Origin of the sequence: Kitasatospora sp. NPDC056138, from assembly GCF_042264695.1 — a bacterium.
Classification (GTDB): domain Bacteria; phylum Actinomycetota; class Actinomycetes; order Streptomycetales; family Streptomycetaceae; genus Kitasatospora.
Genome location: NZ_JBHJVK010000008.1, coordinates 138075 through 185481 on the forward strand (window position 1 = coordinate 138075; position 47407 = coordinate 185481).

Sequence of the window (47407 nt, forward strand, 5' to 3'; positions counted from 1 at the left end):
GTCCCCAGCCTCGGCCAGGGCTTTCGCGCTCTGTGTCAGGGTTCCGATTTGTTCGGCCTTGGCGGAGGGCCGTGTTAGATGTTCTGTCGCAGTCCAAGCATTAGCGCTGGCTTGGTGGTTCGCGCTTCGAACTCGAGCGTACCCGTCGGCGGTGGCCCTTCGCGTGGGTTGCTCGGCCTCGGCTCGGAGCCCGGGAAGTCGGACAAGTGCGTAGCTGTTGCCCATGTCCGCCGCGAGCTGGGCAAGGTGCTCAGCTTCGGCCCATTCGCCTGCTCTGGCGCGGACCACAGCGACTCTACTCAAAGTGGTTCCGTCCTGGGCGAGTCGGGCGAGGCGTTCGGCCTCGGCCCAATTTTTCGTTTCAGCCCGCAACACTGCGATCCAGCGCAGGATGTCGGTATTGCCAGCGCTGGCGGCGCGTCGCGCGAGGCGTTCGGCTTCCGCCCAGTCTTCGGCCCTTGTCAGCACCCTGAACCGGGTGATCCAGGTTGTGGGGTCGGTGTCGCCGGCGGCGATTGCGCGGTTGAGGAGATGGTGGGCCCACTGCAGGCGGTAGCGTGCAGTGGCTTCATCCGACAGGCGGCGCAGAGCCGCTGGGGTGGCGCCCAGGTGGTCATGGGCGGCGTGCCAGAAGGAGTCAGGCGGGCACAGGAGCTGGCGGGTGACGCGGCCGTGTTGTTCGAGGTAGTCGGCGAGGCGGAAGACAGGCCCTGCGGTGGCGGTGGGCGTGTCGGTTGCCGGCGGGGTGCCGGGCGGGCGGCGGGTAGGACGGTCGTTGGCCCGGCGCAGGGCGGCCTGCCTGCCGTGGTGATCGGTGCGGGCGAGTTCGGCGTAAGCGTCTTCGGCCCAGCTGGGGGCCAGTGCGTCGTAGTCGTGGTCGTCGAGGTAGTCGGCGGCGGCGTGGGTGAGGAAAGCCTGAGGGAGGTGGAGGCCGACACCAAGGCGACGGGCGTCCATGGCGGCTTCCAAAAGTGCGCGTGCTGGCGGCGTGGCGTGCTGGTAGCGGCGCAGGAGTTCGGGGGCGCCAGCGAGGTCCTGGGCGAGGCGCCCGTGCTCGCGGGCGCGGCTGAGCGCGTCCGCGAGGAGTTGGTCTCCCTCGCCAGCGAGTTCGGCTGCTGCGGTGAGAGCATCCTGGTCGAAAGTGTCGGGGACGGCGCAGGTGCGGCGGGCGAGGAGTTCACGGACCCGGCTGTGCGGGTCGGGTTCGCCGCGAGCGACTATGGCGGCGTAGTTGTTGGCGTACTGCGGCCACAGGGTACCTAACACGAGTACCGGGCGGCGGTCGTGGTCGTGAAGGAGGGTAGCCAGGGCGGCGGCGATGAGTTCGCCGTACCGGGGGTCGCCGAGGTAGTGCTGGGCCTCGTTGAGCCAGACCACGGTGCGGGGGCCGATTCGGTGGAGGTCCGCGAGAGCGGCTTCGGCGCGGGTGGGGTCGAAGGGGTGCCAGAGCCGCCAGTTCTGTTTACCGAGTACCTGCACGGCTTCCCAGCATGCCCGGGTTTTACCGGTTGAGGATGATCCGACCAGCACCAGCATACGGCTGCGCCCAGCTGCAGCGTCGCGTACGGCGTCGGCGAGGACCTTGTCGTGGGCGCGTGGCACGTAATTGGGCATTGCATGAGGCGCCGTCGTCCCTGTGGTGCCTGCAGGGTGAACTTCGAGGTCATGAGGATCCCACTCCCCGACCGGCCGTCCGAGCTCTCGCTCCTCGTTGATACCGCTGGCTTGGCCTTGGGTCGGAAGAGACTGCGGAACCGTGATGGTGATGTGGCGGCCTTGGATTACGGTGCCGTGGACGGTGGTGTCGGCCATGCGGTTGTCGGTACCAGTCAGGCGTGGCTGTCTCAGGGTGCTGTCAAGTCGTGCGTGCAGTTCGTCCAACGGGTCCTTGCTCGTGTACTGGCTGTCCGTACGTTCCCTCACGCGCCGTCCCATCGCCTTCCGGGCCTGGTACTCGCTGGCGTCCGTCTCCAAGTTCCCCCGCCCGCCGTGAATACCGGTGCAGGGCCTTCGATCCCAGCACCATACCGACTGCGAGGAGTGCGCCTCACCCCGTTCCCTGAAGGAGGAGCGGTGATCGAAAGGAAGGTTCAGCCTCGCCTTGGAAGCGAGTCGTTCAGCTCGATCATTTGTCGTCTTCGCCACCCCGATCTGGCAGGTGCCAGAAAGATCATCTGGGCTAGTCCCAATGCCACTTACTTAGCAGTCCCCGATTGGGTGTTGACCCGACAACACCCATGGACGACGTCACAGTCACTGGCATCGACGCCAGCTGAGGTCAGGTGACCTCACGGGCTACAACATCGCCCCCGACTCCTGCCCCTCGGCGACCTGGCGCTCGTACTCCGCCCGTACCTTCGCCGACACCCGACAACCGTGCTCGACCCGGTCCGGCCGCCACCTCACGAGCAGAGAGTTGTTCTTGCTCCGGTTGCAGTTGATACAGGCAAGGACCAGGTTCGCCACCTCGTGACGCCCGCCCCGTGTGAGTGGCCGGATGTGGTCCACGTCCCCGTCTGCAGCTGGACGATCACAGTAGACGCACTGCCCGCCGGCGCGAATCTCCGAATACTCCGCCTCGGTGACGCGGTCCCGCGCCTCCGTGCCGAGTATCCGGGCGCGACGCGCGTTGTAGTAGGCACGGGACCGGTTAGTCCGGATCTCCGGGGGAACGCTGTGCCACTTGCACGGACCACAACGACGGTCTCGCCCCCAGAACGGGCTGGAACACTCCACGCAGACCCGGTCCGTTGCTTCACAGCCAGGGCAGATCGTGCGGTTGCCCCAGAAGATCCGGCCGCAATCGGGACACTCTCGGTCCTTCGCCCGACAGCCCGAGCACAGCCGGTTTCCGGCACTGCGGAACTCCCGACCGCAGCCCGCGCACTCTCGGTCCTCGTTCTGACACCGGTTGCATCGGCTGCGCTTTCCGGTGAAGGCAACTCCACAGCCCGTGCACATCCGTTCGGAGTTCCGGCAGGTGTCGCAGTAGTTCGTCGCACCGGTGAACGTCTCCCCGCAGCCCCAGCAGTCCCGTTCGATCTTGCGGCACTGCCAGCACTTCAGATCCTTCCCAGTGAAGGAATGGCCGCAGTCGGCACACTGCCGCTCAACTGCCTGACAGGTGCTGCACTTCAGCATGTCGCTAACGATCTCCCGGCCACACTCTTCGCAGTTCCGCTTGATCTTCCGACACGGTTTGCACTTCCTATTGGTGCCCTTGAACTTGTCACCGCAGTTGTCGCACGTGCGCTGCCTACTGGAAGCACACGATCCGCAAACGCGCCCGCGTCCGTGAAACGACTGGGTGCAGTGCTTGCAGGTGCGCCAGTCAGCGCGACACGGCGAGCACTTGAGGTTGGTCCCACGAAACTTGCGCCCGCATGCGCATACGCGATCTTGGACCGCCACGGGTCGGCACCCTTCCCTAGGACCCCACCACGCGAAGGGTGGGCTTTCTGCGGCCGACCGTAGAGGGCATCACTGACAAAGCGACTCTGACGAGTGATCACATGATCTGCGCTGGGCGCAAATGCCAGTGCCCTTGACGTCGCTCAAGAGGGTATCTTCGCAGCTCAGCGTTCATGCGGGGACCGTTAAGTAAGTGGCATTGGGGCTAGTCCCCGTGTCGCTGAGGCCACTGGAGGGGTACGTGTCCCAGCTGTCCCACTGTCCCAGCAGGGTCGCTGATTTGCTGTTTTGGGGCGGGACGGGCCTGGCCAGGGAAGACGGACGGCCAGGACGGGTGGGCTGAGCCGTCACGGGCGGTTCAGTGGCAAACGTCTGACTGGCGGCTCGCGCTACCGAGAATGGCGAAGGCCATGATCGTCTGCGGAACAGCTGACGGCGGGAACTGACGGCAACATTGGTGGATGCGAGGCCACAACGGAGACCGTCAGCGCCCGGGTGGCGGGAGCCGCGCGCAGCTCTGCCGAGCACAGGTGAACGCATGAACGAGCTTACAAAGCAGATGTCGGCGGTTCGAAACCGTCTGCGCCCACAGCGGACGACCTTGAGTCGTCAGCACGAAGGGCCAGTTCAGAGGCGTGATCCTCATGAACTGGCCCTTCGTCGTTGCTCGCCAGTCTGGGTCGGTCAGTCCGGCCGTGCCGCAGGCGTGCCACAAGCCTGCGGCGGGTCTCAGCCCTTGTCGCTGGCAGCCTTGCGCGGGTGGTTGCCGTCTCCGTGGCAGATGTAGCAGGTGCGCCAGCCTTCCTCGTACCACTCCATGGCCGAGTCGATCACCCAGAGGCCGTAGAGCTGTCCGGTGCCGTTGCACTTGTTGCAGGGGGCGGTGCAGTCGCAGGGGATTGAGGATCCACGGTTACCGGTCACGGATCCATCGTCGTGGGTGAACAGGGTCCCGAAACAGGTTGGGCACACGGTTTCTGCCAGGAAGGCGGTGGACGGACTCGACATTGCGCGCCTCTCTCGTGAGGTGAACAGCGGACCGAGGTGTCGTTACGATTTTCGCCAGGTGGGCCGATTCCGCTGGTGGCTACTCGGTCTTGGCCCAGCGAGCGACCGTGGCGCGGGAGATGCCGCTGAGTTCGGCGATCCGGCGGTAGGTCACGCCGGCAGCCACGGCTTCGAGCACGACAGGGCGGAGCTCGCGCTCGACCTGTTCGAGCTGAGTCACCAACGTCCGCCGGCGCTGGCCCGGTCCTACGAGCTGGCGAACCGCCTTCGCTTGGCGATCTTCGGGCATCGCATCCAGGGCTGGTGAAACCGGAGCGATGGTAGACGCAGTGTCCGGTTGCTGACGTCCGCCAACTTCCTTGCTCTTCTGCTTGGTTCGCCGATTGGCCATGCTCATACTGTACCCACTTGTCTCATGCGAGACACCTTGTTTCAGATGAAGTCACTCAGGCTCGCATGTGCCAGCCGGAAGCCGCAGGTAGATGGCCATGCCGAGTCGGACTCAATGGGGGAGAGGGGGAGTTGTTACGAGTTTCGCTACTTAATCAAGGCGCCGCGCGCGGCGCGGCGCGGCACTCGCCCGGCTGCCCGCCGTCGCTCCTGTCTTCGCCCCGCTCCCGGCGGGCGCCCGGCGGTGCCGCGTGTGCGGCAGAGAGAAGTGGGGCGCTGCCCCACACCCCGGCCCTCCTCGGAGGGATCGGGGCCAGGCGCGACGGTGTGGCTCGGGCATGGTGAAGGTGACAGGTCGCGGGACGGCCCCCTCCTCGATCGGGCACCCAAGGGCGTGCCCGGAACCTCCAGGGGCCGCCAAGGCCAGGCGCAAGCGTCACGGACGTGAGCCTTGGCGGCCCCTGGAGAACCCGGGTGCGGCGAAGCTGCCCGATCGAGGAGGGAACCGCCCCGCTCAGCCCGAGAACTGCTGGCGGCCAGCACGCGGCAGGGCATCGCGGCCGGAGTGTGCTTGGACCGGCAGGCACGGCGCCGGCCAATCTGCCGAAAAGCTACGACGTACGGCGGCCAGAGCCCCTATGGTCCTGCCATGACTCTCGACGGATCGGACCGAGTTGGCACGGCAATCTTGGTCTCTTGCAGCTATTGCGAGCAGCCAGTGATAGCCCGAGTGGCCGGGGTGGTGGCAGATCACAACCTTGAGAATGGGCCGCCGTCGCTCCTGCAACTTGTCCGGTGTGACCGCTGTGGGCAAGGTGTGCTGGCCGTCGAGGAAGACTACGGGTTTGGGTGGGATGGCGAACCCGCCGTGGTCTGGCCTAAGAAAGTAAGGTCGACTACCTACCCCATCCCGGAGGCCCTCTGGCGCGAGCAGGACGAAGCGAAACGTTGCTTCTCGGCTAAGGCCTACACAGCTGCTGCTGTGATGGTTCGGCGCACCCTCGAAGGTGTGTGCGTGGAGCAAGGAGTGCGCAGTGGGCGAGATACCCTTGTGACGATGCTCAGGAAGCTCAAGGATCAAGACAAGATTGACGACCGTCTCCTGGAGTGGGCGCAAGAGCTGCGGATGCTGGGAAACGAGGGTGCCCACTACACCGGCAGGGCTGTTGATCCTGAGGATGTAGCCGACGGCCTTGCTCTGGCCGATGCGCTTCTCGATTACCTCTACGTCTACTCCGCCCAGTTCGAGAAGTTTCAGGAGCGCCGCGCGAACCGGAAGAAGGCGTCTGAGAAGACTTCGCCCGATGCCTCCAGGGCGGCGCCAGGCGATTCAGCGGCGCCGCCTTCGCCGGAGGCGTAGCAAGTTATTGATTGAACTCTGGAGGGCGGCGTCCGCGTGCCACAGCCGTGCCAGACCGGGCGGTACGTGACGGTCAGTTGGGGGCATCAGGAAGCCAAGGCCAGGCCCATGCCCAAGCGTGGCAAGGCCCAGGTCAGCACCGATGCCCCACGCCAATCCTTACAAAGCAGATGTCGGCGGTTCGAAACCGTCTGCGCCCACAGCTCTGACCAGCATGAAAGCCCCTGACCAAGATCGGTCAGGGGCTTTTTCATGATCGAATGGGAGAATTTTGGGAGATCAACTTCAGGTGGCCTGAGCGGCTTGGCCCGCCCTCTCCCACCGGGCCTGCAGCGCCGCGAGGCGGTCCTGACGCATCTGCGGCGTGACGTGTTCGTACGTGCCCTCGATGTCGGCCACGGCCCAGCCCATGGTCGAGAACCGCAGCGCCCGGTCGACGCGGTCTTCCTTCACCCAGGTGTCGTGGGTGTGCCGGGCACCGCGCATCGTGAAGCCGGGCAGGATCGGCTCCCATGCCTCGCGTGGAGGATGCAGGGCCGACTCGGTCTTCTCCTGCAACGCGCCGACCAGTCCGACGGGCGACTGCTCGACCTGGACCAGCGCGTTGACCGGCTGGAGCGCGGCCGGTGGCCGCTCCCGGCGATCGCCGCCCTGACCGGCCTCGGCGCCCTGATCATCTCCGCGGTTGCCCTCGTATGCCCCTGAATACGCTGCCCCCGCCCGGCTCCGGCCGGGCGGGGGCAGCTCGTTGTTTCCGTCGGCGAGGCATCTGCCCGACAACATCAATCGCGCGTCGCTCCCTGGGGCCACAGGACCCGGACTGGGACGCCAATTCGCTCAGCGTAGGCCACTACGTCAGCTGTCCCGCCGTAGCCGCGGGCGACTTGGCCGTCCCAAACTGCGACGAGTTCATCGACAAGACCTACGAGGACCTCGCTACCAGCCATGTGCGCACTTCCGTCGGACTCGACCATGCCGGTGTGGTGGACCTCTGCGGCATGAAGCAGGAGATCGTCGTACTCACTGTGGTGCCAAGCAGGCAGGTTCTCGCGGTACTTCTGGGCCGGGATGACGACTTCCAGCCGGGCACCATGCTCAAGGGCGGCAGTTGCGATCCAACTGTCTGGGCCATCAGCAATGCAGGAGACCACGGTCAGATCTTGCATCGCGTAGTCGCGGAGGGTCGATTCGAGGAGTTCGCGGACCTTCTGCTCCACGTCGCCGGTCAGCCCTCGGTGGCCGGTGATCCCGATACGCATCAGTGCCGCTCCCTACAGGTAGACGCTGTGCAAGCGCTCATCGAAGTCCCTAACCACCTTCGGCAGAGTGCGGCTAGTGAGACTGCGCCGTATGGCTCGTGCGGTTTCCACGATCCGTCCCGAACGGTACTCCAGTCCGGCTTCGACGGCCTTGGATGCCAGAGCAAAGGCTGCTTCGATACGGCCAGCTGCTAGGTGGCCGGCGGCAACGTCCAGCACCAGCAGCGCGCGCTGCTTTGCGTGGCCGGTAGCCAGGGCTTCGGTGTCAGAGGTCAGTGCCCACTCGGGTAGGCCCAGCCGGGCGCCACAGGTAACCCGGCAAGCCGCGACCTTCCGCTCATCGAAGGCGAAAACCCATGGCCAGGGCGGTGGTTGCTGCTTTTCCAAACCAGCTGTGACCGCACGACTATGGGTCAGCGCGCGGTCAGCACTCCTTTGATCGCCACCGGCAGCGTGAGCGAGGGCCTCGACTGTGGCGAGCCATGCATCGGCGACCGCGGGCCGCTCGACTCCCAGGCACCTTCGGGCTTGCCTGGCCAGGTTCAAGGCTTGAGCGCCATTGCCGGCGTGGGCCTCGAACTGTGCCAGCGAGCCGGTTTGGTAGGCAACCAACAGTGGATCGCGCGCAGCCCGGGCAGCCTTGATAGCCGAGCCATACCAGGTCCGGGCAGACCCGTAATCTCCCATGTCCCAAGCCAGCCACCCCGCCAGGGACGCCGCCTCGCTACCTACTGCGGCCAGCCGGGAGCGCCGATCAGCGGTTGCCGTGGCGCTCAGCGTCTGGATCAGCCGCAAGTGAGAGTGGACCGGTTCGGCAAGGTCACGTGACGGTGTCGAGCCGTCCAGCCGCCGGTATGCCGTGGTGCTCAGCCGCAGAGCAGCGGCTTGTCCCCCCGCATCGGGAAGAGTCGCAAGAGCCGAGCCAGCCGCAGCTGCTGCCGCTACCCCGAAGAATTGCCGTCGTTCCACGTGTTCTGTTCCATCTCGCGCCGTACTGTCCGCCAAGCCCAAGAGTGCGGGCGGGAGGCCGAGGTGTGCAGCCACCTTGGCGAGTTGACCCATGTCGTAGGAGCCGATGCCACGCTTTTCCAGTCTGGACACCGCTGGCTGCGAGAGCCCGACTGCTTCGCCTAACTGTCGTTGGGTCATCCGCCCGTGTCGGGCCAACTCGATCACTCGGCCGAAGTCGCCTCGCTTGGACGCTTCTCTGATCTCCATCGATCGCCAGTCCAAATCCTCATCCCAACCTGCACGCTAGGCGTTTCGATTGTGTAGGCGGTGCATCCGTATGTGTCTGGCGCATATCGGTATGCGGAGGCCGCATCAGCGATAGTCCCACAGCGTGGTCGAGTTGTTGACTGTCTGTCAGACCAGCGGAGCCGAGGGGAATCGCCGTAATGATGACCGCCGAACCAGGTGTCACGAGGGCCACGATGGATGCGCCAACCAACGCCGAGCCGAGCGCCTCATCGTGCCGGACCTGCGGCACCTGCGACGTGCAGTTGCACTTCGACTCCGTGGCGCCGCCGGAGCGCGTCAGCGACCTGGTGGTGCGCGACCGGGGTCGCTGCATCTCCTGCGTGGTGAACGGCACGGGTGCAGGGGGGAGGACCGCATGAGCACCGTACGGCAATCCGCAGGGCAGCAGCCCGACGTCGCCACCGGCTATGGCGTGCACTGGAATTCGGCGACGCAGACGTGGCAGGTGTACGACACCATCGCGTGCAACTGGGTCCAGGTCGACGGCCGTCGGGCGAGCTGGAGGTCATTCCCCGAAGCGTGGGACGCCTGGCGCGCAGCGGAGCGTCGATCTGCGGCGACAGCGTGATGGCGTCCGAGCCCATCGGCTGCGACCCGCTGGCCGAGTACCGCGAGGTCGCCGAGCGCCGTCGGCAGCGGCGCCCGGACCCGCTGTCCGCGATCCTCGCCTACGTCCTGTCGAGCGGGTGCGTCGCGAGCCTGGCCGCCATCCTGCTCGTGTGCTCCCGCCGGCACTGAACGGCCCAATGATTCCCGTTCCGGCCGGAGCGGGTAGACCGGCGCCGAGATATCACGGCCCCTAGGGCCCCGGCGCCACCAGCAAGGCCATCAGCACCGCCAACAACAAGGAGGTACCGATGTTCGTCCACTCGGACCGGATCCCGACCGGGACGCCGTTGCCCAACGGCGTCACCACGCCCCAGCCGTGGGGCGTGCGGCGCATGGCCCCGTACCCGGCGCAGGCGCCGGCTTACGCCCGCGTCGAGTTGGACCCGGACAGCCAGACCGGCCGCTACTTCGACGCCACCGGCCAGGTCATGGAGATGCCGGGGCACGGCACCAGCACCGGCACCAACCCGGCTACCGGCACCGGCAACCCGTCCGACGGCTCCGGCCCCGGCGGTTCCGGCGGCGGTGACCAGGACTCCGGGAACGACAGCGACCAGTGACACCTCCAGGTCCGGTTCTGGTCGTCACCAACCTGGACGACCCCACGACCGACCTGGTGATTGACGAGCTGCACGACCGGGGTGTCCCGGTCGTGCGGTTCGATTCCGGGGACTTCCCCACCACCCTGTCGTTCGCAGCCACCATCACGCCTCACGGCATCGAGGGCACACTGAGCACACCCACCCGCACCGCCGACCTCGCCGCGGTGCGCTCCCTGTACTACCGGAGGCCGTCCGGTTTCACCTTCCCGCATCTGGACGAGCAGTCCGCCCACTTCGCCATCACCCAGGCCCGGTACGGACTCGGCGGAGTGATGGCATCCCTGCCAGGGTGCCTGTACGTCAACCACCCCCACCGGATCGGCGACGCCGAGTTCAAGCCCTCCGGCCTGGCCGTCGCCGCCGCCTGCGGTTTCCAGCTCCCTCCGACCCTGATCACCTCGGATCCGGAAGCCGCGCGGGCCTTCATCAAGCGCCACGGCCCGGTGATCTACAAGCCGCTGTCCACCCCGCTCTACCGGATCGACGGCGTCTCCTGCACGGTCAAGGTCGCCGACGTCGCCCAAGAGGAGATCGACGACGCGGTGGCCGGCACAGCGCACCTTTTCCAGCAGCGCATCGACAAGGTTGCCGACGTACGTGTGACCGTCATCGGGGACCAGGTGTTCCACGTCCGCATCGACTCCGATCTGCTGGACTGGCGCACCGACTACACGCGGCTCACGTACTCGGTGGTGGTGCCCCCGGTCGGTCTGGAAAAACGACTGCGTTCCTACCTGGGCCGGTTCGGGCTGGTCTTCGGCGCTTTCGACTTCGCGATCGACCGGCAGGGGCAATGGTGGTTCCTGGAGTGCAACCCGTCCGGACAGTGGGCCTGGCTGGAGCCGGAGACCGGGCTGCCGATGACCGCCGCGATGGCGGACCTGCTGGAGAGGAAACACGATGGCCACTGATGCCGAGCTGCGCAGGCGGCTCGCCGACGACCTTACGGCCGGCGGCCACCTCCGCACCGAACCGTGGCGCCGGGCGGTCGAGTCGGTACCCCGGCAGGAGTTCCTGCGCGGCGGCTTCTTCGAGGTGGTGCCGGATTCGGCGCCGACGGCTTGGCGGCCGGTGCTGCCGGACACGGATGGGTGGCTGGAGCGCTGCCACGCGGACGAGTCCTTGGTGACACAGATCGCCGGGGCCATCGTCCCAGGGGACATCCGCGGCGAAATCATGCGTGCCCCCACCTCGTCCAGCACCATGCCGAACCTGGTGGTGCGGATGCACGAGGAACTCCAAGTCGAGGACGGCCAACGGGTGCTCGAAGTCGGCACGGGCACCGGCTACTCCACCGCGCTCCTGTGCCACCGGCTCGGCGACGACCTGGTGACCTCGGTCGAGGTCGACCCGGAGGTGAGCCTGCGGGCGAGGAACGCGCTCGGATCCTGCGGCCACCGGCCGAACCTGGTGGTCGGTGACGGCCTGCTCGGGCACAAGGACGGTGCGCCCTACGACCGGGTGACCGTTACCTGCGGCGTGCTGGCCGTCCCGCAGGAGTGGATCGAGCAGACCCGCCCCGGCGGCATCATCCTCGCCACGTTGTGCGGCTGGCAGTACTCATCCGAGCTGGCCCGACTCACCGTGCACGAAGACGGCACGGCCGCCGGCCGCTTCCTCGGCGGCCAGATCTCGTTCATGCTCGCCCGGCCCCAACTGCCGCCGCCGATCGGGATGCTGCCCGACCTGGACGACGGCGAAGAGCGCCCGGCCGTGTGTGGCCCGGAGGTCCTGGACGACTGGACCACACGGTTCGTCGCCCAACTCGCCGCGCCTCACGCACAGCGGATCACCCTGGCCCGGGCCGGCCGCACCGAAACCGTCCTGATCGACGTGCAGGCGGGCGCCTGGGCTTGCCTGGTCGAGGACCGAGGGCGCTGGACGGTGCGGCAAGGCGGACCAGCACGGATCTGGGACACGGTGGAAGAACGCATCACTCGCTGGCGCTCGGACGATGCCCCGCCGCTCAGCCGGTTCGAGATCACCGTGACCCCCGACCGGCAGACAGTCACCTGGCCGTCGCCCTGAGACGGCCGCTGCGCCCGGCAGCCGAAGAGAGGAACACCGAGTGGACGAGGACGAACCACTGGAGCTGTGGGCAGCCCGAAGGGACGCAGTGCGCCGTCCCCTCGGCGATCTCACAGCACTGATGCTGGACGGTTCCCCGGCGACGCACACCCGACCCACCGAACCGCGCATGGTCATGGAGTGGGACGGCGTCCAGTGGCTCCTCCACGCTGTCGCCGACAACTACGCCGCCGCCCAGCGCATCCTCCACGGAATCAAGGGCGACGGAGTGATGCGGCAGATGATGCCCCAAACGAGTCCGCACAAGGCTGCCGGCCGCCACCGCAAGCCCTGACCGCCCGGCCGCACGCTCCCCAGTACGCCCGCTGCAGCCAGGTAGGCACACCGGCACAGCGGGCCCACAGCCCCGGCGGGCCAAGACTCCTCCGAGACGGCCGGCCGGGGCCTCCCGCCCAGAGAACGGAACCCCGTGACGAGCACCACCACGTCACCATCAACACCCGCACCCACCAGCGCGACCGGCTCGCCCCGCCTGCAGTTGACGGCCCTGCTGGTAGCCGCCACGGCGAGCACGATCGGGAAGTCCCTGGCCGTCTTCGCCGCGATGTGGGGGCTCGACTTCAGCGCCTCCTGGCTGCTGCCTATCTCCATCGCCGCAGTCGGCTGCTGGTCGACCGTGAGCGCGGCCAGACGCGCTGCACCGGACCGCACCCAAGCCGCACTCCGGGCCGGCGGAACCTGCGTAGCCCTGCTGGCAGCGCCCGGGGCCCGCGTCTCCGACGCCATGCTCATCGTGGCCGCAGGCGCCTTCTGCTGGCTCACCGCCGCACTCGTTGGCGACCTGGTGCAGGCCCGCACCGGCCACGGCGTACTCACGGCGCCCTCCGCAGAGAACGCGTGGCTGGACTCGCTGCTCGTCGGCGTGGCGCTCTTCGCGGCCGCCTTCGTCGCCACCCACCTCATGGGGTACGCCGGCGCCCATCTCCCGGCCTGGCTGCCAAGCCCCGCGCACTCGCAGGCCGCGACCGCCGGCGTTCACGGCTACCTCAGTGCCGCCGCCATCATCGGGCACGCCGCGGTCATCGAGGAGCTGCTGATGACCGCGGCGGTCTGCGTGCTCGGGCGGGACATCCTGCCCGCCTGGGTGATCTACACCGTCAGCGTCAGCCTGCGCGTGGCCGCTCACCTGTACCTGGGCTTCGCCGGCATCCCGGTGGCCATCCTCGGCATCACCTCGGTCTACCTGTACCGCAAGTACGGCCGAATCCTGCCACTGATGACCGCTCACTTCGCCTTCGACTTCGGTCAGCTATTCATCAGCTACTGACCTTCCCCCTGACCCTCGGCCGTGCGCTCCCCACAGCGCACGGCCGAGCAGCTATTCGGGCTCCCGTCTCGCCCACCAGTACCCGAGCTGAGCGAGAGAGTTGGCGCCGCTGATCCGCTTCAGCTCGGCGATCTGCTCATGCACCGTACGGCTGCTGACCTCCAGGTCCGTAGCAATACTGGACTGCCCCCGGCCCGACACCAGCAGGCGCAGCACCGGGTCTGCAGCTCAGTCAGGTCCGCCTCGGCGGGGGCCTCGTGGCCGGGCCACGCCGAGGCACGAGTCCAGTCCCGCTCGAACATACCTGCGGTGTAGTGGACGACTCCGGGGTCATGCAGGATCAGTGCCCACGCCGGGCTGGTGGACGCGATCGGCGCGACACTGCCCGGCGCGTCCTGGCAGCGCTGTCGGACGCACTACGCGCGGAATCTGCTCTCGCAGGTCCCGAAGTCCGCCCAGCCCTGGGTCGCCACCCTCCTGCGGACCGTCTTCGAACAGCCTGACGCGGGGGCGGTCCGCCGGCAGATGGCCTCCGTCATCGCCGCGCTCGACGAGCGATTCCCCAAGGCCGCGGAGCACTTGGAGGCCGCTCGCGAGGACCTGCTGGCGTTCGCCGTCTTCCCCCGGACGGTCTGGAAGTCGATCTGGTCGAACAACCCGCAGGAGCGGTTGAACAAGGAGATCCGGCGCCGCACCGACGTCGTCGGAATCTTCCCCGGCCGCAGCTCGATCATCCGCCTGATCGGCGCGGTCCTGGCCGAGCAGAGCGACGAATGGGCCGAGCAGCGGCGCTACATCGGATCCGAGATCCTCGGCCGCTGCCGCCTCCACCCGATCGAGGGAGAAACGCTCGACGAGACCCCCGCAACCGCACTCACCGCCTAGCCTGAAACTGGATTACCGAGTGGCCGTCGATACACCACTCCAGCGGACGTGACCTGTCCAGGCGCGCGGGTGCCGCAACCGCTCGTGCAGAGCGACTGATCGACCAGGCAGCAGTCGTACGATCCGCCGGTCGGACCGTAGTTGCGCAAGATCGCTGCCGGAGTCACGCCGGTGCCGGCACTGCACGTGCGCCATGGTCGCGAAGGGCCGACCATCGAGGTGGGGCCCTTCGGCCCTTCCGAGGGGGCGGCAGTGGACGACCGGCTGATCGGCCCTCAGTCCGGCGAAGTGTGCCAGGCCGCTACCTTCCGTCAGTGGAGGCGCCACGGGAGGCCCGCCCCGGCACGCCCGGGGGACCGGCCAGGCCGGTGTACCGGTGCCTGAGCGGTCCACCCGCGGCCGTGCAGCGGCTCGGAGGTTCGCCCGATGCGCCCGTATGGAACGGCGGCCGGCCGCCCTCTCCCCAGGCGGCAGGTGCGACGGCTCGCAGGCCGTGGTCAGCAGAGCGCCAGCCCGACTTCGACCGTAGGTTTGAGGCTGATGCGCGGGCCCGATCCCGATCCCGGTGCCGGATCGGTCGCCCAGATCGGCTCCGGCGTGGGGTACGACTCCGTGGCACTGCCGTTCAGTGCGTACTCGACCCCGTTGGCCTCGAACGTCACCGCGCTGGTGTGGCACCGGAGCGTGCCCGACGGCACCGTAAACGGCCACGGCGAGACATCGCTCCGTGTCAACGTGCGTTCGTGGGACCACAGGCCGCTGCCGAGGTTGCACCCCCACGCGACCGCGGCAATCACGAACGCAACCGCCCCACCGGTGAAGTAGCGCCCGTACCTCTTCACCGGCTCCGGGCCCACGCCCGGCTGCTCCAAGTCGACCATGCCGCTCCTTCGGATAGCGCGCACAGCCTAGAGCCGAGGTGATCAGCGGGGCCAGGCGTCGGGCTGGCGGGGTTTGCACCGAGCCCGGGGTGTCCCGAGTGCACGGCCGACGTCCGTCACCCGGTCCGCTTGACCCACTGGTGACGGACCACCAGTACGAGCACGAGCAGTACGACCCCCGCCAGCGGTCCCAACAGTGATGCCGCATCGCCGGTGATCAGCGCCCGTATCACCGCACCCAACAGCCCACGTACCAAGCTCTGCATCCGCGCAGGCTACACAGTGTCCGGCCGACACCGGGTGAGGAGGTCACGCCACCGGGACGACGAGCGGTGGGCGGCTCGGCCCCGGGTCGCCGCTGTGCCAGGAGGGCGACGCCGTCCGCGGACCTCTCCCGACGGGGTGCGGATCGAGTGGCGGGGGTCCGGCGGGGACGGCGTGGCAATGATCGGCGGGTCGGCGGGTCAACGTGATCGGCGGGTCGGTGGTGAGGTGTCGGCCGGTGTCGGCCGGTTCTAGGCTGCGGGTATGGCGAACCGTGAGGTGATCGTGGTGACCACCACCCACGACAGTGAGGACAAGGCCCGGGAGCTGGCCGCGAAGGCGGTGCGCGGGCGGCTGGCTGCGTGTGCACAGGTGTACCCGGTCAGGTCGGTGTACTGGTGGGACGGCGAGGTTCAGGACGCGGCGGAGTGGCGGGTGGACTTCAAGACGCGGGCGGATCTCGGGGAACGGCTGGCGGTGTTCATCGGTGAGCAGCACGACTACGAGACGCCGGAGGTCGTCGGCGTCCCTGTGGTCACCGGGAGCAGGGCCTATCTGGACTGGGTGGCGGCCGAGACCGCTGCCTGAGCCGGCCGTCGCCGCCGGCGCCGGTGAGGTCGAGGCCGAGCCGGTCGGCGGGATCCGCAGTCGTCGCCAGGGCCATCGGCTACTCCTGGGGGGATCTCGCCGGCGGGGACGTCTGCGGTCGCGGTGATGCCCTCGGACTCCGGGAGCGACTGCAGCCGTTCGATGACCGCAGCGTCTGTCGTCTCGAACCGGCCGCCGGTGAACTGGGCCCGGATGCTCTTGTCGTCCTGCAGTGCCAGGCCCGGGTACATGGAGCTGTGGAAGGTGGAAATCTTGGCTCTCCTTAGATCCTGTACCACCGGCGAACTGTCACCGCACATTCATCTGACGGGTCAGCAGTGATAGAACATTGTCACGCTCTGGACCAGGGGGAACAGCTGGACCGGGTAGCTGAGCGGGTTGAGCTGCCTGAATCGCGAAATGTAGTAGTCGGAATTTGAAATGACCATGTCGGGGCCGTCGAACTTCGGGATGCGGAAAAGATCGTTTCCATCTGCGCCGAGCAGGGCCAACGCTCTGATAATCCACACATCGTTGTGGCTGCTGATGGTGACGATCGCATCGAAGTCTGCGAGGCCATCCGACCAGAGGATCATCCTGGCGAATTTCAGAGTGCAATCTCCGGAGGTCAGTCGGCCCCAGGAGAAATCCCTCCGCCCCAGTTCGGCGAACTCGCGGGTTTCCTCCGCCGTGGCTTCGAACATCTTCGGGGAGCCCTCGCCGTTGCAATCGCACATGGCGCACCTCCCGTGAAATGGGCGTATTCTCCCCGACTGCCTCTTTCCGGTGCACTGTTGGTCCATGACGCGCCGCGAGAGCAGTCATTCCACTTTTGACATGGGGTGGTCCATGCCGCCACTTCGGTGTGTTGTCAGGCCGTCGCGTCAGGTCCTTGATCAGGCCGTGGCAGGTCTCGGCGCCGCACTCCGGGCCGGCCTCGCCGTAGATCATCCACTGGATCTCCAGCACGTCGGAGACGTCGGCGCGGGAGCGGGCGGTGCCGGTCGACGGTCTGCCACTCGAACTCGACGCTCCTGGTGCGGCTTGCCGCCGGACAGGCCGCGGTCGCGGACCGGAACGGTGTCTCGGTCGGCGTGACCGTGTACGGCTCACCGTGGTGGTTCGGCAGGCTGTAGGTCGCGCCCTGCCCGGAAACCGCAGCCACTGCGGACTCCTCTCATCAAGTAGCGCGGCCGTCGGCCTGCCCTACTCGGTGGGTGCCGCCAACCCGCGCAGGTGGCGGGTCTTCAGCGCGATCCCGGCCCGGCGCCGGGCCTCCCGGCAGTGAGTTCTCTCCATCGGTCACACTCCTGCGCCGTGATCTGTCAGAGCGGTGACAGCACGTTGAAGCCCGGAGGGAAGACGACGATGGAAGCACGTTCGATCACTGCTGAGGTGCCGATGGGTCCGCGGATGTCCCAGGACCCGCTGGAGCTCGTCCCCGAGCTGGCGGAGGTGTCGGCGGCACTGTTCAGGGCCACCGGCAACCGCTCGGTACCGCGGACCACGATCAGCCTGGTCCAGCTGCGGGCCGGCCAGATCGTCGGCAACACCTACCTGACCGTCCTGCACACGGGCTTTCTGCGCAAGGCCGGGGAGTCGGAGGAGCGGATCACCGCGGTGGCGTCCTGGCAGGACGCACCGTGCTTCAGCGGTGCCGAGCGTGCCGCGCTGGCTCTGGTGGAAGCCGTGCTCCAGCCGTCCGCACACGGCGAGCGGGTGTCCGACGAGCTGTACGCCCAGGTGTCCGAGCACTACGAGGAGAAGGCGCTCGCGACCTTGACCATCGCCATCGGACAGGTCGGCTTCTTCATCCCGATCGCCCTCATCGCCAAGCCGGTCCCCGGACGGGCGTTCACCGATCCATGGGCGTGAGACCGGCCGGGCTCCGCTGAAGGGCGCGGTCAGTCCGGCGCCGATGCCGGTGCCGACGCCGCCGGGCGGGCGAGGGAGACCGTGAGCTCGCCGTCCGCGACGTCGGCCCGCAGGGTGTCGCCCTCCCGGACGCTGCCGTCCAGCAGCAGGTTGGAGATCCGGTTGTCGAGCTCGGACTGGATGGTGCGGCGCAGCGGCCGGGCCCCGAACTCGGGCCGGTAGCCCTTGTCGACCAGCCACTGCCTGGCCTCCGGCGTGACCTCGAGGCCGATGTCCTGGGCCTTGAGCAGACGTTCGCTGCGGGCCAGCAGCAGGTCCACCACCGACAGCAGCTCCTCCCTGCCGAGGGCGTGGAAGACGATGATCTCGTCGATCCGGTTGAGGAACTCGGGCTTGAACTGGACGCGCAGGTCCCGCATCAGGTCCTCGCGGATCTCGTCCACCCGGCCCGAGTGGTCGAGGATCCGCTGGGAGCCGATGTTGCTGGTCATGATGACCACGGTGTTGCGGAAGTCGACGGTGCGGCCCTGGGCGTCGGTCAGCCGGCCGTCGTCCAGCACCTGGAGCAGGATGTTGAAGACATCGGGGTGCGCCTTCTCCACCTCGTCGAAGAGCAGCACGCTGTACGGCTTGCGGCGGACCGCCTCGGTGAGCTGGCCGGCCTCGTCGTAGCCGACGTAGCCGGGCGGGGAGCCGACCAGGCGGGAGACGGTGTGCTTCTCCTGGAACTCGCTCATGTCGAAGCGGATCATCCGGTCCGGGTCGCCGAAGAGCAACTCGGCCAGGGCCTTGGCGAGTTCGGTCTTCCCGACGCCGGTCGGGCCGAGGAAGAGGAAGCTGCCGGTGGGGCGCTGCGGGTCGCCCATGCCGGCCCGGCTGCGGCGGACCGCCTGGGCGACGGCGGTGACCGCCTCGTCCTGGCCGATGACCTTCCGGTGCAGGTGGTCCTCCAGCTTCAGCAACCGTTCGCGTTCGGTCTCGTTCAGCTGGGCGACCGGGATGCCGGTGCGGGCGGAGAGGACCTGGGCGATGTCGTCCACGGTCACCGCGACGACACCCTCGCGGTCCTCGGCGACTGCTGCCAACTCGTCCTCGACCTGGCGGAGTTCGGTCTTCAGGTTGGCGGCGCGGACGAAGTCCTCGTCGGCCACGGCCTCGTCCAGTTCACGGCGCAGCTTGGTGCGCCGGTCCTGGGCCTCGACGGTCTTGCCGCTGCCGGAGAGGCTGCGCAGCCGTACCCGGGCGCCGGCCTGGTCGAGCAGGTCGATGGCCTTGTCGGGCAGGAACCGGTCGCTGACGTAGCGGTCGGAGAGCGCGGCCGCGGCGTCCAGGGCCTCGTCGGAGAAGCGGACCTGGTGGTGCGCCTCGTAGGCGTCCCGGAGGCCGTGCAGGATCTGGACGGTCTCCTCGACCGACGGTTCGGGCACCAGGACGGGCTGGAAGCGGCGCTCCAGCGCGGCGTCCTTCTCGATGTGCCTGCGGTACTCGTCCAGGGTGGTCGCCCCGACCACGCTCAACTCGCCCCGGGCGAGGGCGGGTTTGAGGATGTTTCCGGCGTCCATCGAGCCTTCGCCGCCCGCTCCGGCGCCGACCACGGTGTGCAGTTCGTCCAGGAAGAGGATGACGCTCTGCTCGGCGGCGACCACCTCGTCGATGACGTTCTTCAGCCGCTCCTCGAAGTCGCCCCGGTACTTGGACCCTGCCACCAGGCCGGTCAGGTCGAGGCTGACGACGCGTCGGTCCGCGAGGTTCCTCGGGACGTCGCCGGAGACGATCCGCTGGGCCAGGCCCTCGACGATGGCGGTCTTGCCGACGCCGGGTTCGCCGATCAGGACCGGGTTGTTCTTGGTCCGGCGGGAGAGGATCTCGACGGTCTGCTCGATCTCCGCGGCCCGGCCCACCACCGGGTCCAGGCGGCCCGCGCGGGCCTGCTCGGTGAGGTCGCGGCCGTACTCGTCCAGGGTCGGTGTGTCGCTGCCGTCGGCGGTCGCCGCGGCCCGCTCGCCGCCGCTGCCCCGGCTCTCCAGGGCGCTGCGCAGCGCTCCCTCGGAGGGGGCCGCGTTGCGCAGGGCCTGGCCGGCGCCCGAGCGGTCCTCGCCGAACAGGGCGGCCAGGATGTGCTCGGGACCGATGTAGGAGGCGCCGGCGGCCTGCGAACGGGCGTGCGCCGCGAGCAGGGCGCGCTTGGCGGCGGGGGTGAGCGACGGCTCGCTGTCGGCGCGGCCCGCGGCGGCCCCGGCGGGGAGTGCCCCGTGCAGGTCCTCGGCGAGCCGGTCGGGGTCGACTCCGGCGCGCTCCAGCAGATGCCGGGACTGCTCCACCTGGGTGGCGGCCCAGAGCAGGTGGTCGGTGTCGAGGTCGCTGCTGCCGTCCTCGGTGGCCCGGTCGGAGGCGACCGCGAGCAGGGTCCTGGCGGAGTCGCTCAGCATCCGGCCGATCGGTACGCGCTGGACGGCGGGCGGGGAGGAGAGCGGGCTCATGCCGAAGAACCTGCTGAGCAGATCGGAGAACGGGTCGTCGGACCCGAACGGAGGCAGCGTCACGGGGGATCACCTCTCCCGGTGGGGAGTTCGTGGGACGGCCGGGGCCAATGCTGTCCACACAAACACACCGGTCCGGGCGCCGCCCGCCGAGTCGTACCGCAGGAGTCGGCCGCCGGGCCGCCCGTACGGCGCCCGGCCGGGGGTGAGGCGCGCCCGGCCGGGCGCGACGGCGCCGCCCCGCCGGTCAGGAGACGGCGTCGCGCGGTGGGCGGCCCGCCAGGTACTCGGTCACGTTCTGCACGGCGGCCAGCGCGATCCGGACGACGGTCTCCCTGGTGACCCCGCCGACGTGCGGGGACAGCACGACCCCGGGGGCGCGGAGCAGGCGCAGCCCGGCGGTCGGTGGTTCGGGGTCGAACACGTCCAGGCCGGCCCCGGCGAGCGCACCGGCGGCGAGGGCGTCGGCCAGCGCTTCCTGGTCGATCAGCGCGCCGCGCGCGGTGTTGACCACGAAGGCGGTGGGTTTGAGCAGGGCGAGCCGCTCGGCGTCGAGCAGATGGCGGGTCCGGTCGGTCAGCGGTGCGTGCAGCGAGACGTAGTCGCTGGTCCGCAGCAGTTCGTCGAGGTCCACCCGCCGTGCGCCGAGCCGTAGTTCGACCTCGGCGGGGGCGGGCCGGGGCCCCGCGTACTGGACCGTCATGTCGAACGCGGCCGCGCGCCGGGCGACTTCGCGGCCGATCGCGCCGAGGCCGACGATGCCCAGCATCCTGCCGGACAGTTCGGTGATGGACGGCTGCAGGCGGGGCAGCGCCCAGTCGGCCCGGGCGAGTGCGGTGTGGGCGGGGATCAACTGCTTGGCGAGGGCCAGCATCAGGGCGAAGGTCTGCTCGGCGACGTTCTTGCGTTCGGCGTCGCTGGAGCCGATGGTGCAGACCGTCACCCGCTGCCGCCGGGCCGCCGCCAGGTCGACGTAGTCGTAGCCGTGGCTGGCGCACTGGACCAGCTCCAGCTCGGGCGCGGCGGCGAGGTGCCCGGCGGTGACGGGGGACAGTGCGGTGATGATCGCGCGGGCCTGCCGCAGCGCCTGCGGGTCCTCCCCGGCCGCCTCCACCACGGTGACCCGGGCGTGTTCGGTGAGCAGGGCGGCGAGTGCGGTACCGGCCGCCCGGCCGCCCATGTGCGGCGGGACGACGGCGAGCACGTTCGGGACGGTCATACGGGATCCCTCCTGTCGTCGGACATGTGATCGGCCGTGCGGCGTCCCGGGGCACGGGGACCGCGCGGAGCGGAGGACAGCGGGCGGCGGAGGCCGTCGCACCACCCCCTCCCGGGGGGAGCGGGCCGCACCGAGGGGATGCCGCCGTCCCCGGTCCCGCCCGGTTCCCCGAGCCCGGGGCCGGGGAGCGGTGCTCCGGGCGGAGTGCCGCTCAGTCCGCGCGGCTCAGCGCCTGCGGGGTGAGCCCGGCGGCACGGGTGTGGCCGGCGAGGGCGAGGGTGAGGTCGAACTCGCTCAGCAGGGTCCGGATCACGTGCTCCACCCCGGCCTGCCCGTCGAGCCCGAGCCCGTACGCGTACGGGCGGCCGAGCAGGACCGCACGGGCGCCCAGCGCGAGCGCCTTGAAGACGTCGTCACCGGTGCGGATCCCGCTGTCGAACAGCACGTCGAGCCGGTCGCCGACCGCCGCGACCACACCGGGGAGGGCGTCGAGGGACCCGATCGCGCCGTTGACCTGCCGTCCGCCGTGGTTGGAGACCACCACCCCGTCCATGCCCGCGTCGGCGGCCTGCCGGGCGTCGTCGGGGTGCAGGACGCCCTTGAGCACGATCGGCCCGTCCCAGTGCTCGCGCAGGAAGGCCAGGTCGGCCCAGGTCTTCCCGGGGTCGGCGAACATCCCGACGAAGTGCAGCACGGCGGCGTCCCGGTCCTCGTCCACCGGTTTGGCCAGCCCGGCCAGGAACGCCGGGTCGCCGAAGTAGTTGGCGGTGCCGACGCCGCGCAGGAACGGCAGGTACGCCTGGTCGAGGTCGCGTGGACGCCAGGAGAGCAGCGGGGTGTCCAGGGTGACGAACAGCGCGCTGAAACCGGATGCCTTCGCCCGCCGCAGAAAGCTCCGGGTGACCTCGCGGTCCTTGCCCCAGTACAGCTGGAACCAGCGCTCGGCGTCCCCCATCGCGGCCGCCACCTGCTCCATCGGCGTGCTGGAGACGCTGGAGAGGATGTACGGGACGCCCTGCGCGGCGGCCGCGCGGGCGGCCGCGAGTTCGGCGTCGGGGTGCACGATCGACAGCACGCCGACCGGGGCCAGCGCCAGCGGGGCCGACAGGGTGGTCCCGAGCACCTCCACCGCCAGGTCGCGCGTGCTGACGTCCCGCAGCATCCGGGGCACGATCCGCCAGCGGTCGAGCGCGGCCCGGTTGGCCCGCTCGGTACGGCCGTTGCCCGCGCTGCCCGCGACGTACCCGACCGGTCCGGGGCCGAGCCGTTCGGTGGCCACGGCCTCCAGCCGGGTGAGGTCGGTCGGCATCCGGGGCACGGTGCCGGCGAGGCCGTTCAGGTAGATCTCGAACTGGTACGCCGACCGGTCCCGTGCCGCTCCACTGCCCCCACCGCTCCGCGAAGCCATTTCGAGCCCCTCCCTCGTGCCGCTGCCGGATGCGTCAGAGTCCATCACCCCGGCGGGCCCGAACTCCAGACCCGGGCGGCGATTTCCCGGCGCCGGACCCCTGACCCCCTCCGGCCGTGCGCCGGAGGGGACTTGGCGCCGGTGTCCCGAGCCGCACCCACCCTCTCGATGCCGCAGGACCGCCGAGCCCGCCGTCCCCGGCCGGGGCCTTCAGTCGGGCGCCCACCGGTCGAACACCTCTTGACGGGTGCGCGGGGGTCGGCTTACTTTGCTTTCGCATACCAAAACTATTATTCCGTATCGTGGAATAAGCGAATGGCGGAAGAGCCCCGACCACCACACCGGGCCGACGCAGGAGAAACCCGATGCCTCGTATGACAGCCGCCCGCGCGGCAGTGGAGATCCTCAAGCGCGAAGGCGTTGAGGTCGCGTTCGGCGTGCCGGGCGCTGCGATCAACCCCTTCTACGCCGCTCTCAAGGCCTCCGGCGGGATCAACCACACGCTGGCCCGCCACGTCGAGGGCGCGTCCCACATGGCCGAGGGCTACACCCGCACCAAGGCCGGGAACATCGGTGTCTGCATCGGCACTTCGGGTCCGGCGGGCACGGACATGATCACCGGCCTGTACTCGGCGATCGCCGACTCGATCCCGATCCTCTGCATCACCGGCCAGGCGCCGGTCGCCCGGCTCCACAAGGAGGACTTCCAGGCCGTCGACATCGCCTCGATCGCCAAGCCGGTCACCAAGGCGGCGACCACCGTGCTGGAGGCCGCGCAGGTCCCGGGCGTCTTCCAGCAGGCCTTCCACCTGATGCGCTCCGGCCGCCCCGGCCCGGTCCTGATCGACCTGCCGATCGACGTCCAGCTGACCGAGATCGAGTTCGATCCCAAGATGTACGAGCCGCTGCCGGTCTACAAGCCGTCCGCGACCCGCGCCCAGATCGAGAAGGCGATCGCCTTCCTGCAGGAGTCCGAGCGCCCGCTGATCGTCGCCGGCGGCGGCGTCATCAACGCGGACGCCGCCGAGCTGCTGGTCGAGTTCGCCGAGCTGACCGGTACGCCGGTCGTGCCGACCCTGATGGGCTGGGGCATCATCCCCGACGACCACGAGCTGAACGCCGGCATGGTCGGCCTCCAGACCTCGCACCGCTACGGCAACGCGACCCTGCTGGCCTCGGACTTCGTCCTCGGCATCGGCAACCGCTGGGCCAACCGCCACACCGGCGGACTCGACGTCTACACCGAGGGCCGCACGTTCGTCCACGTCGACATCGAGCCCACCCAGATCGGCAAGATCTTCGCGCCGGACCTGGGCATCGCCTCGGACGCCAAGGCCGCGCTGCAGCTGTTCGTCGAGGTGGCCGGGGAGCTCAAGGCGGCCGGTCGGCTGAAGGATCGCAGCGAGTGGGCCGCCGCCACCCAGGAGCGCCGGGCCACGCTCCAGCGGAAGACCAACTTCGACAACGTGCCGATCAAGCCGCAGCGCGTCTACCAGGAGATGAACCGCGCCTTCGGCCCGAAGACCCGCTACGTCACCACCATCGGCCTCTCCCAGATCGCCGGCGCGCAGATGCTGCACGTCTACAAGCCGCGCCACTGGATCAACTGCGGTCAGGCGGGCCCGCTCGGCTGGACCATCCCGGCCGCGCTGGGCGTCGCCACCGCCGACCCCGATGCCCAGGTCGTCGCCCTCTCCGGCGACTACGACTTCCAGTTCATGATCGAGGAGCTGGCCGTCGGTGCCCAGCACCGGATCCCGTACGTCCACGTGCTGGTGAACAACTCGTACCTGGGCCTGATCCGCCAGGCGCAGCGCAACTTCGACATCGACTTCCAGGTCAAGCTGGAGTTCGAGAACCTCAACTCCCCGGAGCTGGGCGTCTACGGCGTCGACCACGTCAAGGTCGCCGAGGGGCTGGGCTGCAAGGCGATCCGGGTCACCGAGCCGGACCAGCTGCTGCCGGCCTTCGAGGAGGCCAAGAAGCTGGCCGCCGAGTTCCGGGTCCCGGTCGTCGTCGAGGCGATCCTGGAGCGGGTCACCAACATCTCGATGGCCGGTGCCGACATCGACAAGGTGAACGAGTTCGAGGAGCTCGCCACCCGCCCGGGTGACGCCCCGACCGCGATCAGGCCGCTGGTCTGACCGACCCGCGGGACCGACCGCTCCGGGGCCCTTCCGCCGGGGGGCACCGGACCGGTCGAGCCGCTCGAACACCGGCCGCCCGGCCGGGGAGGGCCGTCTCCCCGGCCGGGCGGCCGTGTGCGCTGCGGGGCCGGGCCGTCAGCCGGTCCGCCAGCCACAGGTCCTGGCCATCCAGCTGGTGCAGTGCGAGGACAGCCAGTGCGGCGCCGCCGACGGCCGGTGCGGCCTGGTCCGGTTGAGGATGCGGGAGAAGTCGTGCGGGTTCTGCGGTGTGCCGCTGCAGTTGGCGGCGGTTACGCCGTGGGCGGGGCACGCCTTGTCACGGGTCGTCGACCAGTAGGCGATCAGCTGGATGCCCTTGTCCGCGGCGAACCCGGCCAGGGTGGCGGCGTCCGCCAGCGAGAAGACCTCGTTGGCGTGGTCGTTGACGCCGATCATCGGGGTGTTCCCCTGCATCCCCCAGAGCTCCTTGGCGCCCTTGGCCGGCCAGATCCCGGACATCTGCCGGTGCAGGCCCTCGGCGGCCGTGGTGGCGGTCTTGCCCATGTCGAAGTCGGGGCCGTAGTCCATGGTCATGATGTTGACCACGCCCACGTCGACGCCCTGGTCCCTGGCGTTCTCCAGCAGTGTGACGGCGTTGGGCGACAGGCCGTCGGGGTTGACCGGGAGGGTGTAGTGCACGGCCAGCCTGCGCCCGGCGGCCGCGTACTCCCGCTGGAGCTCGGCCAGCGCCTGGTTGCGGCGCTGGTTGGCCTCGGTGTTGTCCAGGGAGCCGCCCTCGATGTCGAAGTCGATCCTGGTCAGGTTGAGGCTGTCGACCACCCTGCGGTACTCCGCCTTCAGGGTCTCCACCGAGTCGCAGACCAGGGCGAGTTCTCTGCCGTTGCCGCCGCCGAACGAGGTGATGACGTCACCGCCGGCCGCCCGCAGGCCGTTCACGGCGGACTGCCAGCCCTTGTCGTCGACCGGGATGGTGCCGTCGAAGGCGCCGTGGCAGCTGCCGTTGCTGATCACGAACGCCAGAGTGAAGTACGTGAGTCCGGTGGCCCGGTGCAGCTCGGTCAGCTTCTCGGCCGACCGCCAGGTCTCCAGGTAGGGGGCGGTGTAGTGGGCGGGGAACCCCGGGCCGGGGACGGCTGCGGCGTGTGCGGGGGAGGCGGTGGCGAGCAGGGTTCCGGCCGTCAGGGCGATCGGTGCAAGGGTCGGAGCCAGGCGGAGGGGGCTGAGCATCGGGCGTCCTCGTGGTCGGACCGGACGGGGGCCGGCCGCACGGAGGTCTGCCGCTCCGTGGCTGCCCGAGGCTGCTGTCCCGTCGATCAGTTGATCATGTGCTCATATGTGTGAGAGCCGTACCGGGACAGAGTATTGACGCCTGGTCCTGACGGATACTCGAACCGCGACCGGGGGTGAATGCTTCGCCCGTTCGGTCCACGCGCAGACGGGGTCAGGCCCCGAGCTGCCAGATGGTGCCGTGACCGGCCAGTACGGTCGCCGCGAGGACGGCCAGATCGGCGAGGCCGAGCGCCAGTCCGAGCAGGGCGCGGCCCCGGCGGCGGGTCTGCCGGGCCAGCGCGAGGGCGGCGAGGGTCGCGGCGAGCGGGCCGAGCACCAGGTTGAAGACCAGCAGGCCGAGCAGGCCGAGGATGAACGAGGCGACGGCCATCTGGTCGGCGTTCTCGACGCGTTCGGTGCGCCGGGTGCTCCGGTCGCCCTCGGTGCGGTCGGTGTCCCGGGCGGCTGTGGTCGGACGCTGGATGCTGAGCTGGTTCATGGCAGGACTCCTGGGGGAGCGGCGCGGTGTCTCGGGCTGTCAGTTCCGGTGCGCACGCGCGAGGCCGGACCGGGCGGTGCGGGTGCGGGCGAGGTGCTCACGGGCGGCGAAGGTGAGCAGCCAGGCGGCGATCGCGGCGGAGGCGGTCAGGAAGACCGGGAGCGAGGTGTGGATGGCGGCCCCGGCCAGGAGGCCCATGACGACGATGACGGCGAGGAGCACGGTCAGCCCTTCACGTTGGTCGGCGGCGCCGGAACCGGGGTCCGGGATCCGGCGGGCTCGGCGAACATTTGGGCTAACAAGTGTTCGCCGACTTCTCCACTCTACGCTGGCGCGAGTCAGCAAACAGTTGTTTACTGAATGATGTGAGTCACACCGTGGGGGTCAGACAGGCCCAGAAGCAGCAGAGCCGCCGCGCCCTCCTCGATGCGGGCCTGCACCTGTTGGAGCATCAGAACCTCAGCGGCCTCGGCGTGCGCGAGGTCACCCGTGCGGCGGGCATGTCGCCGGCCGGGTTCTATCGGCACTTCCGGGACCTGGCCGAGCTCGGGGTGGTCCTGGTGGAGGAGTCGCTGGCCAGCCTGCACGGGATGATCCGGGGCGCGCTGGCCGAGCAGGGTGAGGCCGGGGAGTTGATCGACCGTACGGTCGAGCTGATCGCCGGGCACGTCCGGGAGCACCGGGCCCACGTCCGCTTCCTGGCCCGCGAGCGGCACGGCGGGGTGCAGCCCGTGCGGGCGGCGATCGCCGCCGAGCTGGTGCGGTTCGCCGACGAGGTCGCCGCGGCGCTCGGGGCGCAGCCGGAGTCGGCGGGCTGGAGCGCGGCCGACGTGCGGATGCTCGCGGAGCTGTACGTCGACCACATGGTGGCGACCGCCGTCGCCTTCCTCGATGCGGACGGACCCGAGGCCCAGGAGCGGATCGCCGGTACGGCGCGGACCCAGCTGCGACTGATCAGCGTGGGCCGTCGGCACTGGCGCGACGTCTGACGGGGGTTCGGCCGACGGCTGGCGGCCCGGTGCGATCCCGTGCATCCTGACGGTCCGACAGTACTTGCTTGCTTTCTTCGTATTGACAACTCAACATGCCCACGCCAATTTTGGAGGACCCCCACACCGAGAGGCACTCTCATGAAGAAGCCGCTCATCGGCGCGTCCTCCGCGCTCCTGCTGGCCGGGGCGACCGCCCTGGCCGGTGCCCTGCCCGCCTCGGCCGCGACCGCCGCGCCGACCGCCCCCACCACGACCTCGGCCAAGGCCCCCGCCGTGACGGTGGACTTCTCCGGGACGGTGGCGCTCAGCGACTGTTCCGGCTCGCTGGTGCGGATGCCCAACTCCGTGGACACCGACCCGGCTCTGATCCTGACCAACGGGCACTGCCTCGAAACCGGGATGCCCGGCCCGGGCGAGGTGATCGTCAACCAGTCGTCCAGTCGCAGCTTCACCCTGCTGAGCTCCACCGGCGGCAGACTCGGCACGTTGCGGGCCAGCAAGGTCGTCTACAGCACCATGACCGACACGGACGTGACCTTCTACCAGCTCAACACCACCTACTCGTCGATCAAGTCCCGTTACGGCATCAGCCCGTTGACGATGTCGACGACCCATCCGGTCGCGGGCGCCGGGATCAAGGTGGTCTCCGGCTACTGGAAGAAGACCTACTCCTGCAACATCGACGGCTTCGTCTACCGCCTCAAGGAGGGTGACTGGACCTGGAAGGACTCCGTCCGGTACACCCCCAGCTGCAACACCATCGGCGGCACCTCGGGCTCGCCCGTGGTCGACACCGGCACCGGGCAGCTCGTCGCGGTCAACAACACCGGCAACGAGGACGGTGAGACCTGCACCGTCGACAACCCGTGCGAGGTCGACGAGAACGGAAAGGTGACGGTACGCCAGGGCATCAACTACGCCGAGGAGACCTACACCATCCCGTCCTGCTTCGCCGCCGGGAACCGGCTGGACCTCACGCTGCCGTCCTGCACGCTGCCGCAGCCGTAGCCTCCGCAGAGCGCGACGCGCGCCGGACGGGCCGCCCGCGGGCGGCCCGTCCGGCTGTGCGCGTCCGCCCGTTCAGGCCCGGTCCGGCGCGGGTTCGCCGGAGCCGGGTCAGGCCGTTCCGGTCGAGCCCCTGGGCGAAGTTCTGAATCAGTGCTTCAATTCTTTGTGTGGCATATCGACGCACCCCCGCCGTCCAGGCCCGCCTCGACGCCCAGCGCGAGGCGGTCCTGCAGGCCGCCGTCGAGCTGCTCGCGGAGCGCGGGTACGGCGGCTGCTCGGTGGCGGCGGTGGCGAGCCGGGCCGGGATCGCCACCGGCAGCGTCTACCAGCACTTCGCGGGGAAGTCCGAGCTGGCCGTCGCGCTGTTCAGGACCGTGGTCGGCCGCGAGGTGGCGGCCGTCGGCGAGGCCGTCGCGGCGGCCGCCGCCCGAGGTGAAGGCCCGCACGGGCGGGTGGCGGCGGTGGTCGAGACCTTCGCCGCACGGGCCCTCAAGGCGCCCCGGCTCGCCTACGCCCTGCTCGTCGAGCCCGCCGACGCCGTGGTGGACGCCGAACGCCTGGTCTTCCGGCGGGCGTTCCGCGACCTGTTCGCCGAGCAGATCCGCGCGGCCGTCGCCACCGGCCGACTGCCCCGCCAGGACGCCGAGCTGACCGCCGCCGCCCTGGTCGGCGCGGTCGGCGAGGCCCTGGTCGGCCCGCTCGCCGCCGGATCGGGCCCGGACGACGTGATCCCCGCCCTGGTCTCCTTCGCCCTGCGCGCCCTGGGCGGCCGGGCGGGCGGGGAAGACCCCCTAGACCCTGCCCCTCGGATTCCCTAAGGAGAACGTGATGCCGTCGACGCACGAGGTCACCAACCAGGTGCCCGACCTGTACGGCCACGATGTCGCCGCCGACCCCACCCTGCTCGCCGCGCTCCGCCGGGCCGGCGCCGACTGGGCCGAGCCCGAGCTGCACCGGCTCGGCGAGCTCGCCGGGACCGAACAGGCCGCCGAGTGGGGCCGGCTGGCGAACGAGAACGAACCGGTGCTGCGCACCCACGACCGCTACGGCCACCGGATCGACGAGGTCGAGTTCCACTCGGCCTGGCACGAGCTGATGCGGGTCGCCGTCTCGCACGGTCTGCACGCCGCGCCCTGGCGCGACGGCCGGCCGGGCGCGCACACCGCACGGGCCGCCAAGTTCTACCTCTGGGGCCAGGTCGAGGCCGGGCACAGCTGCCCGATCTCGATGACCTACGCCGCCGTCCCCGCGCTCCGGGCCACGCCAGAACTGGCCGGACAGCTGGAGCCGTTGCTGGCCGCGACCGAGTACGACTTCGGGCTGCGGGTGCCGGGCGGCAAGCGCGGCCTGATCGCGGGCATGTCGATGACGGAGAAGCAGGGCGGCTCCGACGTCCGCTCCAACACCACCACGGCCGTGCCGAACCCGGACGGCACCTACCGGCTGACCGGGCACAAGTGGTTCACCTCGGCGCCGATGTCCGACCTCTTCCTGACCCTGGCCCAGGCGCCGGGCGGACTGAGCTGCTTCATGCTGCCGCGCGTCCTGCCGGACGGGAGCCGGAACCGGATCCTGCTGCAGCGCCTCAAGGACAAGCTGGGCAACCGCTCCAACGCCTCCGCCGAGATCGAGTACGACGGCGCGGTGGGCTGGCTGGTCGGCGAGGAGGGACGCGGGGTGCCCACCATCATCGAGATGGTCAACATGACCAGGCTCGACTGCACCCTCGGCGCGGCCTCCGGGATGCGGCTGGGCGCCGTGCGGGCGCTCCACCACGCCACCCACCGGCGGGCGTTCGGCAAGGCGCTGGTCGACCAGCCGCTGATGCGCAACGTGCTGGCCGACCTGGTGGTGGAGTCCGAGGCGGCCACCGCCGCCGCCCTGCGACTGGCCGCCGCCACCGACCTGACCCTCGCCGGTGACGAACAGGAGTCGCTGGTCAGGAGGCTGGGGCTGGCCGTGACCAAGTACTGGGTCTGCAAGCGTGGTCCGGGCCATGCGGCGGAGGCGCTGGAGTGCTTCGGCGGCAACGGGTACGTCGAGGAGTCGGGCATGCCCCGGCTCTACCGGGAGGCCCCGCTGGTCTCCATCTGGGAGGGCTCGGGCAACGTCGCCGCGCTCGACGTGCTGCGCGCGATGGCGCGGCGGCCCGCCACCGTGGAGGCGTTCCTCGGCGAGGTCGAGCTGGCGGCCGGCGCGGACCGCAGGCTGGACGCCACCGTCGGTGAACTGCGCAAGCAGCTGGGCGACCCGGACGAGATCGAGTACCGGACCAGGCGGCTGGTCGAGCTGATGGCGCTGGTCTTCCAGGGCTCGCTGCTCATCCGCCACGGCGACCCGGCGGTGGCCGAGGCGTTCTGCGCCTCCCGGCTCGGCGGGGACCACGGCGGCGCGTACGGCACCCTGCCCACCGGGCTGGACACCGAGGCGATCCTGTCCCGGGCCCGGCATGCGTGAGGCGGTCGAAGTCCGGCGGTTCTGGGCGGAGCTGGGGCTGCCGGGCCTGATCGACGTGCACACCCACTTCATGCCCGAGCGGGTGCTGGCCAAGGTCTGGGCCCACTTCGACCGGGTGGGGCCGCTCACCGGGCGCCCCTGGCCGATCGCCTACCGCGAGCAGGAGCAGCAACGGATAGACCGGCTCAGGGAGTTCGGGGTCCTGGCGTTCACCGCGATGCTGTACCCGCACAAGCCGCGGATGGCCGCCTGGCTCAACTCCTGGGCGGCGGACTTCGCCGCGCGCACGCCCGACTGCCTGCACACCGCGACGTTCTTCCCCGAGGCCGGTGCCGAGGAGTACGTCAGGACGGCGCTCGCCTCGGGGGCGCGGGTCTTCAAGGCGCACCTCCAGGTGGGCGGATACGACCCGGCCGACCCGCTGCTGGACGGCGTCTGGGGCCAACTCGCCGAGAGCGGAACGCCGGTGGTCACCCACTGCGGTTCGGGACCGGTGCCCGGCGCCCACACCGGCCCCGGGCCGATCGGTGCCGTCCTGGCGCGCCACCCCCGGCTGCGGCTGGTCGTGGCGCACATGGGGCTGCCCGAGTACGGGGAGTTCCTCGACCTGGCGGAGCGGTACGGCAACGTGCACCTGGACACCACGATGGCGTTCACCGGGTTCAGCGAGGAGACGGCACCCTTCCCGAAGGGCGAGCTGCCGAGGCTGGCCGGCCTCGGGGACCGCATCCTGCTCGGCACGGACTTCCCGAACATCCCGTACCCCTACGCGGAGGCCCTGCGGGCCCTGGCGGGGCTGGAGTTGGGGGAGGAGTGGCTGCGGGCGGTCTGCTACCGGAACGCGGCGGCGCTGTTCGGGATCCGGCCGGGCAGCGGCGGTCCGGCCGCCCCTGGGGGTGAGCGGCCGGCTCGGGTGGCCGCCTCGGGCAGTTCCTAGGCCCGGCAGTCGCCGGAGGGGGAAGCGGGGAACGGTGCGCCGTGCAGGCCACGGGCCGGGGGCGCGGTTCCCCGCGTCCCCGAGGGCGCGGTTCGGTGCGGCTGCCCGGCGAGTCGGTGCCGGGGGTCAGGCGCCGGTCGTCGAACCGGGACGGATGACCATCATGACGACGACCACGGCCCAGAGCAGGTTGAACACCCCGGCGGTCATCGGCAGCAGACGCAGGCCGCCGGTCGCCCGGGTGTGCTCCTCGCTGTCGGGCGCGGCGTCGAGCGCGTCGACGGTGTTCTGCTGGGCGGGCAGGACGAACAGCAGCAGCGCGCCGGCCGCCAGCACGGTCAGCACGATGGAGACGATCAGCCAGGTCTGGCCGATGATGCCCATCACCTGCGCCGTGCCGACACCCATCACCGGGACGGCGATCCCGAGCAGTGCGTAGACCTGGGTTATCCGGTGCAGCAGCTTCACCGAGGCGGCGGCCGAGACCTGGTCGGGGCCGGCGGCCAGGGCGGCCTTGGCGCGGGCCGGGAACATGCTCACGGCGACGGCCACCGGGCCGATGAACAGGACCGAGGCCAGGACGTGCAGGCTCAGCAGGAGCTTGGCCATGGGAGGAGACACCCTTCGCGGACGGTGGCCGGTCCCGGTCGGACGGACTGCGGGCGGACCGGCGGGGTCCGGTCTGCGGAGCCCCCGGCACGCTAACACCAGCAGGTCCGGGCTCCGGCGGGCGGGGTGTCCGCCCGCACCGGGCGGCCGGGCCCGGGCCGGTGGCCGGACCCTCTCCGTCCCGGGCGTCAACGGACGCGTCCACCTGGCCGGAAGCCTGCTCCAGGAGGGCGCGGGCGGCTACGGGATCCACAGCTGCCCGTTCACCAGGGACCTGCCGGAGTGCGGCTCCACGGGGCCGACCGGTCCGACCGGTCCGACCGGACCTACGGGGCCGACCGGGGCCGGTGGAGGCGCGCACCACCACCGTCACGAGGGTCACCACGGCCTTCCGTGGGCCGGTGCCGAGCTCGCCGTTCCGGTCGGCCTGGTCGCCGGCGGGCTGCTCACCGCCGGCGGCGTGGTCCACGGGTGGTCCCGCCGCAAGGGGCGGCGCAGCTGACCGGACGGCACGGGCTCCGCAGCTCGGGCGGAGCTCCCACGGCCACCCGATAACCCGATGAATCGGTCACCCGCTCGGGGGGATCCGTCGGGAATCGGTGCGCGGTGAACCGCGCTGTGCGACGATCGCGTGAGACTTCGTCGGACGACCTGAAGTGACTGCTGAGGGGGAAGTCTTGCCCGAGTACGCGGAGTTCGTGACGGTCGGCGGTGCGGTGGTGCGGGTCGAAGGCGCCGAGACGGAGGGCGTCGGGGCCGAGGACCCGTACGGAATGCAGCCGGTTGGCCGTGGTTCGGCGGTCGTCGCCGCCGGGGTGGAGCGTGCGTCGGCGACCTTCGAGCAGGCCCTGGCGGGTGTCCGGGTCGCTGCCGAGTCGGCGCTCGCGGCGTTCCGTGACGGGAGCCTGAAACCGGACGCGGTGGAGATCGCGTTCGGGGTCAAACTCTCGGCGGAGGCGGGGGCGTTGATCGCCAGGACTGCCACCGACGCCCATCTGACCGTCAAACTGGTCTGGGCACCCGAGAGAATCCCGGCCGGTCACGACGAATCCTGATGGCGGGCTCGCGGACCCGGGACGAGCCCATGTGTGACGAGACGGGCTGCCGCCTGCCGGACCGGGGGACACCGGGCCCGCCGGACTCGGCGGGCGACGACGGCCCTGCGGCCGGAGGACCGGTCTCCGGCGTTCCCGCGTCCCGAGGACACACGTGCGGTCACTGCGACTGCGGAGAGTCGGCACGCGCCGAAGCCCGGTACACCGAACGCCGGTACGCCGAACCGCACCCCGCCGGACCACCGCCGGACGAGCCGCCGTACGGCGTGCCGCTCCGGCGCGAACCGGGCGCCGACCCGGCGCGGTGGGACGTGAGCTGGCTCGCCCGGATCACCACCGGGGGCCCGTTCGCCACCACCGGCGCGGGGGTGCTGATCTCCGAGCGCCGGGTGCTCACCTGCGCGCACGTGGTGCAGGGGTGCACCCGTGCCACCGTCCACCTGGCCGCCCGGCCCGACCATTCGCCGATCGGCGCCACCGTCGCCGTGCGCGGCCCGTGGGTGGAGCGCTCGGGCGGTACGGGCGATGTGGCGGTGCTGGAGCTGGATGCGGCGCTGCCGTCGTACACGGCCGTCCCGGCCCGGTTCGCGCCGCTGCACGGCTGGAACGGCCTGCACGCACCGCAGTTGGCCGCCTACGGGTTCCCGGAGGGGCACGACGGCGGGCTGAGCAGCGAGGTCCGGCTGACCAGGGGGGCCCTGCGGATCGGCGGTGAGCTGGTCCAGCTGGAGCACGAGGGCACGGGGATGCCGCTGGCACCGGGCTTCAGCGGTGGCCCGGTGGTGGTCGCCGCCACCGGGGAGGTGGTCGGCATCGTGACGGCGGCGCAGGACACCCTCTGGCGCGGCGCGGAGGACCGGGTGCGGCGGCCGGCCGGTGTCCCGGCTGTCAGGCTCGGCCAGATGCTGCCGGGGGAGGCGATCGCGCGATACGCACCCGAGCTGGCCGACCGGCTGCCCGGTGCGGCCGTACCGCCCTCCGCAGTACGGGAGTTGAGGCTGCTGCTGACGGGGTCGGAGGTGACGGCCGATCCGCTGGAGCTGTACCGGGCGGCGGCCGGCCGGCTCGGCTGCCCGGATCCGCCGACCCGGCCGCGCGACGTCTGGGAGGCGGGCTGGTACCTGCTCTCGGAGGTTCCGCAGCCGGTGGGCCGTCCGCACCCGGTGCTGGACTTCGCCGAGCTGGTGGCCGAGTCGACCGGGGACGGGCGGCTGCGGGCCGGGCTGGCCCGCTGGCGTGCGGCCAACGCCCCCCACCCCGCCGCACGGCGGCATCCGGAGCCCGTCCGCACCCCGCGCCGGGAGCGCTGGCGTCCGATCCTGGTGGACATCCAGCCCAGCGGCGCCGGCACCAGGATGTTCCATGTGGCGATCTCCTCGATCCGGGACGGTGTGCTCGGCGAGCCGCACTCGCGGACCATGCTCGGCTCGATGCTGCCGGGCTTCGTCCGTGAGCGCATCGAGGAGGAGATCGGCCGACTGGAGCCGGACGGAGCGGAGTTGATCATCTTTGCGCTGCCCCGGAAGTGGATCACCCAGCCCGTGCACAGCTGGGCCAGGCGCAAGGACTTCGGCCCGCTCGGCGCCGACCACGCCGTGGTGGTGGTGGACCAGCTGCGCCGGGGCAACGCGGCCGACCGGCGCCACCTGGAGATGAAGTGGGCCCGGCTGCGCGAGGACCGCAGCGCCGCGGTCTACCCGATCCCGTGCACCGCGGTCCCGGACAGCAAGCGGCTCTACCAGCGGCTGCGCCCGGTGGCGCGCGCCGACCTGCCGGTTCTGCCGGGCCCGCCGAAGGGCAACCCGTTCGAGCCGCTGCTCGCGGCGGCGCTCAAGGCCGGTGCGCCCGCCGTGCTCTGGACCCAACACGCCTGCACCACCGACCACGCCCAGGCCGAGACCTGCCGGAACACGCGTTTCCTTGCCAGACTTGCAGCTGAGCTGGCCGATCTCCAGCCCGACGATCTGCCGCGCCGGGTGCGGGAGTTGCGTCACCAGGCGGAGGAGGGCGAGGACCCGGGCGGGCACTGGTCGGCCGGGCTCGTACTGCTCTGGGAGGACCCGCAGGTCGTGCCGAGCCCGCACCGGCCCTACGGGGTCGCCCCGACCGCCCAACCGTCCCGCCGCCCGGCGGACTAGCAGGAGAGGGTCCGCAGCCATGCCGCTCAAGCCGATCTACCGGGGCGTCGAGGAGCCCCACGACGCGCTCGCCGAACTGCCTCCGCCGCCGCCCTGGCGCGCCTTCGACGGCGGCCCGCCGCTGGACGGCCCGACCGGGCAGCCGGAGCGGACCAACGGGCCGGGAGCCACCACCGCGGGCCACCGGGCGGGCACCTTCCGGCCCACCCCCGAGACCGTCGAACTCGTCAACGCCGCCCTCTACCTCCGCCGCCCGCTGCTGGTCACCGGACCGCCCGGCAGCGGCAAGTCCAGCCTCCCGTACGCCGTCGCCCGCGAGCTCGGCCTCGGCCCGGTGCTGCGCTGGAACGTCACCAGCCGCTCGACCCTGCGCGACGGCCTCTACCAGTACGACCCGCTCTCCCGGCTCTACGCCGCCAACCAGGCCGGCCCGCTGACCCCCGGCGCCGGACTCGACGAGCACCTGCGCCTCGGCCCGCTCGGCACCGCCCTGCTCCCGTACCGGCGGCCCAGGGTGCTGCTCATCGACGAGATCGACAAGGGCGACCTCGACCTGCCCAACGACCTGCTGCACGTCCTGGAGGAGGGCCAGTACGAGATCGACGAACTCGTCCGCGCCGCACCGCAGCAGCCCGAGGCCAGGGTGCTCACCGCCGAGGGGAGCGGCCGGGCGCCGATCGCGGGCGGCCGGGTGCGCTGCCGGGCCTTCCCGTTCACCGTGCTGACCAGCAACGCCGAACGCGAGTTCCCGGCGGCCTTCCTGCGCCGCTGCGTCGTCCTGGAACTGCGCCGCCCCGAGGGCGCCGAGCTGGAGGAGATCGTCAAGGCCCACCTGCCCGAGGCGGACGCCCGGCTGGTCGGCGAGATCGTCGAGGTCTTCCTGGGCCGCCGGGAGGACGGCGAACTCGCCACCGACCAACTGCTCAACGCCATCTACCTGACCTCCCGCCCCGAACTCGCCGAGGCCGCCGACCGGGCCGCCCTCGCCGCCCAGGTGATGCCGTACCTCAGCAGAGGCCAGGACGACGATGTCTTCTGACCGACCGCCGGGCCCGGCGGCGCCCGCCCCCGGACCGCTCGACCAACTCGCCGCCCTGCTGGCGGAGCTGGGCCTGGCCGACCCCGGGCCGGTGGAACTCGCCGAGCTGCTCTGGCTGGCCGCCCGCAGCGGCGAGGGCGGCGCGGAGCAGGAGCCGGGCCACGGCAGCGCCGGCCACGGCACCCGTCGGCCCGACCGCCGCCCCGCCGATCCGAACCGGACCGCCGGCCGCAGCGCCGGCACCGCCGCCGGCGAGGGCCAGAGCGTCCGGACGGCCCTCCACCTGGCCTCCGGCGACCCGGAGGACACGGTGGCCGCCGTCGCGGCGATCCCCACCCCGAGCGTCCCGATGCTGGCCCGGCCGCTCACCCTGCAGCGCGCGCTGCGCCCGCTCAAACGCCGGGTCCCCGACCCCCGGCACGTCCGGCTGGACGAGACCGCGACCGCCGAGCGCCTGGCCGAGGGGGTCACCGCGAACCGGACGGCCGGACCGCCGGCCGGTACGGGCCACCCGTACCGGCCGGGGCCGGTGCCCTGGCTGCCGGTACTGCGGCCCTGCACGGAACGCTGGCTCGACCTGCACCTGATATTCGACTGCGGACCCACCATGGCGCTCTGGCGTCCGCTGCTCCAGGAGCTGCACACACTGCTGGTGCAGACCGGGGCGTTCCGCCAGGTCGTGCAGGACTGCCTCGACCCGAGCGGCCGGCCGGCGAACCGTCCGACGGCGGACGCCCGGACGGTCGTCCTGGTGCTCAGCGACTGCATGGGCCCGCAGTGGCGGCCAGGCGCGGCCGGCAGCCGCTGGTACCGGACCCTGCACCGGCTCGCCCGGCGCTCCCCGGTGGCCGTGGTGCAGCCGCTGCCCGAACGGCTCTGGCCACTGGCCGCGCTGCCGCCCGAGGTCGGCCTGCTCTCCGCGCCGGAAGCCGGGGTGCCCAACTCGGCGTACCGCTTCGCGCCGTTCGGCGAGGTGCTGCCGGGACGCGGTGAACTGCCCGTCCCCGTACTGGAACCGGGAGCCGGGTGGATCGCCAACTGGGCCCGGCTGGTGGGCAGTCCGACCGGCGGTCAGGTGGTCGGCTCGGCGCTGCTGGTCGGCGCCGCCCCGGTGGACCGGGCCGCGGACGCCGAGCCGCTGCCCGAACCGCACGAGCTCGGTCCGGAGGAACTGGTCCTGCGTTTCCGCTCGGTGGCCTCCCGGGAGGCGTTCACGCTGGCCGGACTCACCGCCCTCACCACCCCGGCCCTGCCCGTGATGCGGCTGCTGCAGCGCGCCAGCTTCACCCGGCCGCAGCCCCAGCACCTCGCGGAGGTGGTGGTCAGCGGACTGCTGAAGGAGCGCGAGGGCCGCCGTGACCACTTCGAATTCCGCTCGGGGGTGAGGGAGCTGCTGCTGCACACGCTGCCGCGCTCGACCACCCACCAGGCCGTCGGGCTGCTCGCCAGGGTCGGCGAGCAGATCGCCGACCGGGCCGGCCGGGTCCCGGGCGAGTTCGCCGCCCTGGCGGCCACCGACACCGGGGGAGCGGTGGTCCCGGTCGAACGGCGGGCCTTCGCCCTGATCAGCCCCGCCGCACTGCGCCTGCTGGACGGGCCGCCCGCGCCCGTGCTCCAGCAGATACCGCAGCCGGACCGCCAGCCGGTACCGGTCCCGCAGGCCCCGCCCGGCCTGCCCGATCCGGAGCGCTCCCGCGCCGTCCTGCTGCTCACCACCTCCCGCGCCTCGGTGATCGAACCACTGACCGACCACGACTTCCGCGCCTACGGCGACCTCAACAACCTGGCCGCCGCACTCTCCAGCCGTGCCCTGGTCGGCCTGGCCGCGGAGCACGTCTGGGTCGGCCTGGACGACCCGGCCGGGTTCCAGCGCGCCCTGCGGGCCGCCGTCACCGAGGCGGAGGATGCGCTGGTGGTCTACGTCGGCGGCGCGGTGGCCCACCCGGCCGCAGAGGGGCTGACGCTCGGCTCCCCGGTGCGGGAGCCGGCCCTGGACTGGGCGGGCGTGCTGGGGACGCTGTCCGCCGCCCGGGCCCGCAACCGTCTGCTGGTGTTCGACGGCTGGCAGGACGAGCCGGGGCCGCCGGCCGAGGGCAACGAGACCGACTCCGGGATCCACACGGTGATCAGCGTCCGACCCCGGACCGGGCCCTCCTTCGCTGCCGGCCTCAACCAGATCCTCCGGGAGGGGGAGCCCGGCGGCGCGGCGGAGTTGGAGCTCGCCGGGATCCTGGAGAAGGCGCTGGGGCACGACCCCGACGACCCGTCCTGGTCCCTGGCGTTCTCCCGGAACGCCCAGCGGCCCTTCCTGTTCTCCCGGAACCCGGCCGTCACCGGTGTGCCGCCCTCGCCGCGCTCCTCCCAGGGCATGCAGACCTCCCGCCGGCCGAACGTCCCCTCGCACTCGCGCACCTACCGCCAGGAACCGGTGCAGGAGCCGCAGGGCTCCGCGCAGCCGTACTTCTTCCTGAGCTACCCGGTGACGGCCCGCCCGCAGCCGCTGGTGGACCAGCTGTTCGCCGATCTGACCGAGGAGGTGTTGCAGCTGACCGCCCTGCCAGGCGCGGTTCCCGCGGGCTTCATGGACCGGCTGGATCCCGCCGATCCGGGGGCGGCGCAGCGGGTGTCCGAGGCGCTGGCCGGCTGCCGGGTGCTGGTCCCGCTGTACTCGCGGCGGTACTTCAGGTCCGAGCGGTGCGGGCGCGAGTGGACCGCCTTCGAACGGCGGGGACGGCTGACGGGCTGGTCCAGCGGGATCGTCCCGGTGCTCTGGTCGCCGGTGCCGCTGTCCGAACTCCCGCCGGTGGCAGCCAGGTTGCAGTACGTGGAGAGCGGCCTCGGCTCGTCCTACACGGAGGAGGGGCTGTACGGACTGGCGAGCCTGCGCAAGTACCGCCAGCAGTACGAGATGGCGGTGCACCGGATCGCCTGGCGGATCGTGGACGTCGCCGAACGCATCGGGGTCCCACCCGGCCGGCCCCTGCAACTCGACTCCCTGGCCAACGCGTTCGCCCCGGAGAGCGATTGAGGAGAGCGATGGAGGAGGGCGATCGGGGAGGGAGGGAAGCCGGGCTAGGGGCCCGCTGCCGAGCTGCCCGGTCCGCCGTGCCCCGGGCGGACCGGGCGCGGGTCAGAGCTGGTTGCGCACGCTCCACAGCTCGGGGAACACGTCCTGGTCGGCCGACTGCTTCAGCCAGGTCAGCCCGCTGGAGCCGCCGGTGCCGGGCTTGGCGCCCATCGAGCGCTTGACCGCCGACAGGTGCCGCTGCCGCCAGCGGGTCACCCGCTCCGCGGTGTCGAGCAGCGCCTCGCCCAGTCGTGCCAGCTCCGCGTGGCCGGGCTCGGTGTACACCTGCCGCCAGGCGTCCTCGACCTGTGCGGTGGGCCGGTAGCGGGCACTGCCCGGTTCGTGCGCCACGGCCAGCCCGCGCCGGGCCAGCAGGGCCAGCACGTCGTCGTACAGGCCGGGGGCGTTCAGCGCGGCGGTGAGTTCGGCGTGTACGGCGGGGGCGGTCTCGTACATCTTCAGCAGCGACTCGCTCTTGTTGCCGAGCAGGAACTCCAGCCGCAGGAAGGCCGAGGACTGGAAGCCGGACGCCTCGCCGAGCACCGGCCGGAAGGCGCCGAACTCCTGCGGGGTCATGGTCGCCAGCAGGTCCCAGGAGGAGGTCAGCACGTCCTGGACGTGGGTGCCGCGCCGCAGCGCGGCGAGCGCGGCGGTCACGTCGTCCTCGCGCAGGGCGTGCTGGGCGGTGGTCCACTCGTGCCGCAGCAGGTCGAAGAGCAGTTCCATCACCTGGGTGGCGATGATGAACGACAGCTCGGCGTCCACCTTGCTGCGCGGGTGCTGGAGGCTGTGCAGGGTCTCCAGCCGGGCGTACTGGGCGTAGGGGGTGCCGTGGCCGGGCTCCTCGTCCGAGCCGAAGGAGAGCTTCGGGGTGGTGATGCCGTTCTGGACCATGCCGTTTCCTCCTGGACGCGCGGGGTCGCCGCGGTCACCGCCGAGCCACTGGCTGCTGATCACTCGCGACACTATTGTGCGGCGGCCCGGGCGGCGCATTGAATGGGCAGTGGACACCGGATCGGCGAAACCGGTTTACGTTCGGAACCCGTTCAGCCGATTCGGCTTTGTGGAACGAAACCCTCACCCCGGAGCTGCCATGGACGCCGTCGACCGCCTCCTGCTCGCCGAGTTGCAGGGCGACGCCCGGCTCTCGTTCAACGAGCTGTCCCGCCGGGTCAAGCTCTCCCCGCCCGCCGTCGCCGAGCGGGTCCGGCGGCTGGAGGCGGAGGGGGTGATCAGCGGCTACCACGCGCACATCGACCTGGCCGGCGCCGGGCTGGCCGTCACCGCACTGGTGCAGATCCAGTGCTACGGCCGGCGCTGCGTGCTGCGCGACCCCGAGGTCGCCCGCTGGCCGGAGGTGCTCCAGCTGCACCGGGTCACCGGCGGGGCGTGCTGCGTGCTGCTGGTGGCGGCCCGGAACATGGCCGGCTTCGAGCAGCTGATCGACCGTCTGGCGGCCTACGGTCAGCCGTCCAGCTCGATGATCCTCTCCAGCCCGGTCCCCTGGCGTCCGGTGGAGCTGCCGTGACGGACGGTCAGTGACCGTCGGGGGCGGCGAAGTGCACGCCCAGGCTGGCCAGGCCGTTCAGGAAGAGCTCCACGCCGACCGCCGCCAGCAGCAGCCCGAGCAGCCGGGAGAGCACTTCGAGCGTGGTCTGGTGGGTGAGCCGCAGCACCTCAGAGAGCAGCAGGACGCAGACGCAGTTGATCGCCACCACCGCCAGGAAGGCGCCGGCGATGGTGGAGTGCCAGCTCCAGGTGTCCTTCTCCAGCGCCCCGACCAGCACGGCGGTGATCGCCAGCGGGCTGGCCACGTACGGCAGCAGAAGCTCGCGCACGCCGTCGGCGAGCGGGTTGGCCAGCCGGCCCTCCTCGGCCTCGCTCGTGCCCACGTGGATGCCGAGCACCAGGGCGAGGGCGTAGATGAAGAAGATCAGGCCCCCGGCCAGCTGCAGCGACTGGTCGCTGATGTGGAAGAAGGTGGTGAGGAAGTCCGCCGTGTACGCCATCGTCACGCCGACCACGGCGGCCAGCACCGTGCTCACCAGTGCCAGACGGCGCAGTTCGGCAGCGCTGCGTTCGCGGGCCAGGTGGGCGAAGGCCAGCAGCACCTTGGGCGGCCCGACCACGGCGAGCAGGGTGACGAACGCGCTGCTCAGATTGAAAGCGGACATGATCCAAGCATGCGTCAGCCCGGGGCGCGGCGGCCGCCCGCCGCGCCCCGGGCAACCGACGGCCGGTCAGCCGATGACGGCCTGCGCGTCGATCTCGACCAGCATGGACTCGTGCGGCAGCTCGACGAAGACGGTGGTGCGGCAGGGCTTCACGCCGTCCCGGACGTGCTCCTCGATGAACTCGCCGTAGACCTCGTTCATCGGCGCGAAGTCCTCCCGCCTGGTCAGGTAGACGCGGAACATCACCACGTCCTCGACCGTCGCACCGCCGGCCTCCAGCACCGCCAGCACGTTCGCCAGAGTGCGCCGGGTCTGCGCCCGCACATCGCCGGGGTGGAGGTACTCGGAGGTCTCCGGGTCCTGCGGGCCCTGGCCGGAGACCTGGAGGATCGGGCCCTTGCGCACCCCCTGGGAGAACACCCAGGCGGGGGCGGGGGCGCCGTCGGTGCGGACTTCGGTCTTCAAGGGTGCTCCTTCGCGGTCGGTCGGCCTGCGGCGGGCCCGCGGTCCGCCAGGAGGGCGGCCGTGGGGCTGCTCAGCGGGCGGGCGCCGGGTGGAAGCCCGCGTGGTCCACGGTGGTCGCGGCCCAGTCGGCCTCGTCCGACGCGAGCAGCTGATCGATCAGGGCAGCGGGCGGCACCGGCCCGAGGTCGCCGCGGACGGTGAGGGCGGCGGCGGCCGCGAGATGGCCCAGCCGCAGCCGTCGGCCCTCCGGCAGGTTCTTCAGCGTCCCCGCCAGGTACCCGGCGGCGAAGGCGTCGCCGGCACCGGTGGGCTCCACCACGTCCACCCGCAGGGCGAGTTCGGTGACGGTGGAGCCGTCCGGGGCGATCGAGGTGGAGCGGCGCGCGTCGTCCTTCAGCACCAGGACGGACGGGCGGGGGAGCAGCTTGCGCAGTGCCGCCGGGTCGTCGGTGCCGAGCACCTCGCGGGCCTCGTCGGTGCCGAGCAGCACCACGTCGGAGGCGTTCATCAGGAAGCGCAGCGCCTGCCGGTCACGCCCGGCCCAGAGCGAGGGGCGCCAGTTGAGGTCGAAGCTGACCGGCCGGTCCGGGATCGCCAGCAGGGTGCGGACCAGCCGGTGGCAGCTGTCGGAGAGCGCGGGCGTGATGCCGGTGAGGTGGATCAGCGGTGCGGCGGCCAGCAGGGGCGCGGCGGCCGGGTCGGCGAGCAGTTCGGGGCCCATCGCGGCGGCGGCCGAGCCGCGGCGGTAGTAGTGCAGTCGGCTGTGGCCCGCGCCGAGGTCGTGGGGGTGCCCCTGGCCGGAGCCGGTCTCCTTGACGTAGAGGCCGGTGGGGCGGGTCTCGTCGTAGCCGACCGCCGAGGTGTCCACGCCGTGCTCGGCGATCTGCCGGACCAGGTGGCGTCCGAAGCCGTCCGCGCCGACCCGGCTGATCCAGGCGGACGGGATGCCGAGTGCGGCCAGTGTGCACGCGACGTTGGACTCCGCGCCGCCGAAGCTGCGGCCGAAGTGCTCCGCCTGCTCCAGCGGCCCCGGGTGGACCGGGGCGAGCACGGCCATCGACTCGCCGAGGCAGACGGCGGCGGGAGGTGTCACCTGGGTGCTCCTGGGAGTGTGCGTTGACCTTCGGTCCAGGGCTGAGGTTAGATCAGGGAGGCACGATGTGCAACGAGCGTTGCACATCGTGCAACGATGCGGGTGAGGGCCCTGCGTACGCCGTGGCTCCGTACGAGCCGTGGACCGACCGCGTGAGCCCCGCGGACCGGCACGGTCGCGTACCGGTACGACGACGGGCCGGTGGGGCCGCACACTCGTACTGCCGCACACTCGTACAACACAGATTCGTACAGCCGCGGACTCGTACGAGCCGCGGACCCGCGTGAGCGGAACCGGACGACAGGAGGGTGGCCCATGGTGCAGGCCCCGCAGATCATGGACCGTGCCCGGGTGGCGGAGCTCGCCGAGGAGCGGCTGGACTGGCGGTTCAAGGCCGCTCCCGCCGAAGCCTGGGGAGCGACCGTCGCGGAGTACCTGGCCACCCGTCCCACCCTGGACGACCTCGCCACCCCCCTGGTCACCCTCGACGCGGGCGCTCTCGACCACAACCTCGCCACCATGGCCGCCTGGTGCGCCAAGGCCGGAGTCGGCCTCGCCCCGCACGGCAAGACCACCATGGCCCCCGCCCTGTGGCAGCGGCAGCTCGACGCCGGAGCCACCGCGATCACCCTCGCCAACCTGCCCCAGGTCAACGTGGCGCGCGCCTTCGGCCTGCGCCGGATCCACCTCGCCAACACCCTGCTGGACCCCGCCGGGCTGCGCCGGCTGTCCGCCGAACTCGCGGCCGACCCCGAGTTCCGCTTCACCTCCTGGGTGGACTCGGTCCGGTCGGTCGAGCTGATGGACGCCGCCCTGCGGGGCGCCCCCGCCCCGGTGGACGTCTGCGTCGAACTCGGCACCCCCGGCGCCCGTACCGGCTGCCGTACGCTCGCCGAGGCCCAGGCCGTCGCCCGCGCCGTGCACGCCGCCCCCGGACTGCGGCTGACCGGAGTCAGCGGCTACGAGGGCGCCATCGCCCACGACGCCACCGCCGACTCCCTGGCCGCGGTGGCCCGCTGGGTCACCGACCTGGCCGAGCTGCACCGGCTGCTGGACGCCGAAGGACTCTACGACCAGGCCGACGAGGTCTGGATCACGGCGGGCGGCAGCGCCTACTTCGACACCGTCACCGAACTGCTCGCCCCGCTCGCCGGCCCGCGCACCCGGGTGGTGCTGCGCTCCGGTGCCTACCTCGCCCACGACGACGGCTTCTACCGGGGGATCTCCCCGCTCGCCCGCTCGCACGCGGACCGTCCCTTCCGCTCCGCCCTGCACGCCTGGACCCGGGCCGTCTCCAGCCCCGAGCCCGGTCTCGCGCTGCTCGACGGCGGCAAGCGCGACCTCTCCTACGACGACGGTCTGCCCGAGCCCCAACTCGTCCGCGGCCGGGGACGGTTGACCGGCGGACGGATCACCGCGCTCAACGACCAGCACGCCTTCCTACGGGACACCGACGTCCGGGTGGGCGACATCGTCCGGCTCGGCCTCTCCCACCCCTGCACCGTCTTCGACAAGTGGACGCTGATCCCGGTCGTCGACGACGCCGACGCCGAACTCCCGCGCGTGGTCGACCTGGTGCGGACCTTCTTCTGACCCCGGGCCCCTCCCCACCGGGCTGCACCGCACGGCACCGAGCTGCACCTGACCGGACCCGCCCGTTCCCGACGGAGGACCCGATGACCCTGGACACCCTCGCCGCCGACCGGGTGATCGCCGTGGTGCGCGCCCCGGTGATCCCCGACGCTGCCGCGCTCTGCTCCGCCCTCACCGAAGGCGGCATCCGCTGGGTCGAGTTCACCTTCACCACGCCCGACGTCACCACCCACCTGCGGCGGGCCGTCGCGGCCGGCACCGGCTGCCGGATCGGCGTCGGCACCGTCCTCACCGCGGGACAGGCCGAGGCGGCCGTGGCGGCCGGGGCGCAGTACCTGGTCACGCCGGGGGTACGGGGTGCGGTCGCGGCCGCCCCCGTGCCCGTCGTCCTCGGCGCGCTCACACCGAGCGAGGTCGCCGAGGCCGTCGACCTCGGGGCCGCCGCCGTGAAGATCTTCCCGGCCCGCGCCTTCGGCCCCGCCTACTTCAGGGACCTCCGGGGCCCGTACCCCGACGTACCGCTGGTCGCCTCGGGCGGGGTCACCGCGGACAACGCCGCCGGCTTCCTGGCCGCCGGCGCGCTCGCCGTCTGCGCGGGCAGCGAGGTGGTCCCGCCCGCCGTGGTGGCCGCCGGTGACTGGGCCGAAGTCACCCGCCGAGCCCGTGGGTTCACGGCTGCGGTGGCGGCCCTGGGCTGACCGGCGGTGCGCGGGCACGGCCCGGACCCGCCCGTCCGGCCACGGCTCCTCGCCTCCCGGCGCGCCGCCGTGCCCCGTGCCGCCAGGGGCCGCTACCGCAGCAGGACGGTGACCCCGCCGTCGCGCAGGACGTCCACGATGGCGTCGAAGTAGCTCTGCTCCCGGCCGTCCGGCGCCGGGAGCCGCCGGGTCAGGTGGCGGCGGGCGGGTGCGGAGTCCTGCCACACCAGGGTGAACGGCGGCTCCGGGCCGAAGCCCCCGCGCAGGCAGTCGGCCAGGGCGTCCAGATTGCTGCCGTAGTAGCCGTCCGGTGCCCGGACCGCCCGGCCCAGGGCGGCGTAGAACGACGGCTCGTCGGTCACGGCCCTGCCGTCCAGGTGGTACTCGGGCTGGCGTTCTGACACGGGGCCGTCCTCGCGTTCGGGGTCTCTCAGCCGATCGTGTCCGGGTTCGCCCGGATGGCGTTCCCGGGTCGATCCGGGCCCGCCCTTCGGCTGGTATGGGAGTCGTACCGTCCACCGGCACGATCCGAGGGCCCATCATGACCTGTCTCAGCCGTAAGGACCTAGGGCTGTTCGCCCTGCGCGCCGCCGTCGGAGGGGTACTCATCGCCCACGGCACCCAGAAGCTGTTCGGCTGGTTCGGCGGCGGCGGGCTGGAGGGGACGGCCAAGGCCATGGAGCACATGGGCTTCGAACCGGGCCGCCGCAGCGCACTCGCGGCGGGCCTCGGCGAGGCGGGCGGCGGCGCCCTGCTGGTCGCCGGACTGGCCACCCCGGCCGCCGGGTCGATCGTCGCGGGCACCATGGCCGGAGCCATCTCGGTGCACGCCCCGGGCGGGTTCTTCAGCACGGCGGGCGGCTACGAGTACCCTGCCCTGCTCGGCGCCTGCGGCCTCGCCCTCGGCCTCTCCGGCGCGGGCCGCTACTCCCTGGACCACGCCACCGGCCACGCCCTCGACCGGGCCTCGATCGGGCTGCTCGCCTTCGCCGCCAGTTCGCTCGGCGCCGCCTCGGTGCTGGCACGCCGCCAGGACGTGATCCGCCGCCGCGAGGCCCGCGCCGCCGACGAGGCCGCCCAGCTGGAGGGCACCGGCCTCTCCTGACCACCCCGCCCCCGTCCTGCACAGCCACCCCTCGACTGCCCCGGGTCGCTGCCCCGGGTCGCTGCCCCGGGCCGCTGCCCCGGGCCTTGAACGCGGCCGGTCCTGCGAGTTCGGGGGGGGTGCCCCTATGTGTTTGGTCAAGGGGGTGGGTCAGGATGGCGGTATGACTACCTGGTTCCGCACCTATGACGAGGGCGAAGACCTGTGG

The 47407-nt window shown here is 71.3% G+C and carries 45 protein-coding genes and 2 pseudogenes; 25 read left to right on the forward strand and 22 right to left on the reverse strand.

What is annotated here, in order from left to right; genetic code table 11:
* The 4 genes and pseudogenes from ACFC1R_RS08485 to ACFC1R_RS08500 form a co-directional block, all read right to left on the reverse strand.
* Nucleotides 1-1812: pseudogene (locus tag ACFC1R_RS08485) on the reverse strand (hypothetical protein); the annotation flags it as partial.
* Nucleotides 1813-2295: 483 nt separating this feature from the next.
* Nucleotides 2296-3141 (reverse strand): HNH endonuclease, encoded by an 846-nt coding sequence (locus ACFC1R_RS08490; RefSeq protein ID WP_375934753.1) that lies wholly within the window; start codon nucleotides 3139-3141, stop codon nucleotides 2296-2298.
* Nucleotides 3142-4140: 999 nt separating this feature from the next.
* Entirely contained in the window at nucleotides 4141-4335 is a 195-nt protein-coding gene (locus ACFC1R_RS08495) for a hypothetical protein (RefSeq protein WP_375934756.1), read from the reverse strand.
* A gap of 163 nt (nucleotides 4336-4498) precedes the next feature.
* The gene (locus ACFC1R_RS08500; protein ID WP_375934759.1) at nucleotides 4499-4810 is read right to left on the reverse strand and encodes a helix-turn-helix domain-containing protein; all 312 of its coding nucleotides are present in this window, start codon (nucleotides 4808-4810) and stop codon (nucleotides 4499-4501) included.
* A gap of 648 nt (nucleotides 4811-5458) precedes the next feature.
* Here ACFC1R_RS08500 and ACFC1R_RS08505 point away from each other — a divergent pair.
* Complete coding sequence (locus ACFC1R_RS08505; protein WP_375934762.1) at nucleotides 5459-6169, forward strand: DUF4145 domain-containing protein; 711 nt, start codon at nucleotides 5459-5461, stop codon at nucleotides 6167-6169.
* Nucleotides 6170-6454: 285 nt separating this feature from the next.
* On the opposite strand, the gene ACFC1R_RS08510 is transcribed toward ACFC1R_RS08505, so the two are convergent.
* From ACFC1R_RS08510 to ACFC1R_RS08520, 3 genes are read right to left on the reverse strand one after another with little or no spacing between them, the layout of a single operon-like run.
* The gene (locus ACFC1R_RS08510) at nucleotides 6455-6952 is read right to left on the reverse strand and encodes a hypothetical protein (RefSeq protein WP_375934765.1); all 498 of its coding nucleotides are present in this window, start codon (nucleotides 6950-6952) and stop codon (nucleotides 6455-6457) included.
* Nucleotides 6952-7428: a hypothetical protein gene (locus tag ACFC1R_RS08515; RefSeq protein WP_375934768.1), complete on the reverse strand. Its 477-nt coding sequence runs from the start codon at nucleotides 7426-7428 to the stop codon at nucleotides 6952-6954. The genes ACFC1R_RS08510 and ACFC1R_RS08515 overlap by 1 nt, the downstream gene beginning before the upstream one ends.
* Nucleotides 7429-7440: 12 nt before the next feature.
* Nucleotides 7441-8646, reverse strand: a complete 1206-nt coding sequence (locus tag ACFC1R_RS08520) for a helix-turn-helix domain-containing protein (RefSeq protein ID WP_375934771.1) — start codon at nucleotides 8644-8646, stop codon at nucleotides 7441-7443.
* A gap of 561 nt (nucleotides 8647-9207) precedes the next feature.
* On the opposite strand from ACFC1R_RS08520, the gene ACFC1R_RS08525 reads away from it, so the two are divergent.
* From ACFC1R_RS08525 to ACFC1R_RS08555, 7 genes and pseudogenes are all read left to right on the forward strand, one after another.
* On the forward strand, nucleotides 9208-9426 hold the full coding sequence (locus ACFC1R_RS08525; protein WP_375934773.1) for a hypothetical protein: 219 nt from the start codon (nucleotides 9208-9210) through the stop codon (nucleotides 9424-9426).
* A 119-nt stretch (nucleotides 9427-9545) separates the two neighbouring features.
* A complete protein-coding gene (tgmA, locus tag ACFC1R_RS08530) occupies nucleotides 9546-9857 on the forward strand; it encodes a putative ATP-grasp-modified RiPP (RefSeq protein WP_375934776.1) in 312 nt (103 codons plus the stop codon).
* Entirely contained in the window at nucleotides 9854-10810 is a 957-nt protein-coding gene (tgmB, locus tag ACFC1R_RS08535) for an ATP-grasp ribosomal peptide maturase (RefSeq protein ID WP_375934778.1), read from the forward strand. The genes tgmA and tgmB overlap by 4 nt, the downstream gene beginning before the upstream one ends.
* Nucleotides 10800-11927, forward strand: a complete 1128-nt coding sequence (tgmC, locus tag ACFC1R_RS08540; protein WP_375934780.1) for an ATP-grasp peptide maturase system methyltransferase — start codon at nucleotides 10800-10802, stop codon at nucleotides 11925-11927. Before tgmB ends, tgmC begins: the two co-directional genes overlap by 11 nt.
* A gap of 40 nt (nucleotides 11928-11967) precedes the next feature.
* Entirely contained in the window at nucleotides 11968-12261 is a 294-nt protein-coding gene (locus ACFC1R_RS08545; RefSeq protein WP_375934782.1) for a DUF6087 family protein, read from the forward strand.
* A 135-nt stretch (nucleotides 12262-12396) separates the two neighbouring features.
* Nucleotides 12397-13254 carry a CPBP family intramembrane glutamic endopeptidase gene (locus ACFC1R_RS08550; RefSeq protein ID WP_375934785.1) on the forward strand — a complete coding sequence of 286 codons (858 nt, stop codon included), beginning with the start codon at nucleotides 12397-12399 and terminating at the stop codon, nucleotides 13252-13254.
* A 345-nt stretch (nucleotides 13255-13599) separates the two neighbouring features.
* Nucleotides 13600-14139: pseudogene (locus tag ACFC1R_RS08555) on the forward strand (transposase); the annotation flags it as partial.
* Nucleotides 14140-14636: 497 nt separating this feature from the next.
* On the opposite strand, the gene ACFC1R_RS08560 reads toward ACFC1R_RS08555, so the two are convergent.
* Nucleotides 14637-15020, reverse strand: coding sequence for a DUF2511 domain-containing protein (locus ACFC1R_RS08560; RefSeq protein WP_375934788.1), 384 nt, complete (start codon nucleotides 15018-15020; stop codon nucleotides 14637-14639).
* 116 nt (nucleotides 15021-15136) lie between these two features.
* Nucleotides 15137-15286 carry a hypothetical protein gene (locus tag ACFC1R_RS08565; RefSeq protein WP_375934791.1) on the reverse strand — a complete coding sequence of 50 codons (150 nt, stop codon included), beginning with the start codon at nucleotides 15284-15286 and terminating at the stop codon, nucleotides 15137-15139.
* A gap of 262 nt (nucleotides 15287-15548) precedes the next feature.
* Here ACFC1R_RS08565 and cutA point away from each other — a divergent pair, with 262 nt between their 5' ends.
* Nucleotides 15549-15872, forward strand: coding sequence for a divalent-cation tolerance protein CutA (cutA, locus tag ACFC1R_RS08570; protein ID WP_375934794.1), 324 nt, complete (start codon nucleotides 15549-15551; stop codon nucleotides 15870-15872).
* A gap of 332 nt (nucleotides 15873-16204) precedes the next feature.
* Here cutA and ACFC1R_RS08575 read toward each other — a convergent pair whose 3' ends face one another.
* On the reverse strand, nucleotides 16205-16609 hold the full coding sequence (locus ACFC1R_RS08575) for a DUF6294 family protein (RefSeq protein ID WP_375934797.1): 405 nt from the start codon (nucleotides 16607-16609) through the stop codon (nucleotides 16205-16207).
* A gap of 631 nt (nucleotides 16610-17240) precedes the next feature.
* Between ACFC1R_RS08575 and ACFC1R_RS08580 the strand changes: the two genes are divergently transcribed.
* Nucleotides 17241-17747: a carboxymuconolactone decarboxylase family protein gene (locus ACFC1R_RS08580; protein WP_375934800.1), complete on the forward strand. Its 507-nt coding sequence runs from the start codon at nucleotides 17241-17243 to the stop codon at nucleotides 17745-17747.
* A gap of 29 nt (nucleotides 17748-17776) precedes the next feature.
* On the opposite strand, the gene ACFC1R_RS08585 is transcribed toward ACFC1R_RS08580, so the two are convergent.
* From ACFC1R_RS08585 to ACFC1R_RS08595, 3 genes are all read right to left on the reverse strand, one after another.
* Entirely contained in the window at nucleotides 17777-20290 is a 2514-nt protein-coding gene (locus tag ACFC1R_RS08585) for an ATP-dependent Clp protease ATP-binding subunit (protein WP_375934802.1), read from the reverse strand.
* Nucleotides 20291-20474: 184 nt separating this feature from the next.
* Entirely contained in the window at nucleotides 20475-21446 is a 972-nt protein-coding gene (locus ACFC1R_RS08590; protein WP_375934805.1) for a 2-hydroxyacid dehydrogenase, read from the reverse strand.
* A gap of 211 nt (nucleotides 21447-21657) precedes the next feature.
* Nucleotides 21658-22854, reverse strand: a complete 1197-nt coding sequence (locus ACFC1R_RS08595) for a lactate 2-monooxygenase (protein ID WP_375934808.1) — start codon at nucleotides 22852-22854, stop codon at nucleotides 21658-21660.
* 365 nt (nucleotides 22855-23219) lie between these two features.
* Here ACFC1R_RS08595 and gcl point away from each other — a divergent pair, with 365 nt between their 5' ends.
* The gene (gcl, locus tag ACFC1R_RS08600; RefSeq protein ID WP_375934811.1) at nucleotides 23220-24998 is read left to right on the forward strand and encodes a glyoxylate carboligase; all 1779 of its coding nucleotides are present in this window, start codon (nucleotides 23220-23222) and stop codon (nucleotides 24996-24998) included.
* A 138-nt stretch (nucleotides 24999-25136) separates the two neighbouring features.
* On the opposite strand, the gene ACFC1R_RS08605 is transcribed toward gcl, so the two are convergent.
* From ACFC1R_RS08605 to ACFC1R_RS08615, 3 genes are all read right to left on the reverse strand, one after another.
* Complete coding sequence (locus tag ACFC1R_RS08605) at nucleotides 25137-26228, reverse strand: chitinase (RefSeq protein ID WP_375934814.1); 1092 nt, start codon at nucleotides 26226-26228, stop codon at nucleotides 25137-25139.
* A 214-nt stretch (nucleotides 26229-26442) separates the two neighbouring features.
* On the reverse strand, nucleotides 26443-26769 hold the full coding sequence (locus ACFC1R_RS08610) for a DUF4190 domain-containing protein (RefSeq protein ID WP_375934817.1): 327 nt from the start codon (nucleotides 26767-26769) through the stop codon (nucleotides 26443-26445).
* 39 nt (nucleotides 26770-26808) lie between these two features.
* The gene (locus ACFC1R_RS08615) at nucleotides 26809-26991 is read right to left on the reverse strand and encodes a hypothetical protein (protein WP_375934820.1); all 183 of its coding nucleotides are present in this window, start codon (nucleotides 26989-26991) and stop codon (nucleotides 26809-26811) included.
* A gap of 143 nt (nucleotides 26992-27134) precedes the next feature.
* Between ACFC1R_RS08615 and ACFC1R_RS08620 the strand changes: the two genes are divergently transcribed.
* The 5 genes from ACFC1R_RS08620 (at nucleotide 27135) to ACFC1R_RS08640 (ending at nucleotide 32163) form a co-directional block, all read left to right on the forward strand.
* A complete protein-coding gene (locus ACFC1R_RS08620; protein WP_375934823.1) occupies nucleotides 27135-27758 on the forward strand; it encodes a TetR family transcriptional regulator in 624 nt (207 codons plus the stop codon).
* Nucleotides 27759-27899: 141 nt separating this feature from the next.
* On the forward strand, nucleotides 27900-28769 hold the full coding sequence (locus ACFC1R_RS08625) for a serine protease (protein WP_375934826.1): 870 nt from the start codon (nucleotides 27900-27902) through the stop codon (nucleotides 28767-28769).
* Nucleotides 28770-28936: 167 nt separating this feature from the next.
* Nucleotides 28937-29587, forward strand: a complete 651-nt coding sequence (locus tag ACFC1R_RS08630) for a TetR/AcrR family transcriptional regulator (protein ID WP_375934829.1) — start codon at nucleotides 28937-28939, stop codon at nucleotides 29585-29587.
* A 10-nt stretch (nucleotides 29588-29597) separates the two neighbouring features.
* Nucleotides 29598-31226 (forward strand): acyl-CoA dehydrogenase family protein, encoded by a 1629-nt coding sequence (locus tag ACFC1R_RS08635; protein WP_375934832.1) that lies wholly within the window; start codon nucleotides 29598-29600, stop codon nucleotides 31224-31226.
* A complete protein-coding gene (locus tag ACFC1R_RS08640; protein ID WP_375934835.1) occupies nucleotides 31219-32163 on the forward strand; it encodes an amidohydrolase family protein in 945 nt (314 codons plus the stop codon). Before ACFC1R_RS08635 ends, ACFC1R_RS08640 begins: the two co-directional genes overlap by 8 nt.
* 126 nt (nucleotides 32164-32289) lie before the next feature.
* Here ACFC1R_RS08640 and ACFC1R_RS08645 read toward each other — a convergent pair whose 3' ends face one another.
* Nucleotides 32290-32772, reverse strand: a complete 483-nt coding sequence (locus ACFC1R_RS08645; RefSeq protein ID WP_375934838.1) for a DUF2269 family protein — start codon at nucleotides 32770-32772, stop codon at nucleotides 32290-32292.
* On the opposite strand from ACFC1R_RS08645, the gene ACFC1R_RS08650 reads away from it, so the two are divergent.
* The 5 genes from ACFC1R_RS08650 to ACFC1R_RS08670 all read left to right on the forward strand — a co-directional run bounded on the left by ACFC1R_RS08650 (nucleotide 32771) and on the right by ACFC1R_RS08670 (nucleotide 40032).
* Nucleotides 32771-33274: a hypothetical protein gene (locus ACFC1R_RS08650; RefSeq protein WP_375934841.1), complete on the forward strand. Its 504-nt coding sequence runs from the start codon at nucleotides 32771-32773 to the stop codon at nucleotides 33272-33274. The genes ACFC1R_RS08645 and ACFC1R_RS08650 overlap by 2 nt on opposite strands.
* Before the next feature lie 175 nt (nucleotides 33275-33449).
* Nucleotides 33450-33827 carry a CU044_2847 family protein gene (locus ACFC1R_RS08655; protein ID WP_375934844.1) on the forward strand — a complete coding sequence of 126 codons (378 nt, stop codon included), beginning with the start codon at nucleotides 33450-33452 and terminating at the stop codon, nucleotides 33825-33827.
* 311 nt (nucleotides 33828-34138) lie between these two features.
* Nucleotides 34139-35965, forward strand: a complete 1827-nt coding sequence (locus ACFC1R_RS08660) for a trypsin-like peptidase domain-containing protein (RefSeq protein WP_375934847.1) — start codon at nucleotides 34139-34141, stop codon at nucleotides 35963-35965.
* Between the two features lie 19 nt (nucleotides 35966-35984).
* Nucleotides 35985-37004 (forward strand): AAA family ATPase, encoded by a 1020-nt coding sequence (locus ACFC1R_RS08665; protein WP_375934850.1) that lies wholly within the window; start codon nucleotides 35985-35987, stop codon nucleotides 37002-37004.
* Entirely contained in the window at nucleotides 36994-40032 is a 3039-nt protein-coding gene (locus ACFC1R_RS08670; protein ID WP_375934853.1) for a TIR-like protein FxsC, read from the forward strand. Before ACFC1R_RS08665 ends, ACFC1R_RS08670 begins: the two co-directional genes overlap by 11 nt.
* 102 nt (nucleotides 40033-40134) lie before the next feature.
* Here ACFC1R_RS08670 and ACFC1R_RS08675 read toward each other — a convergent pair whose 3' ends face one another.
* Nucleotides 40135-41028: a tryptophan 2,3-dioxygenase gene (locus ACFC1R_RS08675; RefSeq protein ID WP_375934856.1), complete on the reverse strand. Its 894-nt coding sequence runs from the start codon at nucleotides 41026-41028 to the stop codon at nucleotides 40135-40137.
* A gap of 136 nt (nucleotides 41029-41164) precedes the next feature.
* Between ACFC1R_RS08675 and ACFC1R_RS08680 the strand changes: the two genes are divergently transcribed.
* On the forward strand, nucleotides 41165-41599 hold the full coding sequence (locus tag ACFC1R_RS08680) for an Lrp/AsnC family transcriptional regulator (protein ID WP_375934859.1): 435 nt from the start codon (nucleotides 41165-41167) through the stop codon (nucleotides 41597-41599).
* A 7-nt stretch (nucleotides 41600-41606) separates the two neighbouring features.
* On the opposite strand, the gene ACFC1R_RS08685 is transcribed toward ACFC1R_RS08680, so the two are convergent.
* The 3 genes from ACFC1R_RS08685 to ACFC1R_RS08695 form a co-directional block, all read right to left on the reverse strand.
* Nucleotides 41607-42245, reverse strand: coding sequence for a MarC family protein (locus tag ACFC1R_RS08685; protein WP_375934862.1), 639 nt, complete (start codon nucleotides 42243-42245; stop codon nucleotides 41607-41609).
* A 66-nt stretch (nucleotides 42246-42311) separates the two neighbouring features.
* Entirely contained in the window at nucleotides 42312-42710 is a 399-nt protein-coding gene (locus ACFC1R_RS08690; protein ID WP_375934865.1) for a RidA family protein, read from the reverse strand.
* Between the two features lie 70 nt (nucleotides 42711-42780).
* Nucleotides 42781-43803, reverse strand: a complete 1023-nt coding sequence (locus ACFC1R_RS08695; RefSeq protein WP_375934868.1) for a sugar kinase — start codon at nucleotides 43801-43803, stop codon at nucleotides 42781-42783.
* A 315-nt stretch (nucleotides 43804-44118) separates the two neighbouring features.
* On the opposite strand from ACFC1R_RS08695, the gene ACFC1R_RS08700 reads away from it, so the two are divergent.
* A complete protein-coding gene (locus tag ACFC1R_RS08700; protein ID WP_375934871.1) occupies nucleotides 44119-45396 on the forward strand; it encodes an alanine racemase in 1278 nt (425 codons plus the stop codon).
* An 83-nt stretch (nucleotides 45397-45479) separates the two neighbouring features.
* Entirely contained in the window at nucleotides 45480-46094 is a 615-nt protein-coding gene (locus tag ACFC1R_RS08705; RefSeq protein WP_375934874.1) for a bifunctional 4-hydroxy-2-oxoglutarate aldolase/2-dehydro-3-deoxy-phosphogluconate aldolase, read from the forward strand.
* Between the two features lie 92 nt (nucleotides 46095-46186).
* Here ACFC1R_RS08705 and ACFC1R_RS08710 read toward each other — a convergent pair whose 3' ends face one another.
* Nucleotides 46187-46498, reverse strand: a complete 312-nt coding sequence (locus ACFC1R_RS08710; protein WP_375934877.1) for a barstar family protein — start codon at nucleotides 46496-46498, stop codon at nucleotides 46187-46189.
* 137 nt (nucleotides 46499-46635) lie between these two features.
* Between ACFC1R_RS08710 and ACFC1R_RS08715 the strand changes: the two genes are divergently transcribed.
* Nucleotides 46636-47199 carry a DoxX family protein gene (locus tag ACFC1R_RS08715; RefSeq protein ID WP_375934880.1) on the forward strand — a complete coding sequence of 188 codons (564 nt, stop codon included), beginning with the start codon at nucleotides 46636-46638 and terminating at the stop codon, nucleotides 47197-47199.
* Nucleotides 47200-47407 lie beyond the last annotated feature (208 nt).

Bases quoted from the DNA above. Each gene is read 5' to 3' on its own strand.
- ACFC1R_RS08490 (WP_375934753.1), bottom strand. From the start codon at position 3,141: ATGCTGAAGTGCAGCACCTGTCAGGCAGTTGAGCGGCAGTGTGCCGAC.
- ACFC1R_RS08500 (WP_375934759.1), bottom strand. From the start codon at position 4,810: ATGGCCAATCGGCGAACCAAGCAGAAGAGCAAGGAAGTTGGCGGACGT.
- ACFC1R_RS08505 (WP_375934762.1), top strand. From the start codon at position 5,459: ATGACTCTCGACGGATCGGACCGAGTTGGCACGGCAATCTTGGTCTCT.
- ACFC1R_RS08510 (WP_375934765.1), bottom strand. From the start codon at position 6,952: ATGTTGTCGGGCAGATGCCTCGCCGACGGAAACAACGAGCTGCCCCCG.
- ACFC1R_RS08515 (WP_375934768.1), bottom strand. From the start codon at position 7,428: ATGCGTATCGGGATCACCGGCCACCGAGGGCTGACCGGCGACGTGGAG.
- ACFC1R_RS08520 (WP_375934771.1), bottom strand. From the start codon at position 8,646: ATGGAGATCAGAGAAGCGTCCAAGCGAGGCGACTTCGGCCGAGTGATC.
- tgmA (WP_375934776.1), top strand. From the start codon at position 9,546: ATGTTCGTCCACTCGGACCGGATCCCGACCGGGACGCCGTTGCCCAAC.
- tgmC (WP_375934780.1), top strand. From the start codon at position 10,800: ATGGCCACTGATGCCGAGCTGCGCAGGCGGCTCGCCGACGACCTTACG.
- ACFC1R_RS08560 (WP_375934788.1), bottom strand. From the start codon at position 15,020: ATGGTCGACTTGGAGCAGCCGGGCGTGGGCCCGGAGCCGGTGAAGAGG.
- ACFC1R_RS08565 (WP_375934791.1), bottom strand. From the start codon at position 15,286: ATGCAGAGCTTGGTACGTGGGCTGTTGGGTGCGGTGATACGGGCGCTG.
- cutA (WP_375934794.1), top strand. From the start codon at position 15,549: ATGGCGAACCGTGAGGTGATCGTGGTGACCACCACCCACGACAGTGAG.
- ACFC1R_RS08575 (WP_375934797.1), bottom strand. From the start codon at position 16,609: ATGTGCGATTGCAACGGCGAGGGCTCCCCGAAGATGTTCGAAGCCACG.
- ACFC1R_RS08580 (WP_375934800.1), top strand. From the start codon at position 17,241: ATGGAAGCACGTTCGATCACTGCTGAGGTGCCGATGGGTCCGCGGATG.
- ACFC1R_RS08590 (WP_375934805.1), bottom strand. From the start codon at position 21,446: ATGACCGTCCCGAACGTGCTCGCCGTCGTCCCGCCGCACATGGGCGGC.
- ACFC1R_RS08595 (WP_375934808.1), bottom strand. From the start codon at position 22,854: ATGGCTTCGCGGAGCGGTGGGGGCAGTGGAGCGGCACGGGACCGGTCG.
- gcl (WP_375934811.1), top strand. From the start codon at position 23,220: ATGCCTCGTATGACAGCCGCCCGCGCGGCAGTGGAGATCCTCAAGCGC.
- ACFC1R_RS08605 (WP_375934814.1), bottom strand. From the start codon at position 26,228: ATGCTCAGCCCCCTCCGCCTGGCTCCGACCCTTGCACCGATCGCCCTG.
- ACFC1R_RS08610 (WP_375934817.1), bottom strand. From the start codon at position 26,769: ATGAACCAGCTCAGCATCCAGCGTCCGACCACAGCCGCCCGGGACACC.
- ACFC1R_RS08625 (WP_375934826.1), top strand. From the start codon at position 27,900: ATGAAGAAGCCGCTCATCGGCGCGTCCTCCGCGCTCCTGCTGGCCGGG.
- ACFC1R_RS08635 (WP_375934832.1), top strand. From the start codon at position 29,598: ATGCCGTCGACGCACGAGGTCACCAACCAGGTGCCCGACCTGTACGGC.
- ACFC1R_RS08640 (WP_375934835.1), top strand. From the start codon at position 31,219: ATGCGTGAGGCGGTCGAAGTCCGGCGGTTCTGGGCGGAGCTGGGGCTG.
- ACFC1R_RS08650 (WP_375934841.1), top strand. From the start codon at position 32,771: ATGGGAGGAGACACCCTTCGCGGACGGTGGCCGGTCCCGGTCGGACGG.
- ACFC1R_RS08645 (WP_375934838.1), bottom strand. From the start codon at position 32,772: ATGGCCAAGCTCCTGCTGAGCCTGCACGTCCTGGCCTCGGTCCTGTTC.
- ACFC1R_RS08665 (WP_375934850.1), top strand. From the start codon at position 35,985: ATGCCGCTCAAGCCGATCTACCGGGGCGTCGAGGAGCCCCACGACGCG.
- ACFC1R_RS08670 (WP_375934853.1), top strand. From the start codon at position 36,994: ATGTCTTCTGACCGACCGCCGGGCCCGGCGGCGCCCGCCCCCGGACCG.
- ACFC1R_RS08680 (WP_375934859.1), top strand. From the start codon at position 41,165: ATGGACGCCGTCGACCGCCTCCTGCTCGCCGAGTTGCAGGGCGACGCC.
- ACFC1R_RS08685 (WP_375934862.1), bottom strand. From the start codon at position 42,245: ATGTCCGCTTTCAATCTGAGCAGCGCGTTCGTCACCCTGCTCGCCGTG.
- ACFC1R_RS08700 (WP_375934871.1), top strand. From the start codon at position 44,119: ATGGTGCAGGCCCCGCAGATCATGGACCGTGCCCGGGTGGCGGAGCTC.
- ACFC1R_RS08705 (WP_375934874.1), top strand. From the start codon at position 45,480: ATGACCCTGGACACCCTCGCCGCCGACCGGGTGATCGCCGTGGTGCGC.
- ACFC1R_RS08715 (WP_375934880.1), top strand. From the start codon at position 46,636: ATGACCTGTCTCAGCCGTAAGGACCTAGGGCTGTTCGCCCTGCGCGCC.